This is a genomic window from Mesorhizobium sp. B4-1-1 (assembly GCF_006439375.1).
GTDB lineage: Bacteria > Pseudomonadota > Alphaproteobacteria > Rhizobiales > Rhizobiaceae > Mesorhizobium.
On record NZ_VFTH01000021.1, the window covers coordinates 1 to 57,671 of the forward strand.

The window sequence follows — 57,671 nt, forward strand, 5'->3', positions numbered from 1 at the left end:
CCCCCCTCGTGGGGGAGATGTCCGGCAGGACAGAGGGGGGTGCTGTCCCGCCAGCGCTGCGCATTAGCCCTACAAGATAGCGCTAGCGCGTTGCGATTGCTCATCACCCCAGCGCCTCCTCGACAATCCTCCCCAGCTCCGGCGCGATCGCCGAAAAATCCTCCTCGTCCTTGATCAGCACGCCGATGGCTCGGCGGAAAGCCTCCGGCCACGCGCTGCCGCCTTTCTCGAGGATGGTCGCGGCATTCGCCCATTCGACCGCCTCGGCAATGCCCGGCGGTTTGGCCAGCGGGCGTGCGCGGATTTCCTGCACAGCATTGGCCACCGCGCGCGCCGTCGCTTCGGCGACGTGGCCCGAGCGCAGCATGATGATCTCGGCCTCGCGCCGGGCGTCGGGATAGCCGATCCAATGATAGACGCAGCGCCGGCGCAGCGCCTCGGCAAGCTCGCGGGTGCGGTTCGAGGTCAGGATGACGATCGGCTGCGCCGCGGCGCGGATGGTGCCGCGCTCGGGAATGCTGATCTGAAAGTCGGAGAGGAATTCCAAGAGCAGCGCTTCGAATTCATGGTCGGAGCGGTCGATCTCGTCGACCAGCAGCACGCGCTGTTCCGGTGCCCGCAGCACCTGCAGCAGCGGCCGGGCGATCAGGAAACGGTCGTCATAGATGTCGATCTCGTGTTCGCCGGCGTGGCGGATGGCGAGCAACTGGCGCTGGTAGTTCCATTCGTAAAGCGCATGCCCGGCATCGATGCCTTCATAGCATTGCAGCCGCACCAGTTCGCGGCCGAGCAGCTCGGCGACAGCCTTGGCGGCCTCGGTCTTGCCGACGCCCGGCGCGCCCTCGAGCAGCAGCGGCTTGCCTAGGCGGATCGCCAGGAAAATCGCGGTGGCAAGGCTATCGTCGGCCAGATAGCGCGAGGCGGCAAGGCGCGCTGCTATCGCCTCCGGCGAAGCCGCGACCTCAACGGCGTCGGCGCTGGTCATCTTCCCCTCAGCCCGCCGCCTGCGCCTTCAGCGCGCGCAGGATGCGCTCCGGCGTGATCGGCAGCGTGTCGATGCGCACGCCGACCGCGTCGAAGACGGCGTTGGCGACGGCCGGGATTTGCGGGTTGGCGCACATCTCGCCGGGGCCCTTGGCGCCGAACGGCCCATCGGCGGAAGGGCGCTCCAGCACAATGATCTCGGTCTCGGCCAGGTCGCCTGGGCCAGGCATCAGATATTGGTTGAAGTCGGTGCCGCCATGGTCGCGGTTCGGATAATAGGGTTCGGTCGTCTCGTAGAGCGCGTGGCTGATTCCCATCCAGGAGCCGCCGACCAACTGCTGCTCGACCATCTTCGGATTGAGCGCGCGGCCGATCTCGAAGACGTTCTTGACCGTCAGCACCGTCACTTCGCCGGTCTCGTCGTCGACCTCGACCTCGGCCACCGTGCAGGCATGGGCGTAGCAGGTCGAGGGCTTCATCGCGCCGGTCTCTTTCTCCGGGTAGGAGCGCGGGATCAGGAACATGCCGCGGCCCGAGATCGAGCGGCCGCGCTTGAAATGCGCCGACAGGGCGACATCGAAGATCGAGATCGACTTCTGCGGCGCACCCTTGACCAAAATGTTGCCTTCGCCGTCGGTTTCGAGATCGGAAGCGTTCACCTCCAGCTCTTCGGCCGCCACTTCCAGCATCACTTGGCGGGCTTCCTTGGCCGCCTGGATGACGGCATTGCCGGCGCGGTGCGTGCCGCGCGAGGCGAAGGTGCCCATGCAATGCGGGCCGGTGTCGGTGTCGGCGGTGTCGACGACGACGCGGTCGGTCGGCACGCCGATCGTCTCGGCGCAGATCTGCGCCATGATCTGCTTCATGCCCTGGCCGAGATCGACGGATGACAGCGTGACCATGAAATTGCCGGTCGGCGTCGAATGGACCAGCGCCTGGGTCGGATCGCCGCCGAGATTCATGCCCGTCGGATAATTGATCGCGGCGACGCCGCGTCCGCGCCGTATCGCCATCTCAGGCTTCCTTCTTGTAGGAGGACATCGCCATGTATTTCTCCGCCACCGGCCAGTTGGCGGCGCGCGAGGCTTCCTGCATGCACTCGATCAGTGCCGCCCCCTCGGTCGGCTGGCGGTGCGCCTTCATGTCGCCGTCGCGATAGGCGTTGATGAAGCGGAATTCGAGCGGATCCATGCCGATCAGCCGCGCCAGCTTGTCCATCTGCACCTCTAGCGCGAAGTCGCCGATGGTGACGCCGAAGCCGCGCATGGCCGAGGACGGCGTGCGGTTGGTGTAGACGCAATAGGTATCGATCCAGACATTCGGGACAGTGTAAGGGCCGGGGTAATGTCCGGCACCCTTCTGCGCGCCATAAGGCGAATGGCGCGAATAGGCGCCGGCATCGGTGTAGCCGGTCACCTTGCGCGCAACGATGCGGCCGTCCTTCATCAAGCCGTCCTTGATGACGACCTTCTCAGCCGCGCGCGGCGAGGAGATCTGCATCTCCTCCTCACGGCTGTAGATAAAACAGACTGGGCGTCCGGTTAGCTTGGCGGCCAGGATGGCGATCGGCTCGACGATGACGTCGACCTTGCCGCCAAAACCGCCGCCGACCGTGCCGCCGACGAAATGCAGCTTCGAGCCCGACATCTGCAGAATGATCGAGGTGTTGTCGAGGGTGAAGAACATCGCCTGCGTGTTGGTGTAGCAGGTGAAGCGGTCGTTGCCTTCTGGCGTCACCACGCAGCCCGTCGTCTCGGTCGGCGCGTGCTCGATCGGCGAGGACTGGTAGGACTGTTCGAGGATATGGTCGGCCTGGGCAAAGCCAGCCTCGACATCGCCGAAGCGCACCTTGCGGCATTCGCCGCTGTCGTAGAGATAATAGTTCTGGCCGTGATACTCGTTGACCAAGGGCGCACCGGGCTTCAGCGCTTCTTCCATGTCGAAGACGGCCGGCAGCACTTCGTAATCCACCTTGACCTTGGCGGCTGCCTCCTGTGCTGCCCGCTCGGTCTCGGCCAGCACCGCCACCACGGCCTCGCCTTTCCAGCGCACCTTGCCGTCGGCGAGCACGGTTTCGTCCTCGGGACCGATCTGGATCAGGATCAGGATGGTGTAGACATTGTGCGGCACGTCCTTGGCGGTCAGCACCTTGACGACGCCCGGGTGCTTTTCCGCTTGCGACGTGTCGATCGAGCGGATGCGGGCATGGTGGTGCAGGCTGCGCACCATCTTCAGATGCAGCATGCCCGGGAAGTTCCGGTCGGCGAAATAGGCAGTCTTGCCGGTGACATGACCGGGGGAATCGAGCCGCGGGCGGCCCTGGCCGATCTCATGCAGGCCGTCCTTGCGGACGTCGGCGAAATAATCCTTGCGCAGTTCCATGGCTCGTTCCCTCAGGCGGCGTTCCGCGAATTGGCGCGCGCGGCGGTCAGCACCGCCTGGATGATCGGCTCATATCCGGTGCAGCGGCAGATGTTGCCGGACAGCGCCTCGACCACATCTTCGCGGCTCGGGTTCGGCGTGCGGTCGAGCAGCACTTTTGCGGCCATGATCATGCCCGGCGTGCAGAAGCCGCATTGCGTGGCGAAGGCGTCGAGGAAGGCGCGCTGCAACGGATGTAGGACGCCGGCTTCGGCGAGGCCGGCCGTCGTGGTGACGGCCGCGCCGTTGCAGGTCTCAGCCAATGTCAGGCAGGAGAGCCGCAATTCACCGTCAATGATGACCGAGCAGGCGCCGCAGGTGCCCTGATGGCAGCCGCCCTTCGGCGAGGTGTCGCCGATCTTGTCGCGCAACGCATGGAGCAGTGTGGTGCCGCTGTCGACGAATTCGGCTTTTTCGGAGCCGTTGAGCGTGAACTGGACAGGTACTTTTGCCATTTTTCCTCCCTGCGCGCCTGCCCGGATCGACCGGACAGACGCGCGTCCCCCACGGATATTAGTCAAGCAGCAGCCGGCCGAGATGGACCGGCAGAACCTCGGCGCGATACCAGGCGCTGGCGATCGGATCGGTGATCGGCGCGATGCCTTCGCTCACGGCCACCAGCGCCGGCGCGATCTCCTGCGGCGTGAGCTTGCAGCCGAGCAGCGCCTTTTCGGTCGCTAAAGCGCGGATCGGCCGATCGACCATGCAGCCCAGCGCGATGCGCGCCGAGGTCACCGTGCCGTCGGGTGCGCGTTCCAGAAGCGCGGCGATGCTCAGCACCGAGACCCCCTTCGGCTTGACGCGCGACACTTTCAGGAAGCGGAAGCTTTCGGTTTTGGGCGATGCAATATTCACCGCCGTCACTATGGCGCGGCTGGTGTTGCGATCGGCCAGGAAAGTCTCGATCGGCGTTTCGCCATCTTCGGTGACGACGGTCGCGTCCAGCGCCAGCAGCGCGACGGCGAAATCGCCATAAGGGGCGGGGACGAACAGATTGCCGCCGACGGTTGCCATGTTGCGGATCGCAGGCCCGCCGACAGCGCGCGCGGCAGGCGCGAGCACGGCAAGTTCGGGGTGGCGGGCGATCGCGGCCATGGTGACCGAAGCGCCGAGCCGGACCTTGGCGCCGACAACCGCGATTTGCGATAGGCCCGGATCGGTGACACGCACCAGGCTGGAGACGGAAACGTCGCCTTCGTTGGCCGCGCGGACGACAAGCGTGCCGCCGCCAATATAGCGTGAGCCCGCTGTCTGCAGCGCGGCGTTGGCGTCTTTCACGCTCGAAAAAGTCTGCAGCGCAAGCGACATGGCAGGCTCCCGTCAGCTCTGGCCAGCGAAATGGCTTTTCAAGGCGTTGAAGCCGCCCTGGAAGACGTTGGCGCCCATGCCCTCGGCCAGCTTGTCGGCTTCCTCCGGTGCTGCGTCGAAGCTCGCCGTCCATTCGGCATAGGTGCGGTTACCGTCGGTGATGCGCCGCAACTGCAGCGTCGCCTTGTGATTGGTGAGCGGCTGCGGCGTTTCCAGGATCGAGTAGCTGACCAGGAAATTGTCGTCGGAGAAGTCGAGCAGCTTCTCGCGCAGCCGAGCGCCGCTGACCAGTTGGAAGTTGCGCACGCAGCCGATCGCGGTAGCGTCCTTGCCGTCCTCGATATGGCTTTCCACCATGCGCGGATGCCAGTTCGGCAGGCCGTTGAAGTCGCGGATGTGCGCCCAGACCTGCTCGACCGGCGCGTCGATGACGCTGGAAATGGTGACTTTCGCCATAGACTGGCTCCCTTGCAAAGATCGGGAGCAGGCTAGGGCGGCCGACGGGCCGGCGCTTATCAATGCGTCTTGAGTGCGTATCAACCAGTCGGAAAATGCGGCGACGGATCAGCCTGCAGAGCACTCAGGACATGGCTCTCGCGGCTTCGCGGTAGAGCGTCGGCGGCACGCCGACATGGTCGCGGAAGAAGCGCGAGAAATTGCCCTGGGTGGTGAAGCCGAGATTGCAGGCGACCGAGATCAACGGCTCCTGCGACCACTGCAGCTGGCGCACGGCTTCCTCCATGCGCAGCGTGTTCCAGTAGACGTTCGGCGTCAGATTGGTCTGTTCCTTGAAGAGCGCGAAGAAATGCGGCCGGGACAGGCCGACCGAGCGGGCGACGTCGTCGAAGGAGATGCGCTCGCAGACATTGGCCTTCATCAGCTGGATCGCCTTGCGGACGCGGAAGTCGAGCATCGTGTTGATGCGCGCGCGGGCTATCTGTGGCGTGGATGTCTCGGCCGCATCGAGCACGCTGTCGATGAAACGCTCGATCTCGTAATTGGCGATGTCGCCGATGCTCTCATTGTCGGTCAGGTGATCGAGCAGGTTCGCCGCCGCCTGATGCAGCCAGGGCTCCAGTGTGATCGCGGCTTGCGTGAACAGCGGCGCCGACGATGGGAGGTCGCGGCGCTGGCGCGCCCAATCCGGGTCGATGTAGAAGGCGAGGAACAGTCCAGGCTTGCCGTCGCGGGAAAGGGCGTGGCTGTGCGGCTGGAACGAGTTGATGCCGGCCGCGGTGCCCGGTCCAAGCCGCACCGTCTCGCGGCCGATGGTCATTTCGCCTGCCGTGCCTTCCAGCCAGATGATGAGATGTGCCTCGCCATGCGCATGGGTGACGAAGTCGTTGGCGACATTCAGCACGGAAACATGTCCGAACCGGCCCCAATAGAGCCTGATCGCGTCCGTCATGGGTATCGTTCCTCCCGCAGGCGACTGGCCTCCCTTCGCCTGCGGGGGAATAGTGCGGCCGGGGTGCGGCCGCGTCAAGGCAGGCAGGCGCGGCGGAACTTGCGTCCAAAGCGCCTGGATGGATTTTCAGACTGAGCGATAGGAATCAAACCAATAGCGCTACGCCCCGATTTGGATCATGCATGATCCTTTGCGAAATCGACGGCGATTTCGCTCTAGTCACTGCGGCGGAAGTTGCGGACGCGGTCGAACAGCACCGCCAGGATGATCGCGCCGCCGATGAAAGTGCCCTGCCAGAACGCGTTGATGCCGAGCAGGCCAAGGCTGTTGCGGATCACCTCGATAAGGGCGGCGCCGACGATGGCGCCGAGCGCGGTGCCGACGCCACCGGCGAGATTGGCGCCGCCGATGACGGTGGCGGCGATCACCTGCAGCTCCATGCCGTTGCCGAGATTGGTGGTGACGGCGCCCAGCCATCCGGTCTGGATGATGCCTGCAATCCCCGCCGACAACGCCGAGATCATATAGACGACGACCTTGATCTGCTTGACGGGAACGCCGGTCAGCGTCGCCGCATGCTCATTGCCGCCGATGGCGAAGATGTGCCGGCCGAACTTGGTCAAGCGCAGGATGAAGCCGGTGATCAGCGCCAGAATGATCATGTAGAGCACCGGATTGGCGATGCCGAACAACCAGGCGCCGCCGCCCAGCGCCAGAAGCTTCTGATGGTCCGGTCCGAACTGGAAGACCACCGTGTTGTTGGACGCGACCATGGCAAGGCTGCGCGCCACCGACAGCATGCCGAGCGTGACTACGAAAGGCGGGAAGCCGAGATAGGCGATGAGCACGCCGTTGAAGGCGCCGATCACAAGCGCGGTGGCGATCGAGGCCAGGATGCCCACTTCGATCGAATAGCCGGCATGCATGGTGACGGCGAGCACCATCGAACACAGGCAAAGCACCGAGCCGACCGACAGATCGATGCCGCCGGTGATGATGACGAAGGTCATGCCGAGCGCCACGATGGCGATGAAGGTGACATTGCGCGTGATGTTGAAGAGATTCTTCGACGTGGCGAAGGAATCGGTGGCGACGGACAGGAACAGGCAGGCGAGGATGACCGCGATCACCACCCAGAAGGTCTGGTTGGAGAAGAGCCGCGACAGGAAGGTGTGCTGCTTCTGCGCGATCGTCTGGTCAAGTGTGACTGCCATTATCGACCTTTCCTGAGAGGCGGGGGCGCGAGGCTCCGCGCAATCACGCAACCTGTTCGATGGCGCCGGTGATCAGCCCGGTGACTTCCTCGGGCGAGCTCGATGCGATCTTCTTGTCGGCCACCTTGCGGCCGCGCCGCATGACGATGACGCGGTCGGCGACGTCGAACACGTCGGGCATGCGGTGGCTGATCAGCACCACGGCGATGCCCTGGTCGCGCAGGTGGCGGATGAGGTTGAGCACCTCGGCGACCTGCCTGACCGAAATCGCCGCCGTCGGCTCATCCATTAGCACGATCTTGGCCTGCGACAGCATGGTGCGGGCAATGGCCACCGCCTGGCGCTGGCCGCCCGACATCTGCTTGACGAGGTCGCGCGGCCGCGTTTCGGATTTCAGCTCGGCGAAAAGCTGGCCGGCGCGCTTGTACATGGCGCCATAGTCGAGGATGCGGAGCGGACCGAAGCCACGGCGCAACTCGCGGCCGAGATAGACATTGGCCGCGGCCGTCAGATTGTTGCAGAGCGCGAGGTCCTGGTGGACGATCTCGATGCCATGCTGGCGGGCGTCCGCGGGCTTGTGCAGGACAAGCTCCTCGCCGTCCAGCCGCATGGTGCCGTGGCTCGGGTGGAAATTGCCGGCGATCATCTTCACCAGCGTCGACTTGCCGGCGCCGTTGTCGCCCATCAGGCCGACGACCTCGCCGGCCTCCAGCGAAAAAGATACATCGTTGACCGCCTGGATGGCGCCGAAATGCTTCGAGATGTTGGCGAGTTCGAGAACCGACACCAGCCTTATGCCTCCCCATCTGGGCGCAGCTGTCGCCGACCTTTGCCGGCGCCGCTTGCGTCCTGCGCCGTCCATCTCCTCCCGAACGGCGCGTCCACGCATTTAGGCAAAAGCGGACAAGGGCGTCAATCAATTGTCTGACGATTAATTTCGAGACTCGACGAAAAATCGGTTTTGTAGGACAAATAGGAATTGACGCTGGCGAAAAGCCGATATTAGCTAAGTCTCGGAGGAAGATCTTGCTCCTTGTCCGCCTATCCGGCGGAGGGCGGGCAAATGGTTTGAAGGTCAAGGATCCGGCTGCGCCAGTATTCGGGCGAACGGATCGGCAAATGCTTATCAGCCCGGCGCAGGACGCGAACATCATGAGATCCTCGTCGTCATGGTTCTTATGCATCCGGGCTGATCAGTGTGGCGGGCACGCGGTGTCCGTCTGTTTCAAGGGAGGACTGATATGAGGAAAACACTTTTGCTTGCCGCCGTCGCCGCCATGGCGTTGGGCGCCGGGCCGGCTTTGGCCAAGAAACAGCTCGTCATCGTCGTGAAAGGTCTCGACAATCCGTTCTTCGAAGCCATCCATCAGGGCTGCGAGAAGTGGAACAAGGAAAACGCCAGCTCGGAATATGAATGCTTCTACACCGGCCCGGCATCGACCTCGGACGAAGCCGGCGAGGCGCAGATCGTGCAGGACATGCTGAGCAAGCCCGACACGGCGGCTATGGCGATCTCGCCGTCGAACGCGCCGCTGATCGCGCAGACGATCAAGAGCGCCAATCCGTCGATCCCGATCATGACGGTCGACGCCGACCTTGCCAAGGAAGACGCCGCCCTTCGCAAGACCTATCTCGGCACCGACAACTACTTGATGGGCAAGAAGATCGGCGAGTACATCAAGAAGGCCAAGCCGAATGGCGGCACGATCTGCACCATCGAGGGCAATCCGGCGGCCGACAACATCCTGCGCCGCGCGCAAGGCATGCGCGATGCGCTGTCGGGCAAGGAAGGCCTCGCGGCACTTGCCGGCGAAGGCGGCTGGACCGAAGTCGCCGGCTGCCCGGTGTTCACCAATGACGACGGCGCCAAGGGCGTGCAGGCGATGACCGACATCCTCGCCGCCAACCCGAAGCTCGACGCCTTCGGCATCATGGGCGGCTGGCCGCTGTTCGGCGCCCCGCAGCCCTATCGCGACCTGTTCAAGCCGATGGCCGACAAGATCGCCAAGAACGAGTTCGTCATCGGCGCCGCCGACACGATCGGCGACGAGGTGGCAATCGCCAAGGAAGGCCTGGTGACCGCGCTGGTCGGCCAGCGGCCGTTCGAAATGGGCTACAAGGCGCCGTCGGTGATGCTCGACCTCGTCGGCAACAAGAAGGTCGACGATCCGGTCTTCACCGGCCTCGACGAATGCACCAAGGAAACGGCCGACACCTGTATCCAGAGGTAGGCGCTGGTCGCATCCAGAACCAATGTAAAAGGGGCGCCGCGAGGCGCCCCTGACTTTTTCAAAGTTGCATTCTTGATGACGGGCGCTTTCGTCTCAGATCTTCTGCTTCACGCCGTCCTTCGAAGGCATCAGGTCGACGCCGTTGAGCTTGCCGATATGGGTGGCGAGCATCGGCACATACTGTTCCGTGGGACCGGTGGCGAAGGCGGTCGCAAAGGAATTCTTGGTTGCGTTGCCGAGCGGGTTGGCGATGCCGGCCGCGCCCGCCATCGATTCCAGATAGGTCAGGTCCTTGAAGGCGTTGGCAATGCTGAACTTGTGCGCGTCGCGGTCGCCCTCCAGTGTCCAGCGCATGAAGGTCTGGTAGAAGCCGCAATCCATGCGGCCGTTGCGGATGACGCTGTCGAAGCGCGGCGGCGAGATGCCGACCTTCTCGGCCAGCGCCAGCGCTTCCGAATAGATCGCGGCGTAGCCCAGCGAGATGAAGTTGTTGAGCAGCTTCATGCGGTGGCCGTCGCCGGTGTCCCCGATGTGGACGATGCGGCCGGCCCAGGTCTCGATCACCGGCTTCAGCTTGGCGAACACCGTGTCCGGCGCGCCGACCATGGCGTCGAGCGTGCCTTCCCAGGCCTCCTTCGGCGTGCGGCTGAGCGGCGCATCGACATAGTCGACGCCGAGCGCCTTGAGCTCGGCGGCCAGGGCCACGGTCGAGACCGGATCGGAGGTCGAGCAATCGACGACGACCGAGCCTTGCTTCAGGCCCTCCTTCAGCCCGCCGGGGCCGCGGATGATCGTCTCCACCTCGCGCGATCCGGTGACGCAGATGAAGACGACGTCGGAGGCAGCGGCCACCTCCTTGGATGTGGCCACTTCCTTGGCGCCGCGTCCCAAAAGATCTTCCGCGGGCTTGCGGTTCTTGCGGCCGAGAAAGGTCAGCGGATAGCCCTTGTCGACGATGTTCTTGGCGATGCCGTGCCCCATCAGGCCTAGGCCGATGAAACCGATTTTCTCGCGGGCAGCGGTGGTGCTCATGTCGTCTCTTCCCTGTCTTTCGTGGTGATGGGCCCGCGCGGCGGGCGATTGTCGAGAACGCTTCCTCGGATCGCGGGTGGCGGGTGATTGCGGAATGCCATATTGTCTGACAATACACATAATTCCCAAGCCTTGTGGAGAGCAAAATGACGAAGCGGATCATGTTCACCGGCGGCAGCGGCAAGGCTGGCCGGCATGTCGTTCAGTATCTGGTCGAACATGGCTGCCAGGTGCTCAACATCGACACCAGGCCGCTCGACAATCCGAAAGTGCGCACGCTGATCGCCGACATCACCGACAGCGGGCAGGTCTTCAACGCGCTGTCGAGCTATATGGGCCTGCACGAGTTCGATCCGTCGCTGAGAGCACAGCCGGTCGACGCCGTGGTGCATTTCGCCGCAATCCCGCGCATCATGATCACGCCGGACAACGAGGTGTTCCGCATCAACGCGATGGGCACCTACAATGCCATCGAAGCGGCGGTGAAGCTCGGCATCCGCAAGATCATCATCGCTTCCTCGGAGACGACCTACGGCCTGGTTTTCGCCAATGAGCCGCGCAGTCCGACGCATTTCCCGCTCGACGAGGATTATGACGTCGACCCGATGGACTCTTACGCGCTGTCGAAGATCGTCAACGAGAAGACGGCACGGGCTTTCGCGCTGCGCAGCGGCGCAGACATCTATGCGCTGCGCATCGGCAACGTCATCGAGCCGCATGAACATTCGCTGTTCCCGAAATGGTTCGCCGATCCGGGCTTCCGCAAGCGCATCGCCTGGAGCTACATCGACGCGCGCGATCTTGGCCAGATCACCTTGCGCGCCATCGAGAAGGACGGCTTGGGCTACCAGGTGTTCAACGCGGCCAATGACGACACCTCATCGGACCTGCCGACAGCGGAGCTCTTGAAGCGCTTTTATCCGGGCGTGCCGGTCAAGGCTGAGCTTGGCGAGTATGAGACGCTGCTTTCGAACCGCAAGGCGCGCGACGTGCTCGGCTTCCGGCCCGAGCACAGCTGGCGCAAATACGTCAAACCGGCATGAGACGGCGCCAAATGCCAGTTGATCTGTGCACATCCTCGTGCGTTAGGGCAAAGCGGGCCTGCCGTGCTTGACAGCTTCTGAAAACGGGATTTTCTGGACCATATGCGGGACGCGAAGCCGAACAACGAAAAAAGACTGACGAAAACGGCAGCTCTGGAGCGTCCAGCCGGCGTTCGACGGGCCAACGCGCCACGCATTCCGGGCGCCAGCGTACACACCTCCTTGGCCAGCGAGATCGGGCTAAGGATCGTGCGCGGCGATTATCCACCGGGCACCATCCTGCCCAACGAAGCGAAATGGTCGGAGACCTTCGACGTCAGCCGCTCGGCGGTGCGCGAGGCGATCAAGATGCTGATGGCGAAGAGCCTGCTGGCCTCGCGGCCGAAGATCGGCAGTTGGGTCGAACCGAAGGAACGCTGGAACCTCCTCGACCGGGACGTGCTGTCCTGGTACGCCACGTCGCCGGACCGCGAGGTTTTCCTCAAGACCGTGCAGGAATTCCGCCATATCATCGAGCCGGAAGCCACCGCCTTCGCGGCGCTGCGGCGCACCGACGAGCAGATGGCCGAGATCAGCCAGGCCTGCCAGGAGATGGGCGAGGCGACCAACCTGCAAGAGCGGACGCGGGCCGACACGCGCTTCCATCTCGCCATTCTCAGGGCCTCGGGCAACGACCTGCTGGTGCCGCTGGGGGTGCTGATCGAATCCGCCTTCGACCACCTCTTCGCCTACACGACGCGCGAACTGGACGATTTGCACCATGCCCAAAAGCTGCACGAGGCGATCGAGAGGAATATTCGCCTGCGAAGACCGGATGCGGCGCGCAACGCGGTCCGTAAGCTGCTGGCCAATACCGACGAAGTGATCCAGTCGCGCTAAGGTCCGTCGATATTCAGCTGAAACCGGCTTGCGAATGGCGGCTTCCTGCGCTTGCGGTCCCGTTGCAGCACCTAGTCCTGCTTCTCGCGGCCAAAGGCGACGCGCAACTCGTCCTTCGCTTTTTCCAGCACCTTCCTGCGCTCGTCAGGCAAGTTCTTGCCGGCGCGGTTGATGTAGAAATTCAACATCGACATGGCGGATTGGAACGGCTCCGCCTTGCGGCGGTCGCTGTGCTCGGCCGAACGTTTCAGCGACGCGGCGATCTTCTTGGCGTCGTCGGATTCAAAGACGTGATCCTCGAGATCCATCGCATCGCTGTGCTCGGTCACGTCAGCCGACCATTTCTTCCTGGCGGTCATGGTGAACTCCTTTCTTCAGGCAAAACTCCATCGGGTGAGGCGGGTTCCGCTTCTGGAGCCACGGAATTATGCCTCGTGGCGCTGCTCGGCCCGGGAAATGCGCCGATAGTGCGCTCAAACACGCGATCTCGAAGAAATCGCGGACAGGAGACGCCGTGACGACAGTTCCAGGAAACGCGGCAAACAGCGCCGGCATCGACAGCTTCTATGCATGGATGCGGCTTGGCATTTCCCTGCTGCTGGCGACAATCGGCGGCGTCGGCACCTGGGCGGTGGTCGTGGTCCTGCCCGCGGTGCAGGCCGAATTCGGCGTCGACCGCGCCGCCGCCTCGATGCCCTATACCGCGACCATGGTGGGCTTCGCCGCCGGCAACGCGCTGATCGGACGCGCCATTGATCGTTTCGGCTACTGGATACCGGCGCTCGCCGCTTCGCTCGCGCTTGGCGCGGGGTTTCTGCTGGCGTCGCTTGCGAATTCGATCCTTGGCGTCACGCTTGCGCAAGGCCTGCTGATCGGAGTGGGGTGCTCGGCGATCTTCGGGCCGCTGATCGCCGACGTCTCGCACTGGTTCAGCCGCCGCCGCGGCGTTGCGGTGACGGTGGCGGCGTCAGGCAACTACATTGCCGGGGCGATCTGGCCGACGGTCATGCCTTATATGATGCAAGGCCATGGCTGGCGCTTCACCTATGCGACGATAGGAGTCATCTGCCTCGTCACCATGGTGCCGCTGGTCCTGCTGCTGCGGCGGCGCGCGCCGCATGAGGGGATTTCCGGCGCGCCGCGCGGCCGGCCGGTGCAGCCGATCTCGCTGTCACCCTCGCAGTTGCAGGTCCTGCTGGTGATTGCCGGCTTCGGCTGCTGCATGGCGATGTCGATGCCGCAGGTGCATATCGTCGCCTATTGCATGGATCTCGGCTACGGCGTCGCGCATGGCGCCGAGATGCTGTCGATCATGCTGGCGGCCGGCGTCATCAGCCGGGTCGGCTCGGGCTTCCTCGCCGACCGCATCGGCGCGGTGAAGACGCTGCTGATCGGCTCGGCGCTGCAGTGTCTGTCGCTGCTCTTCTACATCCCGTTCGACGGGCTCGCCTCACTCTATGTCGTCTCGCTGGTCTTCGGCCTGTCGCAAGGCGGCATCGTGCCCTGCTATGCCATCATCGTGCGCGACTATATGCCGGCAAAGGAAGCCGGCCAGCGCGTCGGCATCGTCCTGATGGCGACGATCTTCGGCATGGCGGTGGGCGGCTGGATGTCGGGCTGGATCTACGACCTCACCGGTTCCTACGCCGCCGCCTTCCTGAACGGAATTGGCTGGAACCTCGTCAATCTCGGGGCCATCGCGCTGCTGATGTGGAAAGCCAACCGAAGCGCCGAGGCGATTGCCTGACACGCCTCGGTTAAACCGGGCGCCGAAGCCGGGTTGCTTGACAACAGTTAACGCATGCGCGACCTCAATCGGCAGAGCTGACCTGGTGGCGCGATGACACGGACGCCGATCGTGATGTTGCGGCCGCGCGTCGAAGACGGGAGGACAGGGCCTTGACCAAGCCGCGTTCCCGCCGTGGCGGCGGCCGTCCGACCATTGCCGATGTGGCGCGCAAGGCGGGTGTCGGCGCGATCACCGTGTCGCGGGCGTTGCGTGAGCCCGGGCGGGTATCGGAAGACCTTCGACGGCAGATACAGGCCGCGGTCGACGAACTCGGCTACGTGCCTGACCCGAATGCCCGCGCGCTTGCCTCGGCGCGCGCCGAGGTGTTCGGCGTGCTGGTGCCTTCGCTGACCAACAACGTCTTCGCCGAAGTGGTGCGCGGCATCTATGACAGCCTTTCCGACAGCCCGTTCCGCATTCAGATCGGCAACACCCATTATTCGGGCCTCGAGGAAGAGCGGCTGTTGCAGGTTTTCGGATCGCAACGCCCGGCGGCGCTGATCGTGGCCGGTATCGACCAGACACCCAGCGCGCGACGACTGCTGGAGAATGCCGGCTGCCCGGTGGTGCAGGTGATGGAGACCGGGCCGGACCCGGTCGACATGATGGTCGGCTTTTCCCATTTCGACGGCGGCAGGACTGCCGCCGAACACCTTCTGCAAGCCGGATACCGTAAGATCGGCTTCATCGGCGCGCGAATGGACCCGCGTTCGCAGCGACGCCTTGCCGGCTATCGCGCCGCCATGGAGGCTGCCGGCCTTTTCGATCCGCGGCTGATCACCACGACGCCGGTGCCGTCAAGCGTGACGCTGGGCCGCGAGTTGTTCCGCGACGCGCTGGCCAAGATACCGACGCTGGACGGCGTGTTCTGCAACAATGACGATATCGCGCTTGGCGTTCTGTTCGAATGCCATCGCGCATCGATCGACGTGCCGAAGCAGATCGGCATTGTCGGCTTCAACGATCTCGACATGATGCAGGTGTCGTTTCCTTCGATCACCAGCGTGCGCACGCACCGCTATGAAATCGGCACCCGCGCCGTCGCCATGGCGCTTGCGGCGATCGCCGGCAACCGGCCGGAACAGCGGATCGCCGACCTCGGCTTCGACCTCATGCGGCGCGAGAGCACCGCGCGTTAGACCGTGATAGCGTTTCGTCGAATCGCCATCACGCTCTAACTCTTTGTTGGAGCATGACCTTGTCCGAAAACCGGTTCCCACTTTTCGGGATCATGCTCTAGGGCGGCGGCGGAAACGCCGAGCCAAAGCTACGCACTGTTCCTGGAGGCACTCTGACGAACACGGAAAAATGACGAAAGCGGCGCTTTACAGGCTTTTATGGTAGCGCTACCATTTGTCTGTAAAATCAACATCCGGCAAGGTTCAGGCTTGTTTATTATACATAAGCAACAGCTCAAGCTTGTTTATTATGTATAATATGATAGTTTTCTGAATGTCCCGGACGGCGAAGGAAGGGGAGAAGGCGGGGCGATCCACATCACCCGGCGAGCGTTTCGGTTTGGCAGGAGGGGTGCCCGCCGAGCATGTCAGGACTTCATAGTTCAGCAGATCTGCAATTGGGAGGAATACCGATGATCAAGTCACTCGTTGGCGGCGTCGTTGCCGCCACTGCATTCGTCATGCTCAACTCGGCAGCGATCGCCGCCGGACCGGAAGTCGTCTCCGGCCCCGCAGCGCAGCCGGACTGCTTCTCGCCATGGTCGGCGGACACCAAATTCTTCAAATTCCCCAAAAAGGAAGGCCCGTTCCGCATCGCCTTCTCCAACGGCTATATCGCCAACACCTGGCGCATCCAGATGGTGCAGACGGCAAAGGCCTATGCGGCGCAGCCTGACGTGAAGGCCAAGATCAAGGAATTCAAGGTCGTCTCGACCGGTGAGGATGTGCCGGCGCAGATCTCGGCGATCAACAACTTCATCGATTCCGGCTATGACGCGATCGTCACCGACGCGCAGAACCCGACCGCCTTCGGCCCGGTCATCAAGCGCGCCAAGGAAGCCGGCATCGTGCTGGTCGCCTTCGACAACATTCTCGACACCAAGGACGCCATCAACGTCAATGTCGACCAGAAGGGCCTCGGCGAGTTGTGGGCCAAGTGGCTGGTCGACAAGGTGCCGAACGGCGGCAAGATCCTCGAAGTGCGCGGCGTTGCCGGCACTTCCGTCGATACCGACCGCCACAACGGCATCCATGAAGTGCTGGACGCTTCCGGCAAGAAGTGGGATGTCACCGAGGTCGCCGGCAAGTGGGACGACGGCGTGGCGCAGAAGGTCACCGCCGATGCCATCGCCACCAACGGTCCGTTCGACGGCATCACCGGCCAGGGCGGCGACACCGGCATCGTGCAGGCGATGATGGACGCCAAGCATCCCTTCGTGCCGTTCGGCGGCGAGACCGAGAACGGCTTCCGCAAATTCTGCGCGCAGCATTCGGCTGACGGGCTGAAGTGCACGTCGGCGGGCTCCGGCCCGGCCCAGGTCGCCGTGGCCATCAAAACCGCGATCGCGGCGCTGGAAGGCGAGGTGGTGCCGCAGGAAGTGAAGCTGCCGCTGGCGATCGCCTCGGATCCAGACATGAAGGACGGCACCGATTACTTCCCGAAGGAATCCGACAATTTCTTCGTCGGCAACTCCTTCCCGACCTGCGGCATCAATTTCAGCGCGCAGGAAATCATGGGCCAGACCAAGGCGGACCAGTAAGCTTCCAAATCGATGACTTGGCGCCGCGGGTCAGCCGCGGCGCCGCCTCATGCAGATACAATTGGAGGCTCAATGGACGGTGCGGTTCCGCTCTTCCGCATGGAAGGCATATCCAAGCGCTATGGCGGCGTGAGGGCCTTGGAAAAGGCCGATCTTGAAGTTACCGCCGGCAGCATCCACGCCATTCTCGGCGAGAACGGCGCAGGCAAGTCGACCCTGATCAAGATCATGGCGGGCGTCGTGGCGCCCGACGAGGGCCGCATGACGCTGGATGGACGCGAAGTGAGCTTCGCCTCACCGGCCGCGGCAAATCAGGCCGGCATCGTCTGCATCTTCCAGGAACTGTCGCTCATTCCCGAGTTGAGCGTCGCCGACAACATCGTCATTTCCGATCCGCCGAAGCGCTTCGGCATGATCGACCGCAAGGCGCAGCGGCGCATCGCGGAAGAAGCGCTGGCACGCGCCGGCGCTTCCGATATCCATCCTCGGGCCCTGGTCAAGGACCTGCCGCTGTCGCGCCGGCAGATGGTGGAGATCGCCAAGGCGCTGGCTCGCAAGCCGCGCATCCTGATCCTCGACGAAGCGACCTCGGCGCTGACGGCGGCGGATGTCGCCAGGGTCTTCGAGGTGTTGAAGCGGCTGCGCTCGGAAGGACTGGCGCTGCTCTACATCTCGCATCGCATGAACGAGATCGCGGAACTCGCCGACCATTGCACGGTGTTCCGCAACGGCCGCAATGTCGCCAGCTACCCGGCCGGCTCGAAGAGCGACAATGAGGTGGTCGAACTGATGATCGGCCGCGAATACAGCCATATCTTCCCGCTGAAACCCGTTGCCGCTGCGGCCGCCACGCCGGTGCTCGAAGCGCGCAATCTGTCCTGGGCCGACCGGCTGGACAATATCTCGCTGAGCGTCAGGGCCGGCGAAGTCGTGGGCCTGGGCGGTCTCGACGGACAGGGCCAGCGCGAACTGCTGCTTGCCTTTTTCGGCGTGCTGCGCGGCCTGCGCGGCGAGGTGCTGATCGACGGCAAGCCGGCTTCCATCTCGAGCCCGCGCGCCGCCAGCGACGATCGCGTCGGCATGGCGCTGATCCCCGAGGACCGCAAGACCGAGGGGCTGATGCTGCCGATGACGGTGCGCGAAAACCTCTCCTTCGCGGCGCTCGACCGGCTGGCCAAGGGCGGCATCATCGATCGCGCCGCCGAGCAGCGCCTGATCGACGACATGGTCGGGCTGCTGGCCATCAAGACGGCGGGGCTCGATATTCCCGTCGGCGCGCTCTCCGGCGGCAACCAGCAGAAGGTGGTCATCGCCAAATGGCTGATGCGGCAACCGCGCATCATCCTGCTCAACGATCCGACGCGCGGCATCGATGTCGGCACCAAGCAGGAGATCTACCAATTGATGCGCAAGCTGGCGGATGCCGGTGCCGCCATCCTGTTCTATTCGACCGACTATGACGAACTGATCGGCTGCTGCGACCGCGTGCTCGTGCTCTATGACGGCAGCGTCAAGCGCGAGCTCGTCGGCACCGAGATCACCGAGCACGCGCTGATCGCCAGCGCGCTCAACATCCATGGCGAAGGCGCCGATATGCAGCAGGGAGCGGGCGCGTGAAGGATTGGCGCTACTTAATGGCCGAGCAGCGCGGAACGCTGCTGGCGCTCGGCATCTTCATCGTCATGTTCATCATCTACACCACGAACCACCCGGCAGGCTTCACCGCCAACGTCGTGCAGACAGCCGCCAACAAGGGCGTTCTTCTGGCCTTCGTCGCCATGGCGCAGACGCTGGTGGTGATCACCGCCGGCATCGACTTGTCGGTGGGCATGATCCTGCTTCTCACCAATTGTCTCGCCTCATGGCTGGTGACCGGCACGCCGCTCGAGACCACGCTCGGCGTGATCGCGGTCCTTGCCGCGGGCCTGGTCTGCGGGGCGATCAACGGCGCCATCGTCATCTATGGGCGCCTGCAGCCGATCGTCGCCACCATAGCCACCGGCGCCGTCTTTTATGGCATCGGGCTTCTGCTGCGGCCGTTTCCGGGTGGATCGGTCAATGAGGATCTGGCCGACGCGCTGACGGGAAAGCTCTTCGACGTGATCCCGACCTCGCTGGTCGCGCTGCTGGTCGTCGTGCTGGTCGTCTGGGTGCCGTTCAGCCGCTCGGAATTCGGCCGCGCGGCCTACGCCGCGGGCTCGTCGGAAACGGCGGCTTACATGTCGGGCGTGCCGATCCGGCGCGGCAAGTTCCTCGCTTATGCGCTGGCCGGCCTGCTGGCCTCGGTCGGCGGGCTGTTCCTAACCTTCTTCACCTATACGGGCGAGGCGGCCTATGCGAGCGGCAATGCCTACACGCTGTTCTCGATCGCGGCGGTCGTGCTCGGCGGCGTTTCGCTGTTCGGCGGCAAGGGCAGCGCGATCGGCGCGATTTTCGGCGCACTTGCCTTTCGCACCATCGGCGACCTGTTGTTCGTCTTCGATTTCGATCCGCTCTGGCAGCCGCTGTTCCAGGGCGTTATCCTGTTGATCGCGGTCAGCCTCGGCGCCTTCGCGCTGTTTCGGGTGCGCAACCGGCTGGAGTGGTTCCTGTGAGCGAAACGACACTCGGTGGCCTTGCCGGCCGCATGCCCAAATTCATCCGGCGCGCCGACCCGGCGGTGCTGACGGCCTTTGCCTGCATCGTGATCCTGCTTCTGCTGGGCAGTCTCTATTCGCGCAGCTTCCTTTCGCCGGAATATCTGCTGCAGCAATTGAAGGTCGCATCCTTCCTCGGAGTCATAGCAACCGGCATGATGCTGGTCATCCTGCTCGGCCAGATCGACCTCTCCGTGCCATGGGCCGTGGCAGCCGGCGCCATGATGGCCTGCGCGGCCGCGGCCTACGGGTCGGCCGGCGTCGCTCTCGCCATCCCCTTCGGCGTCCTGTGCGGCGTGGCGATCGGCATCGTCAACGGCATCGGTGTCGCCTATCTGCGCATCCCCTCGATGATCATTACCTTGGCTACCAACGCGGTCGCGCAGGGGCTGATGGTGGTCTACACGGGCGGCTTCTCGCCACAGGATTCGGCGACGGCGGCGATGCGCTATCTGGCGACCGGTTTCACCATTCCGGGGGTTCCCAACGCCGTCATCATCTGGGCGCTGATCGGCGCCGCGATGGTCTTCGTGCTCACCCGCACCAGCTTCGGCCGCGCCGTCTACGGCATCGGCAACCGCGAGCGCGCCGCCTACCTTTCCGGCATCGACACGCGCCGCATCGTGATGATCGCCTTCGCCGTCTCGGGCGGGCTGTCGGCCTTTGGCGGCGTGCTTCTGGCGGGCTATGCGTCGAAGGCGGCCCAATCCATGGGCGATGCCTATCTCCTGCCGTCGATCGCCGCCGTCGTGCTGGGCGGGACGTCGATCCTCGGCGGGCGCGGCTCCTATCTGGGCACGGTGGCCGGCGTGATCCTGATCACGCTCCTGCAATCCATCCTCTCGGTCATGCAAATGCCTGAAGCGGGACGGCAGATCATCTATGGTGTCGTCATCGTCGCCATGCTTCTGCTCTACGGGCGCGCGCCGGCAAGCCGCTGACCGTGGACGAGGCGAGCGCAAGACCGCAGATACCGGAGCTTGGCATGAACGACCTTCTGGCGGCGCCGGCCATCGTCGTGATGGGTGTCGCCGGCTGCGGCAAGACGGCCGTCGGCGAGGCGCTCGCCAAGGCTCTCGGCGCCGACTTCATCGAAGGAGACAGGCTGCATCCGCCGGAGAACGTGGCGCGCATGGCGCGCGGCGAGCCGCTGACGGACGCGCTGCGCGAGGGCTGGCTCGACGCCATAGGCGAGCACATCGCGGCGTCCGTCGCCGGCGGACGGACAGCCGTGGCGGCCTGCTCGGCGCTAAAGCGCGGCTACCGCGACCGGCTGAGCCGCTTCTGTCCCGACACAGTCTTCCTCTACCTGAAGATCGACCGCGAGACCGCCTGGCGCCGGGTCGCCAATCGCAAGGGCCATTTCATGCCGGCAAGCCTGGTCGACAGCCAGTTCGCCACGCTGGAAGAGCCTGCCGCGGACGAACGGGCCGTGACGGTCGACGGAACGCGAAGTGTTGCCGGGATCCTGAAAAGGATCGTTGGTTAGAACGGTTCGGGCGCTTCAGGCGCCGTCATTGCCGATCGCGGCTTCCGTTGGCTGCTCGGTCAGCCGCACGGCGCTCGACCAAGCCATCATCTGCTCCGGACAGGGTTCGAGCGTTTCCAGCATATGGTCGCGTTTCGACAGGATATATCCCGCCTGGACAGCGAGGTTCTTCGTCGCGGTGTCCCTTGCCGGCGACGCCGGCGCCCGTGCACCCGCGCTCAGTTCGCTGACGATCGCGCGATATTGGCGAAAGGGGACCGTTTCGATCGTCGCCATATGAAACAGCGCCGCGCCCGCGCGCGCGGCGAAGTTTGCCGGCGCCGAGGCGAGATGGGTCCAGCCGCGCTCGCCCATGGCGGCCTCGGTGAAGGTGGAGCCGGCATAGACGGTGTTGGTCATCAGCACCACGCCGTTTGCCTTCAGGGTCTTCTGGATGCGCGTGGTGACCTGGTAGGCGTCGGTGCGCTCAAAGACGATCCGGCTTTTCAGGAAGCGGTTCTCGACCTTGACCAATGGCGGGTTGATCACGTGGAAGCCGAATTTGCTCGGCGAGAAGCCGTGGTACTGCGCGCTTACCTGATGAGCATCGACGCCGGCCTCATGCAAGGCGCGCTTGCCCATGATCGTCTGCGCCGTGAACTGGTCGCACCATATGATGGCGCCGCGCCCGTTGCGCAGGGCTTGTTGGAGGACTTCGAGGCCTTCCAGCCGGATCGCCGGGGACCAGCGCCAGCCGGCGACGAGATGCGCCGCAAGCGTCAAGCGCCGGCGGTGGATGGCGGCGAGTTGCGCCTCGAACATGGTTTTCGTGTCGACGGCATTGCCGAGCACGGCCTTCACCGCGACGTCGTAGCGGACAAAATCCTTGCGAAAATGACGCCTGCGCCTGAACCTGGACCCCCAGCTGCAGATAGGCCCCCACCAGGAGACCGGCAGCATCGCCGCGACGCCGAGATAGAAACAGGACAGCAGACTCTCGCGCAGGTCCCGATTGGAGAAACGGCGCAGTTTTCCGGGGCGGACAACCTTGCGGCTGAAGAAGCGAACGGACTCGTTGCGCTCCGGCACCGGCACGTCGGCAATGATCTCGGTGTGATAGATGTCGTTCGACGATGGTTGCCGGCTGGCCTTGCGGGAATTGCCAAGCCAAGGCAGCCTCATGCGTCAGAGCCCTGTTTCATCCTCCCAGCCGCTTTACTGCCTCCGCGGTAGACTGGCAACCGAGGGCGACAAGTCAGGCCGGCGACTTGTCGTTGGGCGCAATTGCGGACGGAAGGCTGCGGCGAAGGGCGGAACCTGGCCGCTACCGCTTCCTCGAATTGCTTCAAATCTGGGAGGTGAGCTCCGCCGGGAAATCGTCGTTGTCGGCGTCGCGCATGGCGGCGAGGCTGCGGTTGTCGAGCACCTCGGCGATCGCCTGGCGCACTTCCAGCATCATGTGGCGGACCTGGCAGGTGGCCTCGTCGCAATCCTCGCAGCGCTGGTATTGTGTGCGGCTGGCGCAAGGGATCGGCGCCAGCGGGCCGTCGAGCACGCGCACGACATGGCCGATCTTGATCTCGGAAGCGGGCCGCGCGAGGCGGTAGCCGCCTTCCTTGCCCTTGCGGCTCTGGACGAAACCGGCATTGCGTAGTTCGCCCAGGATCGCATCCAGGAATTTCTTCGGGATGTTGTTGGCGACGGCGATGTCGTTGACGAATGCAAGCTGGCCAGCCGGCAGGCCGGAAAGATGCACGAGGGCCTTGAGGCCGTATTTGCCTTTTTTGGTCAGCATGCCCGATTCAGTTCATCAAACCCCAATGCGCCTGCATCTGGCGGTTGTTTGTGTGCAAATCATGACAGTTTGACCGCCTAACGTCGCCCTGGCCCAATAGTTTGCCCCGCAGCTTAGGCACAAACGCGTTGATTCTTCGTAACGTTTTTCACGTTGGGGGCCGGGCTTTCCCCTGCGAACTCATGCAACCCCGCTTGCATGGAGAAAGCCGGCAAAGCCGGCTTCTTGCTCTCTTTGATTGTGGAGCTTTTTCAGCGGCTGCCATATGCCTGATCGAGCAGTCCGCCGGCGGCGAAATGCTCCTTCTGCACCTTTTCCCAGCCGCCGAACACCTCCTCCACGGTCAGCAGCCGTACATCCGGGAAGTCGGCCTTGTGCTTGGCGGCCACCGAGGCGTCGCGAACCCGCAGGCCGTTCCCGGCGGCGATGTCCTGGCCTTCCGGCGTGTAGAGAAAGTCGAGATAGGACTTGGCGAGATCGCGGCTGCCATGCTCGTCGGCGACCTTGTCGACGATCGCTACCGGAAACTCGGCCAGCAGGCTGACCGAAGGCGTGACCTGCTCGAACTTGTCGTCGCCATACTCCTTGCGAATGCCGCGCGTCTCCGATTCGAAGGTGATCAGTACGTCGCCGATCTCACGCTGCACGAAAGTGGTGGTGGCGGCGCGGCCGCCGGTGTCGAAGATCGGCACATTGTTGAAGAGCTTGGTGATGAACTCCTTCACCTTGGCGTCGTCGCCCTTGAAGGCTTCCTTGGCGTAGGCGGTGGCGGCGAGATAAGTGTAGCGCGCATTGCCGGACGTCTTCGGGTTCGGGAAGATGACCTGGACGTCGTCGCGCACCAGATCATTCCAGTCCTTGATGTGCTTGGGGTTGCCGGCGCGCACCAGGAAGGACGGCAGCGAATAGAAGGGCGAGGCGTTGTCGGGGAAATCTTTCTGCCAATCGGCTGAGACCAACCCTTTCTTGACCAGGAAATCGACGTCGGTGACCTGGTTGAAGGTGACGACATCGGCACCAAGACCTTCGGCGATCGCGCGCGCCTGCGCCGAGGTGCCGGCATGCGACTGATCGACGGTAACGCCGGCGTGCTTGGCGATGAAGGCCTTGTTGACGTCGACGAACAGCTCGCGGCCGACGTCATAGGATGCATTCAAAAGTTTGTCGGCCGACCAGGCTTGGGAGGACGCGAGGACGAGACCGGCAAAAGCTGCAATGCCGAGCAACAGACGCTTCATGAAAACAGGGCTCCTTGGAAATGGATCAAGCTATGGCGAGACCATAGTCGGGAAAGCCTGGTGCGACGAGGCACGCGCTCCGAGAGGTGGGCGAGGGCCTGGAAAATATCTCGCCAAAACAGCTCTTTGCTAGGATTTTCTTCCAAGTGGATTCAAAGGCTGCGCCAGGCTGGCGCCGGAGGAGCTGTCAGGCTGAAAGACAGCTCAGGACGTGGGAAAAAGCTTCCAGCGTCGCGGCCTGAAAGCCACCCGGCTCTTCTGTGCCGCGGGATGGTCGACCGGCAGTTCGATCTCGACGCGCTGGCGCTCACCGCCGATTTCGAGCTCGACGCGCCTGGTACCGGCAACGCGGCGGCTGGCGGCAACCGTGCCGGCGATGCAACCGCTGCAGCCGTCGAGCAGTTCGACGTCATGCGGGCGGAAGTGGAGAACCGCCTCGCCGGAGGGTGCATGCGGCGCCTGCAGCCCGATCGGCCGGTCGGCGATCCAGATCTCGCCGTTCTCGACCTTGACCGGCAGCGAACTCGACTCGCCGATGAAGGAATAGACGAAGGGCGAGTTCGGCGTGTCATAGATATCGTCGGCGGTGCCGACCTGCTCGATGCGGCCCTGGCTCATGACCACGACGCGGTCGGCGAGCTCCAGCGCCTCTTCCTGGTCATGCGTGACGAAGACGGTCGTGTGGCCGGTGCGGTCGTGGATCTCGCGCAGCCAGCGGCGCAGCTCACGGCGAACCTGCGCGTCGAGCGCGCCGAACGGTTCGTCGAGCAAAAGCACCTTGGGCTCGATCGCCATGGCGCGGGCCAAAGCCACGCGCTGGCGCTGACCGCCGGAAAGCTGCGCCGGATAGCGCTTTTCCAAGCCCGACAGTTGGACGAGGTCGAGCAGTTCCAGCGCCCGGCGGCGGATTTCCTGCGCCGACGGCCTTGCGGCGCCGTGCCTGACCTTCAGGCCGAAGCCGATATTGTCGGCAACCGTCATGTGGCGGAACAGCGCGTAGTGCTGGAAGACGAAGCCGACATTGCGCTCCTGGATCGATTTCTGCGAGGCGTCCTCGTCACCGAAGAAGATCGCGCCCTTGGTCGGCCGCTCCAGGCCAGCGATCAGGCGAAGCAGCGTCGTCTTGCCGGAGCCCGACGGCCCGAGCAGCGCGATGAGCTCGCCGGACCTGATGTCGAGCGACACGTCGTGGAGCGCCGGAAACCGCTCGAACTCCTTGCGCACGTTGACGACGCGAACTTCCATGCAAATCCCTCAGTTCCTTGATGCTGTCGTTGCTCCCAAAAGCGCCAGGCACTCTTGGGCGACAGGTAGCGTTCAGTGGCCACGCGTCGCGGCTAGCTCGGCGCCGTAGCGCATTTCGAGAAGCGTTTTCAAGACCAGCGTCACCAGCGCCAGGCCGGCGAGCAGCGAAGCGACGGCAAAGGCGCCCACGGCGTTGTATTCGTTGTAGAGGATCTCGACATGCAGCGGCATGGTGTTGGTGAGGCCCCGTATGTGGCCCGACACCACCGAGACCGCGCCGAACTCCCCCATGGCGCGGGCGTTGCACAGAAGCACGCCGTAGAGCAGTCCCCATTTGACGTTGGGCAGCGTCACATACCAGAAGGCCTGCCAGCCGCTGGCGCCCAGCGAAAGTGCTGCCTCCTCATCGCCGTTGCCCTGTTCCTGCATCAGCGGGATGAGCTCGCGCGCGACGAAGGGGAAGGTGACGAAAATGGTAGCCAGCACGATGCCGGGCACGGCGAAGAGGATGACGATGCCATGCGCCTTCAACCAGGCGCCGAGCAGCCCTTGCGCGCCGAAGAGAAGCACATAGACCAGGCCGGAGATGACCGGCGAGACCGAGAAGGGCAGGTCGATCAGCGTGGTCAGGAACGCCTTGCCCTTGAATTCGAACTTGGCGATCGCCCAGGCTGCCGAGATGCCGAAGACGACGTTGAGCGGCACGGAGATCGCCGCCACAAGCAATGTCAGGCGGATGGCGGAGCGCGTGTCGGGGCCGGAAAGGGCGTCCGTGTAGGCGCCGATGCCTTTGGCAAGCGCCTCGTGGAAGACGATGATCAGCGGCAAGAGCAGGAAGACGGCGAGGAAGGCGAGGGCGATTGCCATCAGCACGGCCTTGACTGGCCGGCTTTCGGTTATCGCTGCCGACTGGCTCTCGTGATGCGGCGCGTAGGATTTGATCTCGGGATCAGCCATAGCGCTTGCGGCTCCATGTCTGGACGAGATTGACGACCAGAAGCATCAGGAAGGACAGCGCCAGCATGATCGCGGCGATCGCGGTCGCCGCCTCGTAATTGTATTCCTCTAGCCTGATCACGATCAGAAGCGGCGCGATCTCCGACTTGAAGGGCAGGTTGCCGGCGATGAAGATGACCGAGCCGTACTCGCCGACGCCGCGCGCGAAGGCGAGCGAGAAGCCGGTGACGATCGCCGGGGCGAGGCCTGGGAAAAGCACGCGGGTGATGATCTGGAAACGGCTGGCGCCGAGCGTGGCGGCGGCTTCCTCGACCTCCTTGTCGATCTCTTCCATGATCGGCTGGACGGTGCGCACGACGAAGGGCAAGCCGATGAACACCAGCGCGATGACGATGCCGAGCGGCGTGTAGGCGACCTTGATGCCGAGCGGCGCCAGGAGATGGCCGATCCAGCCATTCGGCGCATAGAGCGTGGTCAGCGCGATGCCGGCGACGGCCGTGGGCAGCGCGAAGGGCAGGTCGACCATCGCGTCCGCGATGCGGCGGCCGGGAAAGCGGTAGCGGACCAGCACCCAGGCGACGACGGTGCCGAACACGACGTTGACGGCAGCCGCCAGGAAGGCGGTGCCGAAGCTTATCTTCAGCGCGTTGAGGGTGCGTCGGTCGACGGCGATCGCCCAGAAATCGGCCCAGCCCAGCGCTGCCGAACGCCAGACCAGCCCCGAAAGCGGGATGAGGATGATGAGCGTGAGGTAGGCAAGCGAGAAGCCGAGCGTCAATCCGAAGCCCGGAATGACACTCGGCTGTCGGAATCGCCACCCCGCCTTGGCGGGTGCTGTGGTCATGCTGTTCTGGATCGTCCCTTCTATTCAAACCAGAATGGCTTTGCGCGGTCGCATTCGTCCGGCATGCCCGTGAGGCTCACCGGCCATCCGGCTCACTGCGCCGGCTTGTAGATCTGGTCGAATATACCACCGTCGCCGAAATGGTAAGGCTGCGCTTTCTTCCAGCCGCCGAACTGCGGGTCGTCGATGGTGACCAGCTTGATTGCCGGCAGCTTGGCAAGGTCCTCCGCCGTCACCAGGTCGGGCTTGGCCGGGCGATAGTGGTTCTTGGCGATGATGGTCTGGGCTTCCTTGGAATAGAGCCAGCTCAGATAAGCTTCCGCGACCTTGCGCGTGCCCTTGGCATCGACATTGGCGTCTACGACGGCGACCGGCGGCTCCGCCAGGATCGAGGTCGGCGGATAGACGATATCGAAATTGTCGGCGCCGAATTCCTCGAGCGCGAGATAGGCTTCATTCTCCCACGCGATCAGCACGTCGCCCAGGCCCTTCTGCGCGAAGGTCACCGTCGAGCCGCGCGCGCCGGTATCGAGGACCGGGACGTTCGCATAAAGCTTGCCGACAAACGCCTTGGTCTTGGCTTCGTCGCTGCCGTCATTGGCGTTTGCATAGGCCCAGGCGGCAAGATAGTTCCAGCGCGCACCGCCGGAAGTCTTCGGGTTCGGCGTGATCACCTGGACACCGTCCTTCACCAGATCGCCCCAGTCGTGGATGCCCTTGGGATTGCCCTTGCGCACCAGGAAGATGATGGTGGAGGTGTAGGGTGCCGAGTTGTTCTCGAACTTCGTGCGCCAGTCCGGGTTGATCTTCTTCGTCTTCGATACGATGGCGTTGATGTCGCCTTCGAGCGCCAGCGTCACGACGTCGGCGTCGAGGCCGTCGATCACCGCCCGCGCCTGGGCGCCCGATCCGCCATGCGACTGCTGGATGGTGACGGTTTCACCGGTCTCCGCCTTCCAGTGCGCGGCAAACGCCTCGTCATAGGCTTTGTAGAGCTCACGTGTCGGGTCGTAGGACACATTCAGAATGGTCGTGTCGGCGAACGCGAAACCGAGCGTGCCGAACTGGACAGATGCGGCGACCAGCGCGCCGAGCAGTTTCCTGAAATGAGGTTTGGTCATTCCCGCCTCCGTTGAACTGCTACGAACTCTACTGAGTTTATAGAATTTAGATGCATTGAATGTTGCCTTTTTCGCCTCCTCGAAGCAATTTCTCGCCGAGCTTGGGCCAGTTGAGGAAATAACTTCCTCAACGCTGACCGCATGGGTTCCATCAGCCGAGCCAATTAGAAACGCTCGGGGGCAGGCCAAGCCTGGGCACGCCTTAAGGTGCGGTGACCGGAAAATCGAAGCGCTGTTTTGGGAAAGGTTCTTTGGCCAGGGTGAAGTGCCACCATTCGCGCGCATAGTTGCGGAAACCGGCGGCACGCATGGCGGCAAGCAGCATCTTGCGGTTCGCTGTCGCTTCGGCGGGAAGAGGGTGGTGCGCCGTCTCGCTCATCGGATCGAAGCAGTCGAAACCGGTGCCGAAGTCGAGCATTACGCCGTCCGGCGCGCCGCAGGCCGGATGAACCGGGCTCGCCGCTTCCAGCGTCGCGATGGCAAGGTCGACGGTAGAGCCGCGCGAATGGCTGGACAATTCGCCGATATAGCCCTCGGCGACGAGGTCGCCGCGCTGAACGGTCGGATACCATTGCGGATCCGGCGGGCCGCCTTCTTTTGTCCATTTGCCCATGTCGGCGACGGCGCGCGCCGGACGATAGCAGTCGAAGACGACCAGCGTCAGGCCCTTTTCGGCAATGGCTTTCTGGACGCTGGACAGCGCCTTCGCCGCCTGCGCGGTCAGGATGCAGACCGGCGCGTCATAGCCGTCGGCCTTGCGGTGCAGGAAGTTTTCAAGGCCGGCGTAGCGGATATCCTGGCGGATGGTCGGGTCGACATCGGCGAGCCTGACGAAGCCGGCGGGCAGGGGATCGGCGTGAACTGGGAGCGAGACAGCCGTTAGGACAGCCAGCGCTGCGAGAAATGCTCCGAACATCAGGCTGAGAAACGCAATCTTCTGAATCGCTTGCCGCATCCTATTCGACGAAAACCTTCACGCTCGCCGCGCGGCCGGCCGCGTCGATCACAGTCAGCGTCGAATAGCCTGTACCGTCCGGTTGCCAGGTCGCGGTGCGGCGGCGGTCGATGCCGGCGAGCGGCTTGCCGTTGGCCAGCCAGCGGAATGGTGCGCGGCCGCCCTGCAGCTTTAGCACCAGCGGCGTGGCATCGGCGGAATTCGTGCCGAGGTCCACGCGGGCGCCATTGGGTGGGAAGACGATCGTCGGCGCGGGCTCGGTGGCGGTGGCCTGCACCAGACCGTCGGCGCCCGCGCCGAAACGGGCGAGCGTCACCGGCAATTCCTCGCGCTTGGGGTTGAAGACGCCCGGCGGTCGGCTGGGCAGCGGCACGCCGGCAAGGCCGGAACGGACGAAGCCCTCGAACAGGATCGGAGCTGCCGAGACATAGCCCGACAGGCCGGGGATCGGGCTGGCATCGGCGCGGCCGACCCACACACCCAGCACGTAGCGGCCGTCGAAGCCGACGGACCAGGCATCGCGATAGCCGTAGGAGGTGCCGGTCTTGTAGGCGATGCCGCGCTGCATTGCGCCTTCCGGCGGCTTCACGCCTGACAGGATGTCGTTGATCTGCCAGGCGGCCTGGTCGTCGAGGATCGTTGCGGTGGTGCGCTCGGCAGTGGCCGGCTCGGTGCCGTCATGCAGCGTATGCATCTTGCCGCCATTGGCGAGCCCCGTATAGAGCTGCACCAGGTCGCGCAAGGTCACGCCGACGCCGCCAAGCCCGATCGCCAGGCCCGGCGCTTCGTTGACCGGCAGGATCGGGTTGACGCCGGCCTGGCGAAACCGTGCCGTCAGCCGCGCCGGACCGACGGCGTCTAGCACCCGGATCGCCGGCACGTTGAGCGACAATTGCAGTGCCTGGCGGATCGAGACGTCGCCCTGGTAGCCCATGTCGAAATTCTTCGGACGGTAGCCGCCGAAATCGGCCGGGCTGTCCTCGATGATCATCTCCTGCGCCACCAGCCCCTGCTCGAAGGCAAGCCCGTAGATGAAGGGTTTCAGCGTCGAGCCGGGCGAGCGCACCACCTTGGTCATGTCGATCCATCCGGAGCGGCTGGCGTCGAAGAAATTGGCGGAGCCGACTTCGCCGAGGATGTCGCCGGTGCGCGCATCGGCCATGACCATGGCGACCGAAAGTTTCGGGCCGAGCTTCCTGGCGGCATCCCTTGCCACCTGTTCCAGCCCCTGCTGCACGCTTTTGCGGATGGTGAGCTGCAGCGGCTTGCCGGGCACGGCCTTGGGCAGCATGGCATAGGAGGCATGCGCGGCCAGCGCCGGCAGTTTTCTGCGCAGGCCGGATACGTCGTCGAGCGTGGCTCGCTGCGCTTCGCGCTCGCCGAGCAGGCCGGCCGAGACCATGCGGGTGAGCACGCGGTCGCGCGCAGCGTGGGCAATGTCGAGGTTGCGGTCGGGCCGGCGCCTTTCCGGCAATTGCGGCAGCGCCACGAGAAGGGCGGCTTCCGACACGGTGAGCCGCTTCGGCTCCTTGCCGAAATAGGCGAGCGAAGCGGCGCGCACGCCCTCGAGATTGCCGCCATAGGGCGCCAGCGTCAGATAGCGTTCGAGGATTTCCTGCTTGGTAAGTCGCCGTTCGATCTGGATGGCGCGCAGCATCTGCTTGAGCTTGGAACCGAGGCTGCGGCTGTCGCGCGGCTCGATCAGCCGGGCGAGCTGCATCGACAAGGTCGAGCCGCCGGAGACGATATGGCCGCTGGTGACGAGCTGGCCGGCGGCGCGGCAGAGCGCCAGCAGATCGACGCCGCGATGATCCCAGAAGCGCTTGTCTTCGTAGGTGACCAGCATGTCGACGAATTGCCGGTCGACCTGGTCGAGGCGGGTTTCGAGCCGCCAGTAGCCGTCCGGCGTGGCGAAGGCGCGCAGCAGCTGGCCGTCGCGATCCTGGACCTCCGTCGAGACCGTCAGCTTCGCCGGCAGTGGCGGCGGAAAGGCGCGGTCGAGTTCCCAGAGCGCGGCGATCGAAAACGCCGCGAATCCGGCGAGGCAAAGGCCTGCGATCGCGGTTCGTTTGAGGATTTTTCTGGAGAGCACGGTGCTGCCCCTCATCCGCCTGCCGGCACCTTCTCCCCGCATTGGGACGGGGAGAAGGTGACTGCGACCTTGCTATTCCGACTTGACTTCCATCACGCCGGTGGCGGTGCGGGCCGAGTATTGCGGCCGGTACATATCCTCCACCGTCGCCGCCGGATGGGCGTAGGTACCCGGCGTCACGGCGCGCACGACATAGGCCAGCGTGATGTTGCGGTCGCCGTCGCCTTCGTTGGGGTTGAAGGCGGCGACGAAGCGGTCGTCGCGGAACTCCAGATGTGCGGCGTCGGTCTGCGCCAGCCAGGAGAAGTTCGACAATTGCGCGCTGGAAACCAGGCTCGGATTGTCGATCTCGAAGCCGGCCGGCAACAGGTCGGTGATCAAGAGCCGCGACGGCCACTTGTTCTGCTCGTAGACCTTGAGCACGACCACATAGCGCTCGTTCTGCCTGGCCTCCGTGACATTGGCCTCGGTGCCGTCGAGCTTGTAGTAGGTGCGATCGATGGTGAAGCCGTCGCCGCCGGCCGGCAGCGGCTCGACCGGCGCGGCGACCGCGGTGACCACTGCCTGCAGCGGCGTCGCGCCGGTGTTGGCGATGGTGAGCGGGCTGTCGGCCAGCTCGCTGCCGGCGACTTGGTCGGAATAGCCGCCCGAATGCGGCGCGCCGTTGACGGAAAGCATGATGGAATCATTGCCTTCCTTCAGCGCTCGCGCGGCGAGCAGCATCCAGGATTCGTCCTGCGTGCTTGTCCAGCGGGCATCGGCGCGCGCCACGCCCACCAGCTTGATCAGCTGCGGCATGATGCTCGGCACCGGCTTCGATTCCGCCGCCAGCGCCAGCATCGCCGCGCCGTCGCGCAGCCGCGAGCCGTAGTCCGAGCGATAGTAGTCGTAGTCGGTTTCCGATTGCGCCAGCCGCAGCGCCGTCTGGAAGGTGGCTTCCGAACGTTGCGTATCGCCGTAGAGCGCGAGGCTCGCCGCCAACTGAGCGACCGCCATCGGGCTGGAGAAGGCTTCGAGTTGCGTGTCGGCGTAGTAGCGCAGATCGCCGATCGAGGCCTTCTTGTTGCGGGCGAGCACGTAGAGCGCATAGGCGATCTCGCTGCCCTTGTCCTGGACGTCCTGGTCGTAGCCCAGCGAGTTCTGCAGGTTGTTCAGCGCCTGGTTCATCGCCAGCGCGGGCACATCGTATTTCTCCTCGCGCGCCCGGGTCAGGAACTCGGTGACATAGGCGTCGAGCCACAGGTCGCCGGAGCCCGGCCCCCAAAGGCCGAAGCTGCCGCTCGACGACTGATAGGACAGCACCTTGTAGATCGCGTCCTGGATGCGTTGATGCAGGTTCGGATCGCTCTCCATGCCGATGCTCTTGGCCATGTCGTTGACATAGAGCAGCGGCATGGCGCGGCTGGTGGTCTGCTCGGCGCAGCCATAGGGATAGCGGTCGAGCGACATAAGAAGCGACGGCACGTCGAGCGCGGACGACTGCGAAACGCCGACGCTGACCGAGGCGCCGTCGAGCACGCTGGCGGCAAGCAATTCCTTGTCGACGCGCAGCGAGCCGCCATTGGGCTTCAGGTCGACGACCATGCGGTTGGTGACCGGAAGCTGCGCCGGCCGCACCGGTAGATAGAGCGTCTGCTCGACCTCGGTGCCGTCGGCATGCGCGAGCTTGACGGTGAGGGAGGCGTCGCCCGCGGTCTTGGCGACGAGCGGGAAGGTGAGCGATTGCCGCTTGCCCTGGGCGAGCGTCAGCTTCTCGGGCAGCGGCTTGTCGCCGGTCGAAAGGTCGCCGGTCGTGGTGACTGACAGCGCATAGTCGCCGGCCGGGCCATCGGTGTCGGCAATGTCGAGGCGCATGGTCGCCGCATCGCCCGGCGCCAGGAAGCGCGGCAGACCGGCGGTGATCACCACCGGATCGCGCACGATGACGTCGGTCTGGGCATGGCCGACCGCATCCTTGGTCCAGGCGACGGCCATGACGCGCACGGTGCCGTTGAACTGCGGGATGTCGAAGTCGATGCGCGCCTTGCCGTTGGCATCGAGCTCGACGGGGCCGGAGAAGAAGGCGACCAACTTTTCGGTCGGCGGGCTGCCTTGCGCCTGCATGTTGGCTCCGTCGCCGCCGGTGCGTATCTTGCCCATGGTGCCGAGCGAGCCATCGATCAGGCGTCCGTAGAGGTCGCGGATCTCCAGCCCCAGCATGCGCTGGCCGAAGAACCAGTCCTCTGGATCGGGCGCCTTGTAATTGGTGAGGTTGAGGATGCCGACATCGACGGCAGCCACCATCACATAGGCATTGCTGCCGGCCTGGGCGCCGCTGACGGCGACCGGGATCGACAGCTGCTGGCGCGGCAAGGTCTTTTCCGGCGGCGTCAAGCTGACCGCCAGCTTCTTCGAGCCCGGATCGACCGACAGCCATTGGATGCCGATGGCGCGGGCCGGCATGCGCGATTCCTGCGCGTCGCCGGGCCGGAACAAGGTCGCGGTGACATAGGCGCCAGCGCCCCAGTCGTCGCCGACGGGGATGTCGACGGTGCTGCCGCCGGCCGGCACCGAAGCGGTGACCGTCTTCAAAAGCTTCTCGGCGCCGATGGTGACCAGAAGTTCGCCGGCAAAATGCGGCGAGACCTTCAACTTGGCCACTTCGCCGGCGGCGTAAGTATCCTTGTCGAGGGCGATCTCCAGGCCGTCTGGCGTCTCGGTGGTGGTCGAGGCGACGTACCAGCCGGCGTCGAACTCATAGCTGGTCGCCGGACCGTCGGGATCGGCGGTCTCGACCTCGAGCCGGTAACGGCCCCAGTCGACGGGCAGCGATACCGTCGCCTCGCCATCGGCCTTCAGGTCGACCGCGCCGTTGGCTACGGCCTTGGTGAGGTTCACCGCCTCGTAGTTCCAGGAATTGTTGGAACGGTACCATTGATAGTTCCGCTCGACCTTGACCAGCGACCACTGCGCGCCCTTCAGGTCCTCGCGCTTGCCGTTCGGGTCGACGGCGATGATGCTGAACTTCGCCGTGCCGCCTTGCGGCACCTCATCATCCGCGAAATCGGGGCGAACGCCGATGACGTCGCGCTGTGGGCGAACGCCGATGTCGAGCGAGCGCTCGACGGCGCGGCCGCCGGCCTCGCGCATCCGCACGGTGACCTTGGCATTGACCAGCTTGGTGGTCGACGGCAACTGGTCGATCGTGACCGGGAAGGTCGCCTTGCCGTCGTCGCCGACGACGGGAAGATTGGCGAGAGGCGTCACGGTCGGCTCGCTCGACTGCTCGTCGGCCAGGCCGAAGGTGAAGTCCTTGAAGCTGTCCCAACTGCTCGTGGTCGACAAAGTCATCTCGCCTTCGAGCGCCAGGCCCGCGGCCGGCGCGCCGTAAAGGAAGCGGCCGTCGACGGTGGCGTTGGCGGTCTCGCCTTGGGCGATCTCCTTCTTGTCGGCGGTCAGGTCGAATTCGATGCGATCCGGCACGAAATCCTCGACCAGGAACATCTGGCTGGCGACCGGCGCCTGCTTGGGATCGGTGTAGATCGACACCGTCCAGGTGCCGCGCATGGCGTTGGCCTCGAGCGGCAGGTCGACGGCGTGGCCGCCGGCGGACTCGCCATTGCTGATGACGCGGCGGTTCTCGACGCCGTCGGGACGCGTGAAGATGAAGGTCAGCGGCAGGTTCTCGACCGCCTTGGCGGCGCCGTCGCGGGCAAGGGCGGCGACGTGAACGTCCTCGCCGGCGCGGTAGATGCCTCGTTCCGTCCAGGCATAGACGTCGAGCGCGCCTGGCGAGGCGCGCCCCTCGACGCCGCGATCCGAAAGATCGAAGCCGGCCTTGCCCATGTCGAGGAAGACGAAGTCGTTGTCGCCCTGCTTGGCCATCAGCACGGCCGGCACCATGCCGTTCTCGCCGCGGGTGAGGCCAGGATTGAAGACGGCGTGGCCCTCGGCGTCGGTGGTCGCCGCGCCGAGTATCTCGTTGTTCTTGGCAAGCAACGTCAGTTCGGCGCCGGAAATCGGCTTGGCCGAGCCCAGCGAACGGGCAAAGACGTTGAGGCCGTCCTGGCCGGTATAGGTGGAAAGGCCGATGTCGGAGACCACGAACCACTGCGTGGCGCGTGAACCGTAGTCGTCGCTCTTGTCGTCGACCGGCTGCGCGGTCAGCACATAGACGCCGGGCTTGCGCTGCGGGATCGCCTCGTCCACCGGAAACGAAGTGGTAACCTCCTTGTTGAGATCATTGGCGATATCGAGCGTGCCCGACCAGACCGGCGCGCCCATCTGGTCGGAAATGGTGGAGATGTCATAGCCGTCGAGCTGATGCAGGAACTGATAGCCGGACAGAAGCTGCGCCAGCGAACGATCGCCGATGCGGTAGAGCGTCATCTTGGCGGCGTTCATGTTGACGGTGACGACCGGAATGCCGCGGCGCGCGCCGGCCGGCAGCACGAAGCTGTCGCCGGTGAAGCGGGCGGAGGGAGCGCGGTCCTGGACGTAGATCGACAGCACGACGGGCGCGGCGATCGTTTCGCCGATCGCGGCGGGCAGGCCGGCGCGGAATGTCACGTCATAATGCTGGCCGTGCTCCAGGCCTTCGACGCAGATCTGCTTGTCCTTGGCCTCGACGGCCTTGGGCGCGGCGTTGTCGACGGTCACGAACTGCGAGTAGTCGACGCCGGTCTTGACCAGTTCCTCGGAAAACTGGGCGCAGATGCGCGGCGACGAGGAATCGGCATCGACGGTGTGCTCGATGACGCGGAAACCCTTGCGCGCCTTGAGGTCGGCATAGTCGGCCTGGACGGCGGGCGAACTCACCAGCGCAAGGCTCGCCTCATAGGCCTGCAGCGAGGGCCGGTACAGATCGCGCTTGTCGAGGCCGGCGCCAAGCAGGGCCAGCGCCTCGGCGCGGGTCTTTGCGGTGCGCACCAGCTTGTAGGCGTTGAAGGCCGCCGAGGTGGCGTTCATCGGGAACGTCGAGGGTTCGGTGGTGTTCGAGGCCGGCTCCACGGCGAGTATCTCGCGCGCCAGCGCCAGCCACAGCGCGCCGTCATCGGGCAGGACCGAGACCGCCGCCTGGTATTTCTGCATGGCAAGGCGATGGTCGCCTGTAAGTGCTGCCTGCTCGGCGGCCGCCTGCAGGGCGGCAAGCCCCTCGGTCGGCTTGTCATAGGCGGGATCGGTCAGCTTGTTGCGGAGCTGCTGAGCCTGGTCGGCCATCCAGTTGGGGAAGAAGGCCAGGGCCGGCGGGGCGCCGATATCCGGATCGCCATCGACATTCGCGACCTTGCCGGCGACGGCGCCGGTAAAGGATTTCAACTGGTTATAGTCGGATTTGAGAAAACACCATTTGGCCTTGGTGTTGTAGGTGAAGGCACGGCAGGCGGGGTCGCCGAGGCACGTGGTCTTGCACTGGTCGAGGCTGACATTCTGCTCCGACCTCAGGTCGAAACCGAAATAGTCGGAATTGTCGGTCGTCACAATTCGCCGGGCTTCGGCCGCAAGTGCCGTGCCGCTGAAGGCAAAAAAGATAACGAGAAGGAACGAGAGACCACGAGCCGCGCGCATTGCCACATCATCCTCCAGACATTGCCAGCGTCCAGGCATGATCAAGCTTCTGCAGGCTTGTCAACGCCGGGGCGCCGCAGGTTTATCACCCGCGAACGGTTTCCATGCCGGCCAAAGGCCGGTATTTCGACAGAACCTCTGTGAGACGGATCACACTTTTTTGCGAAAACGCAAAAGGTGTGACTTCCAAGCCCGGTCTATTTCAGACAATTGGATTGTGGCCCCTTTACGAACGTTGCGGAACTTCATTCCAATTTTAGTTTTGTCGACTAGGTTGTCTTAATGCCGGCGCATGAAACGCAGATGTCAGGAGGGTTCGCGCCAGGGCGCGGGCTTCCGCGCGCCCTGCTTTTCGCGCTCATCTGCTCGACTGTGCTGGCCGCGGAGGTACGGCAGGCGGCGGCTTTCGAGATTTTCGGCATCAAACTTTGGGGTTCGTCCAAGGACGAGGATGCCGACATCGTCGATCCGCTGCGCTACTCGGTGACAATCAATGCTACTGACGCCGACAAGGATCTGGTCAAAAAGCTCGAAAATGCCTCGGCGCTGAAAAACGACGAGGACCATCCGGTGTCCGGATCGCTCGGCCTGATGGCCAAGGCGCGCGGCGACCGCGAACAACTGGTCGCCGCCCTCTACGCCGATGCCCGCTACGAGGGCGTGGTCACCATCGCGATCGACGGCAAGTCGATCGACGAGTTGCCGCCGGATGCCGAGTTCAAGGGGCCGCAGCCCATTCCGGTGGTCGTCACGGTTTCCCCCGGAGCGAAATTCACGTTGGGCAACATCCGGCTGAAGGGTGATGCGGCGGGATTGGCGGCAGCCGACTTCGGCCTGATTGCCGGCGGCGATGCCGGCTCCGGCGCGGTGCTCAAGGCCGAAGCGCTGATCGTGCGGGCGCTGAAGGAAGAGGGCAGGCCGCTTGCCAAGGTGACGGACCGCGAGATCGTCGCCGAGCACGCCACCTCGACGCTGGACGTGACGCTGACGGTGGCGGCCGGTCCGGTCGCCGGCTATGGCGATACGACGGTCGAGGGCACGGAAAAGGTCGATCGCGACTTCACCGAATACATGACCGGCTTGAAGCGAGGCCAGCAATATTCGCCGCAGGAGATCGACGATGCCCGCGACCGGCTGCTCGGGCTCGAAGTCTTCAACAGCGTGACCATCAAGGAAGGCGACACCCTCGACGCCAAGGGCAACATCCCGATCGATGTCCAGGTGAGCGAGCGCAAGCCACGCTATTTCGGCATCGGCGGCACGTTCTCGAACACGGAAGGCCTCGGGCTCGAAGGCTATTGGGGACACCGCAACCTGTTCGGCCAGGCGGAGAAGCTGCGTATCGACGGCTCGATCAGCGGCATTGGCAGCAACAGCATCTCCGCGCTCAACTACAATGCCGGCGTCATGTTCGAGAAACCGGGCGTGCTCGGGCCGACATCGAAATTCTTCACCGGCATCAAGACGGTGTTCGAACACCCCGATGCCTATGATCATTTCTCGGTCAAGGGCGACGTCGGCGTTTCCTACGACCTCGACAAGAAGCAGCGGGTCTCGGCCGAATTCGACCTCGATTATTCGAAGATCACCGACGCCTTCGGCAAGCATACCTATCTGATCGCCAGCGTACCGCTGCAATATGTCTATGACAGCCGCGACAACAAGCTGAACCCGACCAGGGGGTTCCGCTTCCTCGCCTATGCCGAGCCGAGCTACGACATATTGAACGGCGCGACCTTCCTGAAGCTGAAGGGCGAGGGCTACACCTACCAGTCGCTCGACACGGCGAGCAGGTTCGTGCTCGCCGAACGCGCGACGCTCGGCTCGATCGTCGGCACCGGGCTGCAGAACGTGCCCGCCGACCGGCGCTTCTATTCCGGCGGCGGCGGCTCGGTGCGCGGCTATTCCTACCAGGGCATCGGCCCGAAGGATATCGACGGCCAGCCGATCGGCGGTCTCTCGTTCTTCGAAACCTCGGTCGAGATGCGCATCGGCGTCACCGACACGATCGGCATTGTCCCGTTCGTCGATGCCGGCACGGTCTCGACCAAATCCTTCCCCGATTTCTCGGATGTGAAGGTCGGCGCCGGCGTCGGCCTGCGTTACATCACGCCGTTCGGGCCGCTGCGCATCGACGCGGCCGTGCCGCTCAACCGCGATCCGGGCGATCCGCATTTCGGCATCTATGCCGGCATCGGTCAGGCGTTCTGACGATGAAGATTTTCCGGCGCATCCTCCGCATCTTACTCTACACGCTGCTGATCCTGCTGGTGGTGGCGATCGGCGCGCTTGTCGTTCTGACCGGAACCGAAGGTGGCCGCCAGAACCTCGCCGGCCTGATTTCGAAGGTGGCTTCGAACGAGGACCGCAAGGTGACGGTCGCCGGTATCGAAGGCATCTGGTCGGGCACATTGAGGGTCGACCATGTGGTGCTGGAAGACCGCGCCGGGCCCTGGATGGTGGCGCGCAAGGTGGCGCTCGACTGGTCGCCGACGGCGCTGCTTTCCTGGAATTTCAATGCCGATCGCTTTGCCGCCGAGCGCATCGAACTGGCGCGGCTGCCACAGCCAAGCCAGCAGCCATCACAGGGCGGCTCGACGAGCCTGCCGGTTTCGATCGACGTCAAGCAGATCGACCTGCCGGAGATCGCGCTGGGACAGGAGCTTGCCGGCAGCGGCATCGCCGAACTGGCCGCCAAGGGCTCGCTCAAGGCGGATCCATCGCCGCTGGCGATCGAGAGCCTGCTGAACGTGAGCCGTCACGACGGCAGAGAGGGCAATGTCGACGCCAAAATCCATTTTGCGCCGGCCGACAACAAGCTCGACCTCGATCTCAAGGCTTCGGAGCCGGCGGGCGGCATTATCGCCAACCTGCTCAAGCTGCCGGATGCGCCGCCCGTCAACATCGTGGTTTCCGGCAGCGGACCTTTAGCTAACTGGAGCGGCGTCGGCACCTTCATGGTCGACGGCCAGATCATCAGCCAGTTGACCGGCCGGCACCAACTTACCGACAAGGGCCATCGCATCGAGGCCAAGGGCGACGGCCAGTTCGAAGGGTTCCTGCCGGAGAGGATAAAGGCGCTGTTTGCCGGCAAGACGAGCTTCGACCTCGCCGGAACGGCGACCACGTCGGGCGGGGTCGATATCGAACGCGCTACCATAGAGAGCGATGCGGTGCATGGCGCCGCGACCGGCAATGTCGATCCGAAGGGCGCCAGCGACCTCTCCGTCGATCTCTCCGCCAAGGACAAGCCGGTCACTATCGATGTCGGCAACAGCGCTGCACCGATCCTGGTCGCGGTCGAAAAGGCAACGGTGCGCGCCTTTGGCGACGGCAAGGCGCCGATGGTCGATATCGGTACGTCGCTTGCCTCGGTGGCCGTCGGCGGGACCCAGCTCAACAACATTACGGGCGAGATCCATTCCGACGGCTTCGATATCGAGAACCGCAGCGGCCCGGTCAGCATCAAGCTCGCGGCCGCCGGCCTGAAGACGGACGTGGCGACGCTGGCGCCGCTGGTGACCGGCAAGCTCGCCGCGGATCTTTCCGGCACGATCAGCCGCGAGACCGTGACCATCGAGAAAGGCACCTTGCGTAGCGATGCGCTCAACGCCGCGCTGACGGCGGGCGTGTCGCTCGCCGATCTGTCGATGACGCTGAAGATGAATGCCGACGCCGTCTCGAAGGCATTGCCGCCGCAGATCAGCTCGCTGCTCGGCGAGCGGGTGACGTTTTCGGCGACCGCGACCCGCGACCCGCAGGGCGCGTTCGCCGCCAATTCGCTGGAGATCAGCTCCGGCTCGCTCAGCGCCAGCGGCACCGGCAGCATGCAGGGCTCGGACATCCAGGCCAGCGTCAAGGGCACGTTGGGCGACGTCTCGCCGCTGTCGTCGCTCGCCGGCACGCCGCTTGCCGGCGGGGTCAACTTCGCGCTGAGCGCGAGCGGTCCGCGTTTGGCGCCGGATTTCACGGTGTCGGCCGACAGCGCCAGCCTGACGGCCGCCGGCCGGACGGTGAAGGACATCAAGCTCTCGGCCAAAGGCAAGGCCGACATCGCCAATCCGTCGGCCGACATCTCGCTGACCGGCAGCGCCGAGGGGCAGGCGCTCGATATCGAGGCCTCGCTGGTGACCGCCGACGGCAATCGCTCGATCAAGGGGCTGAGCCTGGCGCTTGGCGACAACAAGGTTTCGGGCGATCTCGCGCTCGACGACAAGTTCCTGCCGCTCGGCACTTTGACGCTTGCCGTGCCCGACATCGGGCCGCTTGCCGCCCTGGCCAATCAGACCGCGACCGGCGACATCAACGGCACGATCGCCTTTGCCAAGGAGGGCGAGGCCCCGACCGTCACCATCAATGCGGCCAGCACGTCGATCGCGCGCGGCGAGCTGGCGGCAAAGACGATCACCGTCGACGCGCTGATCGCCAACTACCTGAAGGGGCCCGCGATCTCGGGCACGATCAAGGCCGACAGCGTGACCTCCGGCAGCACCGTCATCAGCGGCATCGGCATCGATTTGAAGCGCGACGGCGACTGGACGAACTTTACCGGCGGCGCTACGGCGTCCGGCATTCCGGCCACAGCCACCGGGCGGGTGAAGATCGCCAACGGCACGACGAGCGTTGAAATCGCTTCCGGCGAGGCGACGGTGCGTGGCATCAAGGCGGCCATCGCCGAACCATCCAGCCTTTCCATCGCTAACGGCGTGACCTCCATCGAGAAGCTCGCGCTCAATCTCGGCGGCGGTTCGGCGACCGTTTCCGGCAGCGCCGGTCAGACCCTGGACTTGACGGCAAGCCTCGCCGACCTGCCGGTGGCGCTCGCCAATGATTTCGTGCCCGGCCTCGACGGGGCGGGAACGGTGGAGGGCACGGCGCACGTCACGGGTCCGTCGTCCAGCCCCGACGTTCAGTTCAATGCCAAGGTGGCGGGCGCCGAAACCAGCCAGACCCGCCAGGCCGGGCTCGGGCCGCTGGATCTGGACGCTGCCGGCGGCTATACGCTGGCGGGGGGCGTGGCCCTGGACCACGCCACGCTTTCGGGCCAGGGGATTTCGGGCAAGGCCGCCGGCACCTTGAACCCCAACGGCGCCAGCGATTTCTCCCTCGACCTTACCTCATCCGGACCCAGCCTGCCGTTGACGGTCGGCAGCGCCCAAAGCCCGGTCAAGATCGCGGTCCAGTCCTTGTCGGCAAGGATGGCGGGCGAGAGCACGCAAGCGCGGCTCGATGTGTCCGCGATCCTGCCTTCCATTGCCGCCAGCCAGGCGAAGGTGGACGGTCTCACCCTGGTGCTGCATTCGGATGCCTTCGACCTCAAGGGGCGGGCAGGTCCGGTCTCCGGCACGGTATCGGTGGACAGGATCGGCCTCGACAATCCCATGATCGCGCCGCTGATCGCCGGCAAGGTCACGGCCAAGGTCAATGGCCGCTTGACGACCGATGCCGTCGCCGTCAACAGCGGCTCCTTGAAAAGCGACGCACTCAACAGCCAGGTCGCGGGCCGGATATCGCTGGGCGACGGCGCGGTCGACCTCAATCTGAAGGCCGATGTCGCTTCTTCGGCCCTGCCGGCGGCGGTGCGCGGCATGCTTGGCGAGAGCGCTGCGTTGAGCGCCTCGCTGAAGCGGGATGCCAATGGCAATGTCAATGTCGACGGGCTGAAGCTGAATTCGGGCGCGCTCACCGCCGATGGCCAGGCGAGCCTTGCCGACAGCAAGCTGGCCGCCGGGATCAGAGGCGCGTTGAACGACGTTTCAGGGCTCTCGAAAGACGCCAAGGGCGCCATTGCCTTTGCCCTGAATGCGCAAGGTCCGGTCACCGCGCCCGACCTGTCGATGACGGTGAGCAGCGACCGGCTTTCGGTGGCGGCGCGCGAGATCACCGGGCTGAAGCTGACGGCCACCGGCAAGGCCGACGCCGCCAATCCGGCGGCCAATGTACAGCTCACCGGCAACGTCGCCGGACAGAACCTCGAGGGCAGCGCGGTGCTCGCCACGACCAATGGCAGCCGCGCCATCAACGGGCTTCTGCTGTCGCTCGGTCCGAACAAGATCTCCGGCGACCTCATCCTCGACGATGCCTTCGTGCCGGTCGGCACCGTTTCGCTCGACCTGCCCGATGTCGGGCCGCTCGCCGCGCTGGCCCTGGAAAAGGCCGAGGGCAATGTGCGTGGCACGATCGCTTTCACCAAGGCGGCCAACGGACCCAACGTCGCGGTCAAGGCGAACACCTCGGAGATCAAGCGCGGCGATCTCTCGGCCAGGAATGTCGCCATCGACGCGCAGATCGCGAACTATATGGCAGCACCGGTCATTGCCGGCACGGTGCGCGCCGAGAGCGTGACGTCCGGCGGGACCGCCATCACCGGCATCGATGTCGATCTCAAGCGCGACGGCGACTGGACCGGCTTCTCGGGTGGCGCCACCGTCAAGAACATCCCGGCGAAGGCGACCGGGCGAGTGAAGGTCGCCAACGGAACGACGACCATCGAGCTCGCATCCGGCCAGGCGACGGTGCAGGGCATCAAGGCGGCGATCGCGCAGACCTCGACCGTGACCATCGCCAACGGGGTGACGACGCTCGACCGGCTGGTGCTCAACCTCGGCGGCGGCACGGCGACGGTGACGGGCAAGGTCGCGCAGGCGCTCGACATAAATGCCAACCTGGCGAGGGTGCCGATCTCGCTCGCCAACAGTTTTTCGCCGGGTCTCGACGCGGCCGGCTCGATCTCGGGCACGGTCAAGGTCACCGGCCAGCCTTCGACCCCCTCGGTCGCCTTCAACATCGATGCTTCCGGCGTGCAGACCTCGCAGACACGTAGCGCCGGCCTCGGCGGCATGAATGTGTCGTCGTCGGGAACCTTCGCCGGCAACAAGCTCGCCTTCGACGCCAACATCAGCGACGGCGCCGGCCTCGGCCTTAAGGGTGGCGGCACGGTTGCGACGGCAGGCACGCCCACCTTGGCGCTCGACTTCAACGGCAAGGTGCCTTTTTCCTTCCTTGCCGCCAAGCTCGCCGCTCAAGGTCTGGCGCTCAACGGCACCGCCAATGTCGATGTGCAGGTGCGTGGCCCTGCATCCGCGCCGGTGATCAGCGGCAAAGTCACGACATCCGGCTCGCGCCTTATCGATGCCCGCTCCGGCCTGGCGGTCAACGATATCGCCGCCGACGTCGCGATTGGCGGCGGCGTCGCCAGGATCAACCGCTTGACCGGAAAGCTGTCGACGCGCGGCAACCTGTCGGCGAGCGGCACGGTGGGCATCACGCCGGCGCAAGGTTTTCCGGCCGATCTGTCGGTCAAGCTCACCGACGGCCGCTACACCGACGGCCGGGTGGTGACCGCCAATCTCGGCGGCGACCTGACCGTCAAGGGCCCGCTCGTCTCGGCGCCGGTGATCGCCGGCACGATCAACCTGGCGAGGACGGTCATCACCGTCCCGGAAAAGCTGCCGGGCTCGCTTTCGGCGCTGGATGTCAAGCACAAGAACGCGCCGGCTTCGGTGCGCGCGCAGGACAAGGCGCTGCGTCCGGCGACGTCCAGCGGCAGCAGCAACGGCGGCAGCGGCCTGACGCTCGACGTGACGGTCAACGCGCCGAACCAGATCTTCATCCAGGGCAGGGGCGTCGATGCCGAACTCGGCGGCTCGCTGAAGTTGACGGGCTCTGCCTCGGCGCCGCAGGCAGTCGGCACTTTCACCTTGCAGCGCGGACGGCTGATCATCCTCTCCAAGCGGCTGACCTTCACCGAGGGCACGATCGGGTTCCAGGGTTCGCTGGTGCCCTATCTCAACATGACGGCGACCACGACGACGAGCAGCGCCACGGTCACGATTCTCGTGTCGGGCGAGGCGACCAATCCGAAGTTCACCTTCTCCTCGGTGCCGGCGCTGCCCCAGGACGAGGTGATGGCGCAGCTCATCTTCGGCCAATCCATGTCCAAACTGTCGCCGCTGCAGATCGCGCAGCTTGCGAGCGCCGCCGCGCAGCTGGCTGGCGTCGGCGGCTCGACGTCGTTGCTCGAGAACCTGCAAAGCGCCATCGGCGTCGACGATCTCGATGTGACGACGGACGAAAAGGGCGGCACAGCGGTTTCGGCCGGCAAGTACCTCAACGACCGCACTTATGTGACCATACAGAAGGGCGACAAGCCGGGTTCCGGCAAGGCCACGATCGACCTCAATGTCGGCCGCGGCGTGAAACTGCGCGGCGAGGCCAACGACGCCGGCGAAGCAAAGGGCGGCGTCTTCTACGAACGCGAATATTGAGGCTGCGCGACCCTTCCAAGCCGAACCGAAGCGGCCGCTCGCCGCGGCCACAGAGCCCCTATCCTCATAAAATGTATTGATTTAATCGCCCGCGACGAATTTTGGGAAAATCCGCCTCACGCTAACAAATTTGCGTCAAGACTGTCGCTATCGCGCGAACCGTATTGCAACCAAAGATGCACATTCCCTAACATGTTCCCACTTCACACCGTGTTTTGACATCACGGCCTGGATGCGGAATGTTACAAGGCGGAAAGCCAACAATGGGAGTAAGTCATGGCAATCTACAAGAGCAATGGTGACCGTGTTCCGGATCACATCCTGAAAATGGCCGAAGAAGCCAAATCGGGCGGCGTGGACCGCCGCGAGTTTCTGGCTTTGGCAAGCGTCTTCGGCGCATCGACGGCAATGGCCTATGGCATGCTCGGCCTCGCCGCGCCTACCCCGGCCCGGGCCGAGGACGTGCAGGGCAAGAAGGGCGGCGTGATCAAGGTCGCGATGTCGGTCAAGGATCCGAAGGATCCGCGCACCGCCGACTGGTCCGAAATCTCCAATGCCGAGCGCCAGGCGCTCGAGCCGCTGGTGAAATACACCAAGGAATATACCTTCGCGCCCTACCTGCTGGCGAGCTGGGACATCAATGACGACGCCACGGAATACACGCTGCATGTGCGGCCGGGCGTCGAGTGGAACAATGGCGACAAGTTCACCGCCGACGACGTGATCTACAATTTCAACCGCTGGGCCGATAAGGGCGCGGAAGGCAATTCGATGCCTGGCCGCCTCGGCAGCCTCGTCGACGACACGACCAAGAAGCTGCGCGACGGCTCCGTCGTCAAGGTCGACGACATGACGGTCAAGCTCAAGCTGTCCAAGCCCGACATCGCCATCATCCCGAACCTGTGCGATTACCCGGCGCTGGTCGTGCACAAGACCTTCGACGAGAAGGGCGCCAACTTCAAGAACTGCCCGATCGGCACCGGTCCGTTCGAGCTGGTCTCCTACGATGTCGGCCAGAAGGTGGTCTACAAGCGCCGCGAGACCGGCAAGTGGTGGCAGGGCGAGGCCTTCCTCGACGGCGTGGAGTTCATCGATTACGGCACCGATCCGGCGGCGACCGTCTCGGCTTTCGAGTCGGGCGAAGTCCAGACCAACCACGAAACCACCGCCGACTACATCAAGATCATAGCGGATGTCGGAGCGCCGGTTTCGGAAGTCGTGACGGCAGCCACGGTTGTGTCTCGCTTCAATGTCACCAAGAAGCCCTATGACGACCAGAAGGTTCGTCAGGCGATGTTGCTTGCCGTCGACAATGCCACCGTGCTGCAACTCGGCTACGGCAATGCCGGCACGCCGGCCGAAAACCACCATGTCGCGCCGATCCATCCGGAGTATGTCAAGCTGCCAGAGGTCAAGCGCGACATCGCCAAGGCCAAGCAGATGCTGACGGAAGCCGGCGCGATCGATTTCGAGCACGAGCTGATCAGCAACGACGAGGACTACCACAAGAACACCACGGACGCGATCGCGGCCCAGTTGCGCGAGGCCGGCATCAAGGTGAAGCGCACCGTGCTGCCGAGCTCGACCTTCTGGAACGACTGGACGAAGTATCCGTTCTCGGAAACCAACTGGAACATGCGTCCGCTGGGCATCCAGGTCATCGCCATCGCCTACCGCACCGGCGAAGCCTGGAACGAGACCGCTTATGCCAACCCGGACTTCGACAAGAAGGTGAACGAGGCGCTCGGCATCGCCGATGCGGAGAAGCGCAAGGTTGTGATGAAGGACATCGAGCAGATGCTGCAGGATTCCGGCATCATCATCCAGCCTTACTGGCGCAAGCTCTACATCAACATCAAGCCCGAGGTGAAGAACCACTCGATGCACCCCACCTACGAGCACGACTTCGGCAAGGTCTGGCTCGACCAGGCGTGATCCATGGCGCGATGAATACGAGGGGCCGCGGCCCCTCGTATCTCAAGCTCCGTCGCCGCTGCACATCCTGCTGCGGTGGCGGGGCCTCATCCGCTTTTCGAAACAGGGTTGAACCTATCTGACCCCAACCCGGCCGGCAGGGGGCGCGCATGTTCTCATTCATCGCCAGACGCATCGGCACCATACTGCTCACGATGCTGTGCCTGACGCTGGTCGTGTTCTTTCTCGTCAATCTCGAGCCCAATCTCAAGAAACTGGCGATCAGCCAGACCGAGATGCACACGCCCGCCGACCAGCTTGAAAGCTGGCTGGTCAACCATGGCTACCGGCAGAATTTCTTCGTGCGCTACGGCCAGTGGCTGGGCGTCCTGCCGAAGCATCCGATCACCGATCCGGCGACCGGCAAGACGACGCAACGCTTCTCCTTCTGCAACGACCCGATCGAGCCGACATTCTCCGGCGTTCTGCAGGGCGATTTCGGTTGCTCGACCAAGTTCAAGACGACGGTCGGGGCCAAGCTTTTCCCGGCCCTCGGCGCCACCGGATTGCTGATGTTCTGGGTGTTGGCGGTGATGGTGCCGATCTCGCTGCTGATCGGCATTCTCGCCGGCATGCGCGAAGGCTCGCGCACCGACCGTGTGCTGTCCGTGGCCTCGATCGCCTCGACGGCGACGCCCGAATATGTGTCGGGCGTCATCTTCACCGTCATCTTCGCCTCCTGGCTCGGCTGGCTGAACGGTTCGGCTGCATCCGCCAGCCAAGGCATCACCTTCTACAATTTCACGCTGCCGGTGATCACGCTGGCGATCTACGGCATCGGCTATATCGCGCGCATGACACGCGCCTCGATGGTCGAGGTGATGACGCAGCAATATATCCGCACCGCCCGGCTGAAGGGCCTGTCCTTCAGCAGCGTGGTCATCAAGCATGCGTTGCGCAACGCATTGATCGCACCCTTCACCATCATCATGCTGCAGTTCCCGTGGCTGCTCACCGGCGTCGTCATCGTCGAGGTGATGTTCCGCTACCAGGGCTTTGGCTACACGCTGGTCGAAGCCGCCGGCAACAACGACATCGATCTGCTGCTCGGCTGCTCGCTGGTCTCGGTGTTCATCGTGCTGATCACGCAGCTCATTTCCGATGTCGGCTACGCGTTTCTCAATCCGCGTATCAGGGTTCAGTAGGGGCAGGGCCGATGCAAACCGAATATATCAGCGCCTTCGACGTGGTTATCGGCGTGCTCTGGCGGTTCTGGCCGGTGTGGGTCGGGCTCATCCTGGTGATGGGCGCCAGCTTTACCTACAAGAAGCGGCTCGGTCTCTACGGCCAGCTCTTCGACAGCGGCGTCGGCATCGCCGGCGTCTTCATCTGCCTGTTCTGGCTGTTCACGGCGATCTTCGCCTCGACCATTTCGCCCTTCGACCCGTTGGCGCAGATCTCGGTGATGAAGGACACGCTGCCCGGCGCGATCGAGCCGGCATCGAAGCTCGTCTATTATTTCGGTGGCGACAAGCTTGCCCGCGACGTCTTCTCGCGCATGGTCTATGGCAGCCAGATCGTGCTGATCATCGCACCGGCCGCCACCGGCTTCGCGCTGATGGTCGGCATCACGCTCGGCCTGCCGGCCGGTTACTATGGCGGCAAGATCGACACGCTCTTGTCGTTCCTTGCCAATCTGGTGCTGGCCTTCCCGGTGATCCTTCTGTTCTACCTGCTGGTGACGCCGGGCATCATGGACACGCCGATCCCCTATGCGATGGCGGGATTGTTCTTCCTGTTTCCGATCATCTTCTTCAGCGTCCTGTTTTGGACGCGGTTCAAAAACCGGCCGGATCGGCTCTATATCCTGCTTGGCATCACGCTGGTCGTCGGCGGCTGGATCTATGCGGGCCTCGTCTTCGACAAGGATCCGTTCCACATCGTCCACATCGATCCGAACCAGCTCAACATCTTCGTGGCGGTGGTGTTCGCTTCCAGCCCCGGCGTATTCCGCATCGTGCGCGGTCTGACCATGGACATCAAGACGCGCGACTATGTTGCGGCGGCGCAGACGCGCGGTGAATCGCCCTGGTACATCATGCTGTGGGAGATCCTGCCCAATGCGCGCGGTCCGCTGATCGTCGATGCCTGCCTGCGTATCGGCTACACGACGATCCTGCTCGGAACGCTCGGCTATTTCGGCCTGGGCCTGGCGCCGGAAAGCCCCGACTGGGGCACCGCGATCAAGGACGCCAGCCGCCTCTTGCGTTCCTTCATCCACCCGGCGCTGCCGCCGACGATCGCGCTGATGTCGTTCGTGCTGGGGCTGAACTTGTTGGCGGATTCGCTGCGTGAACAGTCGATGAAGGATTGATGGCGGGGCTTTCGGCCCCATCTTCCAAGAACCAAGGATTGGAGCGACCCATGAACGAGGCAGTTCGAGATCCAGGCAAGCCGACCAATGGGCCGATCATCGAGATCGAGAACCTCTCGATCTCCTTCTTCACCCGCAAGGGCGAGATCCCGGCCGTGATGGATTTTTCCTGCACGGTCATGCCCGGCGAGGCGATGGGCATCGTCGGCGAGTCCGGCTGCGGCAAGTCGACCGTGTCGCTCGGCATCATGCGTGACCTTTCCAACATCGGAAAGATCGTCGGCGGCAAGATCAAGTTCCAGGGCAAGGATATGGGCGAGCTCTCCGAGGAGGAGCTACGCTCCATCCGCGGCAACAAGATCGCCATGATCTACCAGGAGCCGATGGCGAGCCTCAATCCGGCGATGAAGATCGGCCAGCAGCTGATGGAAGTGCCGCTGATCCACGACAAGGTGTCGAAGGAAGAGGCGCATAGCCGCGCGCTGGAGATGGTGCGGGCGGTGAGGCTGCCCGATCCCGAGCGCATGATGCGCTCCTATCCGCACCAGCTGTCGGGCGGCCAGCAGCAGCGCATCGTCATCGCCATGGCGCTGCTTTCCAAGCCGGCGCTCCTGCTGCTCGACGAGCCGACGACGGCGCTCGACGTCACCGTCGAGGCCGGCATCGTCGAACTGGTCAAGGGGCTGGGTGAGAAGTTCGGCACATCGATGATCTTCGTGTCGCACAATCTCGGCCTCATCCTCGAGACCTGCGACAAGATCACGGTGATGTATTCGGGCGAGGCGGTCGAGACCGGCAAGATCAAGGACGTGTTCGACCGGATGCGCCATCCCTATACGCAAGGGCTGTTCCGCTCGATCCCGCTGCCAGGCGCGGACAAGAACTCGCGGCCGTTGATCTCCATTCCCGGCCAGTTGCCACTGCCGCATGAGCGGCCGAAGGGCTGCAATTTCGGTCCGCGTTGCCACCATTTCGTCGAGGGCGTCTGCAACGCCGCGGAAATCCCGATGGTCCCGGTCGACGGCCATGAGGGGCATTTCTCTCGCTGCGTGCGGTTCAACGAGATCGACTGGGAGGCGCTGCCGCCCGGCGCCAAGAAGGTCAACGAAAAGGTCGAGCCCGGCGCGCCGGTGCTCAAGATCGACGATCTCAAGAAATACTACAGGGTTGGCGGCAGCGAGGTGTTCGGCTCCAGCGAAGGCCGCGTCGTCAAGGCCAACGAGACGATCTCGTTCACCGCGCGCGAATCCGAGACGGTTGCGATCGTCGGCGAATCCGGCTGCGGCAAGTCGACACTCGCCAAGGTGCTTCTGGGGCTGGAGACCGCAAGCTCCGGCACGGTGACGCTGGGCAACAAGGAGATCCAGTCGACCGGCATCGAGAGACGCAATGTCGAGACCGTGTCTTCGATCCAGATGGTGTTCCAGAACCCGTTCGACACGCTGAACCCCAGCCACAGCGTCGGCTCGCAGATCATCCGAACGCTGGAGAAGTTCAAGGTCGGCAAGAATGTCGCCGAGCGGCGCCAGCGCATGCTGGAGCTGCTCGACCTTGTGAAGCTGCCGCGCGCCTTCGAGACCCGCAAGCCACGCCAGCTGTCGGGCGGCCAGAAGCAGCGCATCGGCGTCGCGCGCGCCTTTGCCGGCGACGCCAAGGTGGTGGTGGCCGACGAGCCGGTCTCGGCGCTCGATGTCTCGGTGCAGGCGGCGGTGACCGAACTGCTGATGGATATCCAGCGCAAGAACAAGACGACGATGCTGTTCATCAGCCACGATCTGTCGGTGGTGCGCTACATCGCCGACCGCGTCGTCGTCATGTATCTCGGCTATATCGTCGAGCAAGGCACGACCGACCAGATCTTCTCGCCGCCTTACCATCCCTATACCGAGGCGCTGCTCTCGGCGATCCCGATCGCCGACACGAGCGTGGTCAAGAAGCACATCGTGCTCGAAGGCGACATCCCGTCGGCGATGAACCCGCCGACCGGCTGCCCGTTCCAGACGCGCTGCGGCTACAAGAAGCTGGTGCCGGACAATCTGTGCGAGACCAAGGTGCCGCCGGTCAAGAACCTCGGCGACGGCCATATGAGCCTGTGCTGGCTTTCGGACGACGTGCTGGCGAAGATGGAGCCGGTCATCAAGTTCGACAAGGACCATGCCGCCCATGAAGGCGTGCCGGATGATGCGCACGGCACTGGCCCGGGTTTTACAGGAACGGCGCCGAACCGCCCACGAGGCAAAACGGGCAGCGCGGAAGCCGACCAGATCGGGGAGGCCGTGGAGCAGGGCGAGGCCGGCATGCGAGCCCGTCGCCACGAAGTCCGCGACGAGACATCGGAAACCGGTGTTTCAAAGCCCAAGGACACGACAAGACGTCACTAGCCTTAAAGCGCGTCGCCTGAATCCACTTCAGCGCGACGCGCTTTAATTGCCGCACTGCCGCATCTGCGCGGCGTAGTCGCGGGCCATCTGGTCGGTGGCGCGCGCGTAGCCTTGAACGCCGGCGTCACCGCGATTGCCGCGGCCATAGGCGGTCCAGCCGAGGTAGTAGGCCAGATAGAGATTGTAGGTGTCGTTGCGGGCGACGCCAAAGGTGTCGGCGGTCTTGGAGTGGTACCAGCCGACGAAGTCGATGGCGTCGGCAAAGCGCGTGCGGCGCGCCGTCCAGTTGCCGGTCTCGCTCTGATATTGCGACCAGGTGCCGTCGAGCGCCTGCGAGTAGCCCGTGGCGCTCGAGACATGGCTCCACGGGATGAAGCCGAGCAACTTGGTGCGCGGCGGGCGGGCATTGCTCTTGAAGCCGGATTCCTTGCGCACCGTCGCCATCAGCACGGGGACGGGGATGCCGTATTTCTGCTCGGTCCGTTCGGCGGCGGACTGCCAGTTGTCGAACCAGCCGTCATTCTGGTCGAAGACGGCGCAGACGTTGTTGATGTGACTGGGCGCCGTCGCGCAGGCCGAAAGCGCCAACAGCACGGAGACGGCGACAATTTTACGAAAACTCGACCTACACATTGGAAGACGAATAGGCCGAAATCATAAAAGGAGTCTTGCCAGGTTCCTTAACGCGCTCGCGGGGGCACGAGAAAGCCGAATGTCGATATTACGACCATAGGCGTCGTTATTCTCTTCGTTGTTTTTGAAAAATGCCGCCTGGGCTAAAATCCCGCCGGCAAATGGCGAATTCCTGACAGCTCGCAGGTGATGCCGGCGCTCTGATGCGCGCATGAGCGAACCAAGACGCAAGCGCGGTGCCGAGCGCACCAGCAACCGTGGGCCAGCGGCCATTCCGCAACTGCCGCGGCGGCGAGTGGAGAATCCCTACCCGCCCATGGCACTGCTGTCGGCCGACCAGATCGAGGCCATCCACCAGGCGTCGATGCATATACTGGAGAATTTCGGCATCGAGGTGATGAGCGCGCGGGCGCTGTCGCTGTTCGAGCGCGCCGGCGCCAAGGTCGATCACGGCTCGATGAATGTGCGCGTCGATCGCGGCATGGTCGAGGCGGCGCTGAAGTCGACGCGCCCGGCCTACAAGCTGACGCCCCGAAACCCGGACCACGCCATCCATCTCGGCGGCAGCACGATCAACTTCACGCTGGTGGCGGGGCCGCCCAATGTGCATGACATGGAGCGCGGCCGCCGCGCCGGCAACCTTGCCGACTATTCGGACCTCGTGCGGCTGGCGCAGCATTTCAACTGTATCCACATGCTGGGCAATCAGGTCTGCGCGCCGATCGAGCTGCCGGCGAACACAAGGCACATGGACACCTATTTCGCCAACCTGACGCTGACCGACAAATCTTTCCACGTCTCGGCGATCGGCCGGGGCAGGGCGCTTGACGGCATCGAGATGATGGCGATCGCGCGCGGGCTGACGCTTGACGAGATGCGCGACGATCCCGGCGTCAACACCATCATTTCGGTCAACTCGCCGCGCCGCTTCGACGAGATGATGGCGGAAGGGTTGATGACCATGGCCGAATACGGCCAGTCGGTGGCGGTGACGCCGTTCACGCTGATGGGCGCGATGAGCCCGGTGACGCTGGCCGGCGCGCTGGCCCAGCAGAATGCCGAAGCGCTGTTCGGCATCGTGCTCACGCAGCTGGTGCGTCCGGGCGCGCCGGTGATGTATGGCGCCTTCACCTCCAATGTCGACATGAAGTCTGGCGCGCCCGCCTTCGGCACGCCGGAAAACACCAAGGCCAATATCGCATCAGGGCAATTGGCGCGGCGCTATGGATTGCCCTATCGCACGACGCCGGGCTCGGCCTCGAACGCGGCGGACGCGCAGGGCGCTTATGAAACGCTGATGGCTTTGTGGGGCGCGGTGCTTGGCCACGGCAATCTCGTCTACCATGCCGCCGGTTGGCAGGAGGGCGGGCTGACGGCTTCGTTCGAAAAGCTCATCATTGATGTGGAGATGATGCAGCACATGATGGAGTTTTTGCGCCCGATCGTGGTCGACGAAGGCGAACTGGCCGTGGACGCGCTGGGCGCGGTGCCGACCGGCGGCCATTTCTTCGGCGAGCCGCACACGCTGGAGCGCTACGCCACCGCCTTCTACCAGCCGATGCTTTCCAACTGGCAGAATTACGAGGCCTGGCAGGAGGCCGGAGCGCTCGACACGACGGCGCGCGCGACGCGGCTGTGGAAGAAAGCGCTGGAGGAATATGTCCAGCCGGCCATGGACCCCGCCGTGTGCGAGGCGCTCGAAGCCTATATGGCGCGCCGCAAGGAGGCGATCGGGCAGGGCGAACCGTGATGGAACAGCTTCCCATCCTGATTCATTTCAATCTCTCAACTCACTGAATCAACGAGAAAAACCCCATGAAGTCGCATGCAAAGGTCGTGGTCATCGGCGGTGGTGTCGTCGGATGCTCGGTGCTGTTCCATCTTGCCCGCCATGGCTGGACCGATGTCGTGCTTCTCGAGCGCGATGAGCTGACCTCGGGCTCGACCTGGCATGCGGCCGGCGGCATGCACACCATCAACGGCGACCCCAACGTCGCCAAGCTGCAAAAATACACGATCTCGCTCTACAAGGAGATCGAGGAGCTTTCGGGACAGGCGACGGGCGTGCACCTGACGGGCGGCGTGCTTCTGGCGGCAACCGAGGCGCGGCTCGACTGGCTGCGCGGCGTCGTGTCGAAGGGGCGCTATCTCGGCATCGATCTCGAGGTGATCTCGGCCAAGGAAGCCGCGGAATTGATGCCGCTGATCGATCCCAGCCAGTTCGTCGGCGCCGTGCGCAACAAGGAGGACGGCCACCTCGATCCGTCCGGCGTGACCCACGCCTATGCCAAGGCCGCGCGCAAACTGGGCGCCGAGGTTGAGCGCTTCACCAAGGTCGAGGACATCGTGCGCCGGCCCGACGGGTTGTGGCGCGTCATCACCAACAAGGGCGAGGTGGTGACCGAGCATGTCGTCAATGCCGGAGGGCTGTGGGCGCGCGAGGTCGGCCGCATGGTCGGGCTGGAACTGCCGGTTCTCGCCATGGAGCACATGTACCTGATCACCGAGGACATGCCGGAGGTCACGGATTGGAACAAGAAGACCGGCACCGAGATCATCCATGCCGTCGACTTCGACGGCGAGCTGTATCTGCGCCAGGAGCGCGGCGGCATGCTGATGGGCACCTATGAGAAGGCCAACAAGGTGTGGTCGGAGTTCACCACGCCTTGGAATTTCGGCCATGAACTGCTGGAACCGGACATCGACCGCATCGCGCCGTCGCTGGAAGTCGGCTTTCGCCACTTCCCGGCCTTCCAGAAAACCGGCATCAAGCAGATCATCAACGGCCCCTTCACCTTCGCGCCCGACGGCAACCCGCTGGTCGGCCCGGTGCGCGGCCTGCCGGGCTTCTGGGTCGCCTGCGGCGTCATGGCCGGCTTCAGCCAAGGCGGCGGCGTCGGTCTTGCGCTCTCCAACTGGATGATCGAGGGCGATCCCGGCGCCGACATCTGGGCCATGGATGTCACCCGCTACGGCGACTGGGCGACGATGGCCTACACCAACGCCAAAGTGCGCGAGAATTACTCGCGCCGCTTCTCGATCCGTTTCCCCAATGAAGAATTGCCGGCCGGGCGCCAGCTCAAGACGACGCCGGTCTACGACCTGCTGTCGGCCAAGGGCGCGCAATGGGGCGTTTCTTTCGGGCTTGAGGTGCCGCTGTGGTATGCGCCCGCGGGCGTCAAGGATGAGTTCTCATGGCGGCGCTCCAACGATTTCGCCCATGTCGCCAATGAAGTGGCGGCGGTGCGCGGCGGCGTCGGCCTGTCGGAGATCTCGAACTTCGCCAAATACAAGGTGACGGGCGAGGGCGCCTCAGCCTGGCTCGACCGTGTGCTTGCCTGCAAATTGCCGAAGCCCGGCCGCATGACGCTGGCGCCGATGCTGAAGCAAGACGGCAAGCTGATCGGCGACTTCACGCTCGCCAACGTTGGCGACGGCGAATGGTTCATCGCCGGCTCCGGCGTCGCCGAGCAATACCACATGCGCTGGTTCGAGGCGCATCTGCCCAAGGACGGCTCGGTACACATTGAGGCGCTGGGGCAGAAACTCACCGGCCTCGCCATCGCCGGACCGAAAGCGCGGGAGGTGCTGGCGAAAGCCAGCCGCGCCGACGTCTCCAATGCCGCATTCCCATTCATGGCAGTGGCGCGGATGGATATCGGCATGGCGCCGTGCCTGGTCGGGCGCGTTAGCTATACCGGCGATCTCGGCTACGAGATCTGGGTGGCGCCCGAATATCAGCGCGCCGCCTTCCAGTCGCTGCTGGCGGCGGGCGAGGAATTTTCGATCGGCCTGTTCGGCTCGAGGGCGCTCAATGCGCTCAGGCTGGAGAAGAATTACGGCTCATGGGCGCGCGAGTACCGGCCGATCTACGGGCCGCTCGAGGCCGGGCTCGACCGTTTCGTCGCCTATGGCAAGGATGCCGATTTCATCGGCAAGGCAGCGGCGCTCGCCGAGCGCAAAGGGGGCGGCAAGCTTCGGCTGCGCAGCTTCATTGTCGATGCCACCGATGCCGACGTCATCGGCGACGAGGCGATCTGGCATGACGGCGTCGTGCTCGGCTGGGTCACGTCCGGCGGCTATGCGCATAATTCGAGGAAGTCGGTCGCCTTGGGCTATGTGCCCAAGGAGATCGCCGACAGACCGGATGGGTTCGAGATCGAGATCCTCGGCAAGCGCCATGTGGCGCGCATCCAGGCGGCTCCGCTGTTCGACGCCAATTTCGAACGGATGCGCGCCTGAAGCGCTACGGCTTCGCCGATTCGCTTCAGATTCTTGGCTTTGTGCATGCTTTGTCAGCCGCGACGGTTGTCCAGCGCGAAGGCGCCTGGGCCGGCGAATATAAGATAGAGGAAGATGAAGCAGAAGGAGATCGCCAAGTCGCCGCCGTTGTTTACGGGGAAGAAGTCGCGCGGGAAGTGCGCCATGAAATAGGCGATGGCCATTTCGCCAGCCAAGAGGAAGGCGACCGGGCGGGTGAAGAGCCCGAGCGCCAGCAGGATGCCGCCGGCGAATTCGAGAATGCCGGCCGCCGTCGTTAGCCCGGTGAGGGCGTGCGGCTGAGCGCTGACCGGGAAATTGAACAGCTTCTGCGAGCCATGTTCGATGAACTGCAACGCGGTCATGATGCGCAGCACGCCCAGCGCCTGCGGCCGGTACTGAGCAAGGCTCTCAAAAAGCTTCATCTAAACTCCATTTTACCCCCGCCTTTACCCCCGCCCGGCCATAAATTGTCACCGGGCAATGGACCACTCACTTCCCATGGCCCCACCATCAACAATCGGTGAGTGAAAATGGGTTCACCTCCCAATAAATGTTCTCGCAATGGTTGCATATTTATCCCTATGGTTGTATTGATATGCCGAGACATCAAACCATACGGGTCCGCTTTGCCATGAAAAAAATCCTCATCAGCCTATTCGCAATCCTTGCAGGCACCAGCTTCGCTGCGGCCGCTGACGGGGGCTGCGATGCCTTCAAATGGCCGGTTGCGCGCGAGCAGGCCTTGTTCCCAGCGGCGCCGGCCGCCCAGTCCGGCACCTCCCTGACAGTCGGGCAAGCGGTGGATTTCTCGCTCGAGGCCGTCGACACGGTCAGCTTTGAAGTGCCGCCGGAACGCGCACCGGCAGCCGGCACGTTCGGCGCGACGGCCAGCGTGGCCGTGCCGCCTGATGGC

General features: G+C 64.3%; 42 protein-coding genes (1 of these 42 running past the window's edge). 19 read left to right on the plus strand and 23 right to left on the minus strand.

Annotated features, from left to right (window positions below):
* Window positions 1-103 precede the first annotated feature (103 nt).
* The 9 genes from FJW10_RS24290 to FJW10_RS24330 all read right to left on the minus strand — a co-directional run bounded on the left by FJW10_RS24290 (window position 104) and on the right by FJW10_RS24330 (window position 8,122).
* Window positions 104-985, minus strand: coding sequence for a MoxR family ATPase (locus FJW10_RS24290; RefSeq protein ID WP_140901952.1), 882 nt, complete (start codon window positions 983-985; stop codon window positions 104-106).
* A gap of 7 nt (window positions 986-992) precedes the next feature.
* Entirely contained in the window at window positions 993-1,997 is a 1,005-nt protein-coding gene (locus FJW10_RS31005; RefSeq protein ID WP_140901953.1) for a molybdopterin cofactor-binding domain-containing protein, read from the minus strand.
* Window position 1,998: 1 nt separating this feature from the next.
* On the minus strand, window positions 1,999-3,366 hold the full coding sequence (locus FJW10_RS31010; protein WP_140901954.1) for a xanthine dehydrogenase family protein molybdopterin-binding subunit: 1,368 nt from the start codon (window positions 3,364-3,366) through the stop codon (window positions 1,999-2,001).
* Between the two features lie 11 nt (window positions 3,367-3,377).
* On the minus strand, window positions 3,378-3,860 hold the full coding sequence (locus FJW10_RS24305) for a (2Fe-2S)-binding protein (protein ID WP_140901955.1): 483 nt from the start codon (window positions 3,858-3,860) through the stop codon (window positions 3,378-3,380).
* A gap of 58 nt (window positions 3,861-3,918) precedes the next feature.
* Window positions 3,919-4,713 (minus strand): FAD binding domain-containing protein, encoded by a 795-nt coding sequence (locus FJW10_RS24310; RefSeq protein WP_140901956.1) that lies wholly within the window; start codon window positions 4,711-4,713, stop codon window positions 3,919-3,921.
* A gap of 12 nt (window positions 4,714-4,725) precedes the next feature.
* Entirely contained in the window at window positions 4,726-5,169 is a 444-nt protein-coding gene (locus FJW10_RS24315; RefSeq protein ID WP_140828820.1) for an SRPBCC family protein, read from the minus strand.
* Window positions 5,170-5,293: 124 nt separating this feature from the next.
* Window positions 5,294-6,121: an AraC family transcriptional regulator gene (locus FJW10_RS24320; RefSeq protein WP_140901957.1), complete on the minus strand. Its 828-nt coding sequence runs from the start codon at window positions 6,119-6,121 to the stop codon at window positions 5,294-5,296.
* Window positions 6,122-6,336: 215 nt separating this feature from the next.
* The gene (locus FJW10_RS24325; protein ID WP_140659882.1) at window positions 6,337-7,335 is read right to left on the minus strand and encodes an ABC transporter permease; all 999 of its coding nucleotides are present in this window, start codon (window positions 7,333-7,335) and stop codon (window positions 6,337-6,339) included.
* A gap of 43 nt (window positions 7,336-7,378) precedes the next feature.
* Window positions 7,379-8,122 (minus strand): ATP-binding cassette domain-containing protein, encoded by a 744-nt coding sequence (locus tag FJW10_RS24330; RefSeq protein ID WP_140901958.1) that lies wholly within the window; start codon window positions 8,120-8,122, stop codon window positions 7,379-7,381.
* Window positions 8,123-8,576: 454 nt separating this feature from the next.
* On the opposite strand from FJW10_RS24330, the gene FJW10_RS24335 reads away from it, so the two are divergent.
* The gene (locus tag FJW10_RS24335) at window positions 8,577-9,566 is read left to right on the plus strand and encodes a sugar-binding protein (RefSeq protein ID WP_140647991.1); all 990 of its coding nucleotides are present in this window, start codon (window positions 8,577-8,579) and stop codon (window positions 9,564-9,566) included.
* Window positions 9,567-9,659: 93 nt separating this feature from the next.
* Here the strand turns inward: FJW10_RS24335 and FJW10_RS24340 are convergent, their stop codons facing one another.
* A complete protein-coding gene (locus FJW10_RS24340; RefSeq protein WP_281405142.1) occupies window positions 9,660-10,718 on the minus strand; it encodes an NAD(P)-dependent oxidoreductase in 1,059 nt (352 codons plus the stop codon).
* Window positions 10,719-10,744: 26 nt separating this feature from the next.
* Here FJW10_RS24340 and FJW10_RS24345 point away from each other — a divergent pair, with 26 nt between their 5' ends.
* Window positions 10,745-11,641 carry an NAD(P)-dependent oxidoreductase gene (locus FJW10_RS24345; RefSeq protein WP_140901960.1) on the plus strand — a complete coding sequence of 299 codons (897 nt, stop codon included), beginning with the start codon at window positions 10,745-10,747 and terminating at the stop codon, window positions 11,639-11,641.
* Window positions 11,642-11,743: 102 nt separating this feature from the next.
* Window positions 11,744-12,520 (plus strand): FadR/GntR family transcriptional regulator, encoded by a 777-nt coding sequence (locus tag FJW10_RS24350; RefSeq protein ID WP_140901961.1) that lies wholly within the window; start codon window positions 11,744-11,746, stop codon window positions 12,518-12,520.
* Between the two features lie 71 nt (window positions 12,521-12,591).
* Here the strand turns inward: FJW10_RS24350 and FJW10_RS24355 are convergent, their stop codons facing one another.
* Window positions 12,592-12,879: a DUF3175 domain-containing protein gene (locus tag FJW10_RS24355; protein ID WP_140828833.1), complete on the minus strand. Its 288-nt coding sequence runs from the start codon at window positions 12,877-12,879 to the stop codon at window positions 12,592-12,594.
* A gap of 215 nt (window positions 12,880-13,094) precedes the next feature.
* On the opposite strand from FJW10_RS24355, the gene FJW10_RS24360 reads away from it, so the two are divergent.
* The 7 genes from FJW10_RS24360 (at window position 13,095) to FJW10_RS24390 (ending at window position 21,153) form a co-directional block, all read left to right on the plus strand.
* Window positions 13,095-14,267 (plus strand): MFS transporter, encoded by a 1,173-nt coding sequence (locus tag FJW10_RS24360; RefSeq protein ID WP_140902011.1) that lies wholly within the window; start codon window positions 13,095-13,097, stop codon window positions 14,265-14,267.
* A 152-nt stretch (window positions 14,268-14,419) separates the two neighbouring features.
* Window positions 14,420-15,448, plus strand: coding sequence for a LacI family DNA-binding transcriptional regulator (locus FJW10_RS24365; protein WP_140901962.1), 1,029 nt, complete (start codon window positions 14,420-14,422; stop codon window positions 15,446-15,448).
* A gap of 452 nt (window positions 15,449-15,900) precedes the next feature.
* Window positions 15,901-17,028 carry a sugar ABC transporter substrate-binding protein gene (locus tag FJW10_RS24370; RefSeq protein WP_140901963.1) on the plus strand — a complete coding sequence of 376 codons (1,128 nt, stop codon included), beginning with the start codon at window positions 15,901-15,903 and terminating at the stop codon, window positions 17,026-17,028.
* 72 nt (window positions 17,029-17,100) lie between these two features.
* Complete coding sequence (locus FJW10_RS24375) at window positions 17,101-18,645, plus strand: sugar ABC transporter ATP-binding protein (RefSeq protein WP_140901964.1); 1,545 nt, start codon at window positions 17,101-17,103, stop codon at window positions 18,643-18,645.
* Complete coding sequence (locus tag FJW10_RS24380; RefSeq protein WP_140901965.1) at window positions 18,642-19,622, plus strand: ABC transporter permease; 981 nt, start codon at window positions 18,642-18,644, stop codon at window positions 19,620-19,622. The genes FJW10_RS24375 and FJW10_RS24380 overlap by 4 nt, the downstream gene beginning before the upstream one ends.
* Complete coding sequence (locus tag FJW10_RS24385; RefSeq protein ID WP_140901966.1) at window positions 19,619-20,605, plus strand: ABC transporter permease; 987 nt, start codon at window positions 19,619-19,621, stop codon at window positions 20,603-20,605. Before FJW10_RS24380 ends, FJW10_RS24385 begins: the two co-directional genes overlap by 4 nt.
* Window positions 20,606-20,649: 44 nt before the next feature.
* A complete protein-coding gene (locus FJW10_RS24390) occupies window positions 20,650-21,153 on the plus strand; it encodes a gluconokinase (protein ID WP_246674363.1) in 504 nt (167 codons plus the stop codon).
* Between the two features lie 15 nt (window positions 21,154-21,168).
* Here FJW10_RS24390 and FJW10_RS24395 read toward each other — a convergent pair whose 3' ends face one another.
* The 10 genes from FJW10_RS24395 to FJW10_RS24440 form a co-directional block, all read right to left on the minus strand.
* Complete coding sequence (locus FJW10_RS24395) at window positions 21,169-22,314, minus strand: hypothetical protein (RefSeq protein ID WP_140901967.1); 1,146 nt, start codon at window positions 22,312-22,314, stop codon at window positions 21,169-21,171.
* Between the two features lie 163 nt (window positions 22,315-22,477).
* The gene (locus tag FJW10_RS24400; protein ID WP_040984137.1) at window positions 22,478-22,927 is read right to left on the minus strand and encodes an Rrf2 family transcriptional regulator; all 450 of its coding nucleotides are present in this window, start codon (window positions 22,925-22,927) and stop codon (window positions 22,478-22,480) included.
* A 251-nt stretch (window positions 22,928-23,178) separates the two neighbouring features.
* The gene (locus FJW10_RS24405; RefSeq protein WP_140901968.1) at window positions 23,179-24,165 is read right to left on the minus strand and encodes a sulfate ABC transporter substrate-binding protein; all 987 of its coding nucleotides are present in this window, start codon (window positions 24,163-24,165) and stop codon (window positions 23,179-23,181) included.
* Window positions 24,166-24,369: 204 nt separating this feature from the next.
* Window positions 24,370-25,410 carry a sulfate/molybdate ABC transporter ATP-binding protein gene (locus FJW10_RS24410; RefSeq protein ID WP_140901969.1) on the minus strand — a complete coding sequence of 347 codons (1,041 nt, stop codon included), beginning with the start codon at window positions 25,408-25,410 and terminating at the stop codon, window positions 24,370-24,372.
* 72 nt (window positions 25,411-25,482) lie between these two features.
* Window positions 25,483-26,367, minus strand: a complete 885-nt coding sequence (gene cysW, locus FJW10_RS24415) for a sulfate ABC transporter permease subunit CysW (RefSeq protein ID WP_140828854.1) — start codon at window positions 26,365-26,367, stop codon at window positions 25,483-25,485.
* On the minus strand, window positions 26,360-27,211 hold the full coding sequence (gene cysT / locus FJW10_RS24420; protein ID WP_140647976.1) for a sulfate ABC transporter permease subunit CysT: 852 nt from the start codon (window positions 27,209-27,211) through the stop codon (window positions 26,360-26,362). Before cysT ends, cysW begins: the two co-directional genes overlap by 8 nt.
* Before the next feature lie 92 nt (window positions 27,212-27,303).
* Window positions 27,304-28,332, minus strand: coding sequence for a sulfate ABC transporter substrate-binding protein (locus tag FJW10_RS24425; protein ID WP_140901970.1), 1,029 nt, complete (start codon window positions 28,330-28,332; stop codon window positions 27,304-27,306).
* 202 nt (window positions 28,333-28,534) lie between these two features.
* A complete protein-coding gene (locus tag FJW10_RS24430) occupies window positions 28,535-29,287 on the minus strand; it encodes a M15 family metallopeptidase (RefSeq protein ID WP_140901971.1) in 753 nt (250 codons plus the stop codon).
* A 1-nt stretch (window position 29,288) separates the two neighbouring features.
* Window positions 29,289-31,394: a penicillin-binding protein 1C gene (gene pbpC / locus FJW10_RS24435; RefSeq protein ID WP_140901972.1), complete on the minus strand. Its 2,106-nt coding sequence runs from the start codon at window positions 31,392-31,394 to the stop codon at window positions 29,289-29,291.
* Window positions 31,395-31,451: 57 nt separating this feature from the next.
* Entirely contained in the window at window positions 31,452-36,932 is a 5,481-nt protein-coding gene (locus FJW10_RS24440) for an alpha-2-macroglobulin family protein (RefSeq protein WP_140901973.1), read from the minus strand.
* Window positions 36,933-37,208: 276 nt separating this feature from the next.
* Between FJW10_RS24440 and FJW10_RS24445 the strand changes: the two genes are divergently transcribed.
* The 6 genes from FJW10_RS24445 to FJW10_RS24470 all read left to right on the plus strand — a co-directional run bounded on the left by FJW10_RS24445 (window position 37,209) and on the right by FJW10_RS24470 (window position 51,862).
* Complete coding sequence (locus FJW10_RS24445; protein ID WP_140901974.1) at window positions 37,209-39,137, plus strand: autotransporter assembly complex family protein; 1,929 nt, start codon at window positions 37,209-37,211, stop codon at window positions 39,135-39,137.
* Between the two features lie 2 nt (window positions 39,138-39,139).
* A complete protein-coding gene (locus FJW10_RS24450) occupies window positions 39,140-45,193 on the plus strand; it encodes a translocation/assembly module TamB domain-containing protein (RefSeq protein ID WP_140901975.1) in 6,054 nt (2,017 codons plus the stop codon).
* 276 nt (window positions 45,194-45,469) lie between these two features.
* Complete coding sequence (locus tag FJW10_RS24455; RefSeq protein ID WP_140828867.1) at window positions 45,470-47,128, plus strand: ABC transporter substrate-binding protein; 1,659 nt, start codon at window positions 45,470-45,472, stop codon at window positions 47,126-47,128.
* Window positions 47,129-47,277: 149 nt separating this feature from the next.
* The gene (locus FJW10_RS24460; RefSeq protein WP_140901976.1) at window positions 47,278-48,312 is read left to right on the plus strand and encodes an ABC transporter permease; all 1,035 of its coding nucleotides are present in this window, start codon (window positions 47,278-47,280) and stop codon (window positions 48,310-48,312) included.
* 11 nt (window positions 48,313-48,323) lie between these two features.
* Window positions 48,324-49,481, plus strand: coding sequence for an ABC transporter permease (locus tag FJW10_RS24465; RefSeq protein WP_140646108.1), 1,158 nt, complete (start codon window positions 48,324-48,326; stop codon window positions 49,479-49,481).
* Window positions 49,482-49,531: 50 nt separating this feature from the next.
* A complete protein-coding gene (locus FJW10_RS24470) occupies window positions 49,532-51,862 on the plus strand; it encodes an ABC transporter ATP-binding protein (protein WP_140828869.1) in 2,331 nt (776 codons plus the stop codon).
* A 42-nt stretch (window positions 51,863-51,904) separates the two neighbouring features.
* Here FJW10_RS24470 and FJW10_RS24475 read toward each other — a convergent pair whose 3' ends face one another.
* Entirely contained in the window at window positions 51,905-52,495 is a 591-nt protein-coding gene (locus tag FJW10_RS24475) for a transglycosylase SLT domain-containing protein (protein WP_140901977.1), read from the minus strand.
* A 211-nt stretch (window positions 52,496-52,706) separates the two neighbouring features.
* On the opposite strand from FJW10_RS24475, the gene FJW10_RS24480 reads away from it, so the two are divergent.
* On the plus strand, window positions 52,707-54,245 hold the full coding sequence (locus FJW10_RS24480) for a trimethylamine methyltransferase family protein (protein ID WP_140901978.1): 1,539 nt from the start codon (window positions 52,707-52,709) through the stop codon (window positions 54,243-54,245).
* A gap of 65 nt (window positions 54,246-54,310) precedes the next feature.
* Window positions 54,311-56,737: an FAD-dependent oxidoreductase gene (locus tag FJW10_RS24485; protein ID WP_140901979.1), complete on the plus strand. Its 2,427-nt coding sequence runs from the start codon at window positions 54,311-54,313 to the stop codon at window positions 56,735-56,737.
* A gap of 53 nt (window positions 56,738-56,790) precedes the next feature.
* Here the strand turns inward: FJW10_RS24485 and FJW10_RS24490 are convergent, their stop codons facing one another.
* Entirely contained in the window at window positions 56,791-57,180 is a 390-nt protein-coding gene (locus tag FJW10_RS24490; RefSeq protein WP_140706457.1) for a DoxX family protein, read from the minus strand.
* Window positions 57,181-57,389: 209 nt separating this feature from the next.
* On the opposite strand from FJW10_RS24490, the gene FJW10_RS24495 reads away from it, so the two are divergent.
* Window positions 57,390-57,671, plus strand: the 5' portion of a protein-coding gene (locus FJW10_RS24495) for a hypothetical protein (RefSeq protein ID WP_140706732.1). The gene runs 207 nt beyond the window's last position; 282 of the gene's 489 nt are visible here — the first part of the coding sequence; its start codon is at window positions 57,390-57,392; its stop codon lies off the right edge, out of view.

Coding starts and splice junctions, on each gene's coding strand:
- FJW10_RS24325 (WP_140659882.1), bottom strand. CDS start 7,335: ATGGCAGTCACACTTGACCAGACGATCGCGCAGAAGCAGCACACCTTC.
- FJW10_RS24485 (WP_140901979.1), top strand. CDS start 54,311: ATGAAGTCGCATGCAAAGGTCGTGGTCATCGGCGGTGGTGTCGTCGGA.
- FJW10_RS24400 (WP_040984137.1), bottom strand. CDS start 22,927: ATGCTGACCAAAAAAGGCAAATACGGCCTCAAGGCCCTCGTGCATCTT.
- FJW10_RS24355 (WP_140828833.1), bottom strand. CDS start 12,879: ATGACCGCCAGGAAGAAATGGTCGGCTGACGTGACCGAGCACAGCGAT.
- cysW (WP_140828854.1), bottom strand. CDS start 26,367: ATGGCTGATCCCGAGATCAAATCCTACGCGCCGCATCACGAGAGCCAG.
- FJW10_RS24345 (WP_140901960.1), top strand. CDS start 10,745: ATGACGAAGCGGATCATGTTCACCGGCGGCAGCGGCAAGGCTGGCCGG.
- FJW10_RS24290 (WP_140901952.1), bottom strand. CDS start 985: ATGACCAGCGCCGACGCCGTTGAGGTCGCGGCTTCGCCGGAGGCGATA.
- FJW10_RS24340 (WP_281405142.1), bottom strand. CDS start 10,718: ATGTGTATTGTCAGACAATATGGCATTCCGCAATCACCCGCCACCCGC.
- FJW10_RS24360 (WP_140902011.1), top strand. CDS start 13,095: ATGCGGCTTGGCATTTCCCTGCTGCTGGCGACAATCGGCGGCGTCGGC.
- FJW10_RS24425 (WP_140901970.1), bottom strand. CDS start 28,332: ATGACCAAACCTCATTTCAGGAAACTGCTCGGCGCGCTGGTCGCCGCA.
- FJW10_RS24310 (WP_140901956.1), bottom strand. CDS start 4,713: ATGTCGCTTGCGCTGCAGACTTTTTCGAGCGTGAAAGACGCCAACGCC.
- FJW10_RS24445 (WP_140901974.1), top strand. CDS start 37,209: ATGCCGGCGCATGAAACGCAGATGTCAGGAGGGTTCGCGCCAGGGCGC.
- FJW10_RS24480 (WP_140901978.1), top strand. CDS start 52,707: ATGAGCGAACCAAGACGCAAGCGCGGTGCCGAGCGCACCAGCAACCGT.
- FJW10_RS24335 (WP_140647991.1), top strand. CDS start 8,577: ATGAGGAAAACACTTTTGCTTGCCGCCGTCGCCGCCATGGCGTTGGGC.
- FJW10_RS24490 (WP_140706457.1), bottom strand. CDS start 57,180: ATGAAGCTTTTTGAGAGCCTTGCTCAGTACCGGCCGCAGGCGCTGGGC.
- FJW10_RS24475 (WP_140901977.1), bottom strand. CDS start 52,495: ATGTGTAGGTCGAGTTTTCGTAAAATTGTCGCCGTCTCCGTGCTGTTG.
- FJW10_RS24450 (WP_140901975.1), top strand. CDS start 39,140: ATGAAGATTTTCCGGCGCATCCTCCGCATCTTACTCTACACGCTGCTG.
- FJW10_RS24455 (WP_140828867.1), top strand. CDS start 45,470: ATGGCAATCTACAAGAGCAATGGTGACCGTGTTCCGGATCACATCCTG.
- FJW10_RS24465 (WP_140646108.1), top strand. CDS start 48,324: ATGCAAACCGAATATATCAGCGCCTTCGACGTGGTTATCGGCGTGCTC.
- FJW10_RS24350 (WP_140901961.1), top strand. CDS start 11,744: ATGCGGGACGCGAAGCCGAACAACGAAAAAAGACTGACGAAAACGGCA.
- FJW10_RS24410 (WP_140901969.1), bottom strand. CDS start 25,410: ATGGAAGTTCGCGTCGTCAACGTGCGCAAGGAGTTCGAGCGGTTTCCG.
- FJW10_RS24305 (WP_140901955.1), bottom strand. CDS start 3,860: ATGGCAAAAGTACCTGTCCAGTTCACGCTCAACGGCTCCGAAAAAGCC.
- FJW10_RS24460 (WP_140901976.1), top strand. CDS start 47,278: ATGTTCTCATTCATCGCCAGACGCATCGGCACCATACTGCTCACGATG.
- FJW10_RS24315 (WP_140828820.1), bottom strand. CDS start 5,169: ATGGCGAAAGTCACCATTTCCAGCGTCATCGACGCGCCGGTCGAGCAG.
- FJW10_RS24370 (WP_140901963.1), top strand. CDS start 15,901: ATGATCAAGTCACTCGTTGGCGGCGTCGTTGCCGCCACTGCATTCGTC.
- FJW10_RS24430 (WP_140901971.1), bottom strand. CDS start 29,287: ATGCGGCAAGCGATTCAGAAGATTGCGTTTCTCAGCCTGATGTTCGGA.
- FJW10_RS31005 (WP_140901953.1), bottom strand. CDS start 1,997: ATGGCGATACGGCGCGGACGCGGCGTCGCCGCGATCAATTATCCGACG.
- FJW10_RS24470 (WP_140828869.1), top strand. CDS start 49,532: ATGAACGAGGCAGTTCGAGATCCAGGCAAGCCGACCAATGGGCCGATC.
- FJW10_RS24320 (WP_140901957.1), bottom strand. CDS start 6,121: ATGACGGACGCGATCAGGCTCTATTGGGGCCGGTTCGGACATGTTTCC.
- cysT (WP_140647976.1), bottom strand. CDS start 27,211: ATGACCACAGCACCCGCCAAGGCGGGGTGGCGATTCCGACAGCCGAGT.
- FJW10_RS31010 (WP_140901954.1), bottom strand. CDS start 3,366: ATGGAACTGCGCAAGGATTATTTCGCCGACGTCCGCAAGGACGGCCTG.
- FJW10_RS24390 (WP_246674363.1), top strand. CDS start 20,650: ATGAACGACCTTCTGGCGGCGCCGGCCATCGTCGTGATGGGTGTCGCC.
- FJW10_RS24405 (WP_140901968.1), bottom strand. CDS start 24,165: ATGAAGCGTCTGTTGCTCGGCATTGCAGCTTTTGCCGGTCTCGTCCTC.
- pbpC (WP_140901972.1), bottom strand. CDS start 31,394: ATGAGGGGCAGCACCGTGCTCTCCAGAAAAATCCTCAAACGAACCGCG.
- FJW10_RS24395 (WP_140901967.1), bottom strand. CDS start 22,314: ATGAGGCTGCCTTGGCTTGGCAATTCCCGCAAGGCCAGCCGGCAACCA.
- FJW10_RS24375 (WP_140901964.1), top strand. CDS start 17,101: ATGGACGGTGCGGTTCCGCTCTTCCGCATGGAAGGCATATCCAAGCGC.